Genomic DNA, 56,929 nt, shown 5'->3' with positions numbered 1-56,929 from the left:
CCCGCGCAGATCGCCAAGGAAGTTCGCTCTGCTGCGCCGACCATGGGCCCGGTGCTGCAGGCGTTCCAGGTGAACCGGCGTGAGGAGGTGCAGGATGGCGTTCGCCAGTACCTTGCGAAGCTGCACCAGCAACTGTTGTCAGGTGCAGTGCCGCAGGGCCGCACCGGGCGCGTGACGGTCTTTGTTCTGGGGCGGTATCGCGCGGATCGCGGTGCGATGCCTTCGGATTGGAAGACGGCCTTCGGCAGCACGATGGACGTCGAGTTCCTTACCGCACATCGATCGAAGGGGCGCGAGGCGGACTACGTGATCCTGCCGGGCATGATCAACCGCAGCTTCCCGAGCCTGCGCGCGGATGACCCGGTGCTTTCGCTGGCAATGCCGGACGGCGATACCTATCCGCTGAGCGAAGAACGGCGCCTGTTCTATGTCGCGCTGACGCGTGCGCGACGGTCGGTCGCGATGTTCACCCTGCAGGGCAAGCACTCGCCATTCCTGGATGAGCTGGTGAAGGACGGGGCAGTGGAAGTAACCGCGATTTCAGGCGCGGCCATCCACGATGAGCGCTGCCCGGTGTGCAAGGTGGGCGTATTCGTGGACCGGAATGGGCCACATGGGGCTTTCCGGTCGTGCTCGAGTTACCCGTTGTGCCACAACAAGCCAACAGGTGGGCGTCGGGGCTGAATGCCGCTCCCTCCACATATGCCTGCCTACGTCAGGACACATAGGCACTGTCTCAGCTTCGCCCGCGGCACGCTGCGCGCCATGGCGTTTCCGGAAACGAAAAAGCCCCGGCAGGACCGAGGCTTTTGTCTGGACGGTGGCAAGGCTGCAGGGTATCTCAAGGTCCCCACACGTCCCCGCCGCGCCCTGCTACGGGATAATGCAGCCGTTCAGACGCAGGCATTGCATATAGTTGCGGGTACAGATACTCAAGTTTGTACCTGACGCCTCGCACGCAACGTATTGGACCTCGCAGACGGAACATGGGCCAGGGGCTTTCGCCGTGGCGCTGCTGATTCCAAAGGTCAACGCACAGGCCGCAACAGCAACAGAAAGCTTGAATCCAATCTTCATGCCATGACTCCGTTGGTCGCCCTCCTTGGGCATCCAAAGCCTAGCGCGGGTGTCTGGCACATTCAAATTGCCCGGCGCCAACGTCAGCGCTTGTGCACCTGCAACGATTACGTCCTTGAATGAAGCAATTCCCTGTTGGGTCAGAGGAATGCACCGGTTCATTCGTTCACCTGACCTTGGTTGCCGGATGGCTGGCCAGCAAGGGCCGTAGAAACAGAAAAGCCCCTGCTTCCAGGGGCTCTTCTGAACTTCTTGGCGGAGAGAGTGGGATTCGAACCCACGGAAGGTTTAACCCTTCGCCGGTTTTCAAGACCGGTGCCTTAAACCGCTCGGCCATCTCTCCAATCGGGTCCCGGTCGCCCGGGCAGCGCCGTATTCTCGCACGTGAAGGGCATTTGCCCAAGACCACCTTGCCCCTGCCCTCCGCATCCGGCACGGTGGGGGCCTTCACCGCACTCGGAGCCGCCATGGCCCATCTCGATCTGGCCAACCTGCGCACCTGCCTGCTGGACGACACCCAGCTGGCCGCTGTGGCCCTGCACCGCACCTTCGCCGGGCACCTGCCGGTCAGCAGCGGGCACGTGGTGGTCTGCGATCCGCTGGTGCAGGCCGAGGCGCCTGCGCTGGCCGACTACACCGCCCCGCTGGGCCGGCATCCGGTCGAGATCATCGTGCACAGCGGCCGCCCGGCGTTGGCCGTGGTCTGGTTCAAGCCACGCGAAGCTCTCACCGCGACCGCCCTGCACTGGCAGATGGCGCGCTGGACCACGCAGGACCTGACCGGACTGGATGAGGACAGCTTCATCGGCTACCCGGTCGACGCTGGCATCGGTTGCTTCATGGACACCGACACCCAGCAGGCGCTGCTGGCCCTGATCGAACGGGCCGATGGCGACGAAGACGGTGAATGGTCGGATGCACTGATCGACCACGATGGCCTGGATGAAGGCGCCGAATATCGCCCCTGGGGCGAGGACTCGCCGCACGGCCTGGTGGTGTTCACCAGCGGCTGGGGCGACGGTGTCTATCCCAGCTACTGGGCGCTGGATACGTCCGGCATTCCGGTCGCCCTGGTCACCGATTTCCTGTGCATCCAGGGCGGCGATGGGCGCGACGAGCGCGAGATTGCCGACCAGGCCTATCGCGACAACCTGCCAGCTGCGGAAGCCGAGGCGCTGGCGCGGCTGGTGGCTGCAGTAGAACGAGACGACGCGGAGGCATTGCAAACCCTGTTGGAGGATGCGCCGCAGCGCGCCAACCTGATCGAACCGGGCTGTGGCGGCACCGCCCTGTACGAGGCGATCCGCCTGGATCGTCCGCAGGCATTGCGGGTGCTGTTGCAGGGCGGCGCATTGCCGGCAATGCCCGAACGCCTGCACATGAGCAAGGTGACCAGCTATCTGGACTATGCGCGATTCCTGAAGAAGCCGCGCAGCGCGGAGCTGATGGCGGTGCTGGAAGCGCCCGTCGTTGCAGCCGGACCGCCACCGGCCGCACCGCGACGCCGTAGTTTCTGGGACCGGCTGTTCGGCCGGAACTGATCGGCGCCGGAATACAGCAACGCCGGGCATGGCCCGGCGCTACCTACCCGCCTTCTCAGCCGGCATCCACCGCCAGCGCACCCAGTGCACTGGCCTTGATCCGCTCCTTGGCCTTTTCACAGGCGCCACCGCAATCCAGGCGCGAGGCCTCCAGCTGCGGCGGCAGGTGCTCGGCCAGGAAGTCGATGAACACGCGCACCGCCGGCAGCAGGCCGCGGCGCGAGGCGAACACGGCGTGGCACACGCCCTGCGGCAGCGACCAGTCCGGCAGCACCACTTCCAGCTCGCCATTACGCACGGCGTCGGCGCACACGGTTTCCGGCAGCATGGTGATGCCGAAACCGTCCTTCACCATGCTCTGCAGCAGCGGGAAGTCGAAGCCGGCCACGCGGGGCTGCAGGTCGACCCGGCGCACTTCGCCTTCCGGGCCATGCAGTTCCCAGCGCTGGCGGGCTTCGTCTTCGCTGATGCTGAGGGTCACGTGCTGGGTCAGCTCTTCCGGGTCCTTGGGGCGGCCGGCGCGGTCCAGGTACTTCGGGCTGGCCACCAGCAGTTCCTGCACCTGGCCGAAGCTGCGCATCACCAGGCTGCCGTCGTCGTCCAGGCGCGAACGCACGCGCAGGGCCACGTCGTAGCCTTCGTTGATGATGTCCACGCGGCGGTTGCTGATGTTCAGCTGCAACCGCACCTTCGGATACTGCTCAAGGAACTTGGGCAGCAGCTTGGGCAGCTGCATCTGCGCGAGTGACACCGGCACGCTGGCGCGCACCACGCCGCGCGGTTCCGCGCTGAGGCGGTCCACTACTTCGCGTGCGGCCTGCGCTTCGGCCAGCATCGTCTGCGCATGGCGGTGCACGCTGGTGCCGACATCGGTGACCGCGAAACGGCGCGTGGAGCGCTGCAGCAGGCGCACGCCCAGGTCGGTTTCCAGCTGGCTGATGCGGCGGCTCAGTCGCGACTTGGGAATACCCAGCGCCCGCTCGGCGGCGGCAAATCCGCCGTGGTCGACCACCATCGCGAAGTAGTACAGGTCATTCAGGTCATGCATGCCCGAGTTCCATATCTAGAACAATACGTGGCATTCAATCACCTTTATTCCGCCTTTGCAACAACCTATTGTTCTCTCCGTCGGCGGGGCCACCCCGCCCCTTCCTCCCAGAACATAGGTGACTGCCATGAAGCTTCTGCATCTCGACGCCAGCGTGCTTGGCGACAACTCCGTCTCGCGCCAGCTGTCGGCCGCCGTGGTCGCCCGCCTCGCCAGCCAGATCGACGGCCTGCAGGTCGATTATCGCGATCTTGACGCCAATCCGGTACCGCACCTGCGCAGCAGCTCGCTGGCCAAGACCGACGCCGCTGAAGCGACCGATGCTGAACAGGTGATGCAGCAGTTCCTGGAGGCCGACATCGTGGTGATCGGCGCGCCGATGTACAACTTCAGCATCCCGTCCACGTTGAAGGCCTGGATCGACCGCGTGGCCGTGGCCGGCCGCACCTTCAAGTACACCGAGAACGGCCCGGTGGGCCTGGCCGGTGGCAAGCGGGTGATCATCGCCAGCAGCCGTGGCGGCATCTATACCGACTCGCCGGCCGACTTCCAGGAGCCGTTCCTGCGTCAGGTGTTCGCCTTCATGGGCATCAACGAAGTCGAGTTCGTGCGCGCCGAGGGCATCGCCTACTCGCCGCAGCACCGTGAAGACGCCATCGCCGGTGCGCTGGCGGCGCTGCCGTCGCACGAAGCGGCCGAAGCCGTCGCGGCGTAACGCGTTCCAACGTTCGGCGCCCCTCTCTCCTCGTCTGGGCGCTGAACGCGGGCCGGGATCCCCTCCCCCTCCCGGCCCACCCTGGCGGCCCCGCTGTGCGGGGCCGTTTTCTTTTGCGGCGCGCTAGGCTGGGGGCATGAACTACATCGTGACGGCTGCGCACCGCAGCGAATTTCCGCACCCGATCATCCTGCGCCGCGGCCAGGCGCTGGTGGTGGGCGAACGTTATGAAGGCCCGGAGGGCTGGGACGACTGGTTCCTCTGCGAGGCCGAGGGGCAGCAGCCCGGATTCGTGCCGGCGCCGGTGATCGGCCGCGATGCGCAGGGTGGCGCGTTTGCCACGCAGGATTACTGTGCGCGCGAACTGGATGTGGACCCCGGGCAGACGCTGCGCGGGATGCGCACGCTCAATGGCTGGGCATGGTGCGTGCCGGAGAACGGCGAACCGGGATGGGTGCCGCTGGAGAAGCTGCGGGCCATAAAGGAGAGCCGAGCATAGGCTCGGCTCTACACAGATCTGTAGCGCCCGAGCCCATGCTCGGGCGGCGGCGCGCAGCGCCGGCTATCAGCCAATGGTTTCCAGGCCACCCATGTACGGGCGCAGGGCCTCCGGCACGGTGATGCTGCCGTCGGCGTTCTGGTAGTTCTCCATCACCGCGATCATCGCGCGGCCAACGGCCACGCCCGAGCCGTTCAGCGTGTGCGCCAGCTCCGGCTTGCCGGTGGCCGGGTTGCGCCAGCGCGCCTGCATGCGGCGGGCCTGGAAGTCACCACAGTTCGAGCACGAGGAAATCTCGCGGTAGGTTTCCTGCGACGGCAGCCAGACTTCCAGGTCGTAGGTCTTCACCGCCGAGAAGCCCATGTCGCCGGTGCACAGCAGCACCTTGCGGTACGGCAGGCCCAGCTTTTCCAGCACCACTTCGGCGCAGCGGGTCATGCGCTGGTGTTCGGCGTCGCTGTCTTCCGGGCGGCTGATCGAGACCAGCTCGACCTTCTCGAACTGATGCTGGCGGATCATGCCGCGCACGTCGCGGCCACCGCTGCCGGCCTCGGCACGGAAGCACATCGAGTGGGCGGTCATGCGCAGCGGCAGGCGCTCGGCGTCGACGATCTCATCGCGCACGATGTTGGTCAGCGGCACTTCCGAGGTCGGGATCAGGTAACGCGTGGAGTCGCCCACGGCGGTCTTGAACAGGTCGTCCTCGAACTTCGGCAGCTGGCTGGTGCCGCGCAGCGAGTCGGCGTTGACCAGCAGCGGCACGTTGGTCTCCTCGTAGCCGTGCTCGCCGGTGTGCAGGTCGACCATGAACTGGGCCAGGGCGCGGTGCAGGCGCGCGATCGGGCCACGCAGCACGGTGAAGCGCGAACCGGACAGCTTGGCCGCGGTCTCGCCGTCCAGCCAGCCGTTGCGGGCGCCCAGTTCGACGTGGTCGAGCACCTTGAAATCGAACTGGCGCGGGGTACCCCAGCGCGCCTGCTCGACGTTGTCGTTCTCGTCGGCACCGGCCGGCACGTCGTCGGCCGGCAGGTTCGGAATGCCCATCGAGATCGCTTCGATCTTCTCGCGCAGTTCGTCCAGCGCCACTTCCGAGGCCTTCAGCTCGTCGGCGAAGGCAGCGACCTCGGCCATGATGGCCGAGACGTCCTCGCCCTTGGCCTTGGCCTGGCCGATGGCCTTGGAACGGCTGTTGCGCAGGCTCTGCAGCTCCTGGGTCCGCACCTGGATGCGCTTGCGATCCGCCTCCAGGGACTCCAGGGCAGACACGTCGAGCTCGAAGCCGCGGCTGGTGCGCAGGCGTTCGGCGAGGTCGGCGGGCTGGTGGCGGAGCAGGGCTGGATCAAGCATGGCAGGTGTCGTGGTGGGTATCAGGGATGGGATTATCGCTTGTTATACGGATTTCTGCCGCCCGGTTCATTCCTGGCGTGGCAGAATCGGGCTATTCCGTACTGGTCCGTTCCATGTCTGCACCCCGCTCGTCGTCCGCCAAGTCGTTCACTGTGCATATCCCGCGCAACGCCCTGAAGATCGCCGGCATCGCCTTCGGCGTGGGCGTGCTGTTGTTCGTGCTGGTCTGGTTGACCGGCCGCGACAAGGAGTTCTTCCGTGCCGATCCGGCCGCGCAGACCCCGCAGGAGACCGCGCAGGTGGAACCGCTGCCGGAACCGCTGGCCGCCGCCGCAGGCTCCAGCGACATGCCCGATGCCAAGCCGGCCCCGGTAGAGGACGACGCCCCGAAGCTGGTCGAAACCGCCCCGCCGCCGCCGGCGCCCACCGCTGAACCGGCCCCGGCCACGCCAAGCCCTGCGCCAGCCGCCACCGGCAACAGCCAGCCGATGCCGATTGCCGGCCAGTCGCCGCCGCCAGCCTACCCGGCCGCGGCCCTGCGCGCGGGCGAGACCGGCAGCGTGGTGGTGCGCGTGGACGTGGATGCCACCGGCTACCCGAACAATGCCACGGTGATCCAGCGCAGCGGCTCACGCGAGCTCGACCGTGCCGCCACCGACGCCGTGCGCCGCTGGCGTTTCACCCCGGCGCAGAGCAACGGCCAGGCCGTACCGGGCAGCATTGAAGTGCCGTTCGACTTCAAGACCCAGTAACTGAACGTTTCCCGGCAGGCAACCTGAACCCTGCCGGTGACGTTGACGCAACGCTGACACTTCCCGCCACTGGCCCGCGCAACACTCTCCCCGTCGTCCATTGACGGAAGGAGTTTGCGATGACCGCCACCACCCACGAAGACCTTCATTCGCCGCAGCTGCAGCAAGACGCCAGCGAACAGCACAAGCCCACGTCGCCCTGGATGTGGATCGCGCTGATCGTGGCGATGTTTGCCGCCGCGCTGCTCTGGCTGCGTCACTCGAATCAGGAAGACGTGGCGCCGGCACCGGTCGGCGAGCGCATGCTGCCCGCCCCCGAGCAGGCGCCGGTCGCCGACGCGCAGGAGCCGGCGGCCCGCCAGGCCGCACCGGTCGGCAACCAGCGCAAGGCCGCCCCTGCGGTACGCAATCGCGAGGCGCGCCCGCTGGCAGGCAACATCAAGCCGACCTACCCCGCCGCCGCGCTGCGGAATGGCGTACAGGGCAGCGTGATCGCCAGCCTGAATGTCGATAGCCGCGGCCAGGTGACCAATGCCGCGATTGTTTCGCGCAGCGGCGAACGCAGCCGTGACCTGGATCGCGCGGTGCTGAGCGCCGTGCAGAACTGGAAGTTCCAGCCGGCGATGCATGAAGGCCGTGCAGTGGCCAGTGTGGTGCGGGTCCCGGTGGATTTCCGTACCGAACAGCGTTGATCGCGGACGAGGGGTTCGTGATGTTTAGACGGAGGCTTCGGCCTCCGTCCTTTTATCTGGAGAGGCGTGCCAACCAAGGTTGGCACCTACCGGGCGATGTGAGCGTGCCAACCAGGGCTGGCACCTGCCGGACGATGTGAGCGTGCCAACCAGGGTTGGCACCTACAGGGTAATGCGAGCGTGCCAATCAAGGTTGGCACCTACCGGGTGATGTGGGCGTGCCAACCAAGGTTGGCACCTACCGGAAAACGCGATCCGCCGATCAGGCCAGGTTGAAGCCGGCTCTGCGCGCCAGGCCATCGAAGTCCGGGAAGGACGTGGCGACGTTGGCGATGTCGTTGATGCGCACTTCGCCGTCGCTGATCTGGCCGGCAATGGCGAATGCCATGGCGATGCGATGGTCGCCGTGGCTTTCGATGGTGCCACTCCCCAGCCGAGCCCCGCCATGCAGGGTGGCGCCATCCTCGGTCTCGTCCACCTGCATGCCAAGCGCGCGCAGGCCAGTGGCCATCGCCGCAAGACGATCGGATTCCTTCACCCGCAGTTCGGCAGCACCGCTCACCACGGTCTGGCCTTCGGCGGCGGCGGCGGCCACGAACAGCGCCGGGAACTCGTCGATCATGTCCGGCACCAGTGCTTCGGGAATACGCGCGCCCTTCAGCGGAGCGTAGCGCACCACCAGATCGGACACCGGCTCACCGCCCTGCTCGGCCGGATTCTCTTCGGTGATATCCGCCCCCATCAGGCGCAGCGCGTGCAGCAGGCCGGTGCGACGCGGGTTCAGGCCGACCTGCTTCAGGCGCAGCTCGGAGCCGGGAATGATGCTGGCGGCGACCAGGTAGAACGCCGCCGAGGAAAAATCGGCCGGCACCACGATGTCCGTGGCGCGCAGGCGCTGGCCGCCCCGCAGGCGCGCCTCGCCCGGCGAGAATTCGATGTCCACGCCGAACGCGGACAGCATGCGTTCGGTGTAGTCGCGGGTCGGGTGGGGTTCCAGCACGCGGGTTTCGCCCTGCGCGTACAGGCCGGCCAGCAGCACGGCCGACTTGATCTGTGCGCTGGCCACCGGCGAGGCGAAGTCGATGCCATGCAGCGTCTGGCCGCCATGCACGTGCAGCGGCGGCGTGCCGTCGTCCTGGGTATCGATCCTTGCGCCCATCTGCGACAGCGGGCCGGTGACACGGCGCATCGGGCGGCCGGACAGCGACTCATCGCCGATCAGCGTGCAGTCGAACGCCTGGCCCGCCAGCAGGCCGGCCAGCAGGCGCATGCCGGTGCCGGCATTGCCGCAGTCCAGCGGTGCCTCCGGCGCTTTCAGGCCGTCGATACCCACACCATGCACGATGCGCTGCGACGGGCTGGGGGTTTCGATGCGCACACCCAGCTGGCTGAAGATGCGCGCGGTGGCGCGGGTGTCCTCGCCTTCCAGGAAGCCTTCGATATGCGAAGTGCCATCGGCCAGCGCGGCGAACATCACCGAGCGGTGCGAGACCGACTTGTCGCCGGGAATGGTCAGGCTGCCCTGCAGCGGCTGGCCCTTGCGGGCGATCCAGTGTTGCGCGTTGCTCATCGTTCGATCGTTCCGTAAACGCCGGCAGCGCCGGCGATGCATCAGGGAGCGGCGGCCAGGGCCGCCACAGCAGCACTCAGGGCACGGCCACCGGGTAGGAGCCCAGCACCTTGATCTGCGCCGAGTGCGCTTCCAGTTCGGCCAGCGCCGCCTGCATCGGCGCGTCGTCGATGTGGCCGGCCAGGTCGATGAAGAAGCCGTATTCCCACTTGCCGTGGTGCGACGGCCGCGACTCGATGCGGTTCATGCTGATGCCGTGGCGGGCGAACGGGCTGAGCACATCGAACAGCGCACCGGGCTTGTCATGGATGAACACCAGCACCGAGGTGCGGTCGTGACCGGAGGTCGGGAAGATGTTGCGGCCCACCACCAGGAAGCGAGTGGTGTTGTCGGCATCATTCTGGATCGGCTTGGTGACCACCTTCTTCAGGCCGTACACGTGGCCGGCACTCTCGCCGCCGATGGCCGCTGCGTCGTCGGCGTTGCGCGCGCGACGCGCACCCTCGGCATTGCTCGACACCGGAATCTTCTCGGCCTTCGGCAGGTTGGCGCGCAGCCACGCCGAGGTCTGCATGAACGACTGCGGATGCGCGTAGATGCGCTCGATGTCCTCGATGCGGCCGCTGCGCGACATCAGGAACTGCTGCACGCGCAGTTCCACTTCGCCACAGATCTTCAGGTTGGAGGTCAGGAACATGTCCAGGGTGATCTGGATGGTGCCCTGTCCCGAATTCTCCACCGGCACCACGCCGAAATCGGCGTTGCCCGCTTCCACTTCCTGGAACACTTCCTCGATGCTGGCCATCGGCAGGCCCAGCGCGGAGCGGCCGAAGTGCTTGAGCACGGCCTGCTGGCTGAAGGTGCCTTCCGGGCCGAGGTAGCCGATCTTCAGCGGCTCCTGCTGGGCCAGGCAGGCCGACATGATCTCGCGATAGACATGCACCAGCAGCTCGTCGCTGAGCGGGCCTTCATTGCGGTCCACCACCATGCGCAGCACCTGCGCTTCGCGCTCGGGGCGGTAGTAGTCGACAGCGGCGGCCAGCTTGCCCTTGGCCTTGCCGACCTGGTGGGCGAAGCGCGCGCGCTCGGCGATCAGGCTCTGGATGTCACGGTCGATCTGGTCGATCTTCGAGCGCACATCGGCCAGCGCCAGCGGTGCCAGGGTGGGTGCCGGGTTCGAGGCGGCCTTGGCCTTGCCCTTCGCCTTGCTGGGCGCGCTGTCCTTGGCCGGTTCGGCCTTCTTCGGCGCCTTCTTGCTGGATTTGCTGCTTGCCATCGGAATTCCTTGTTGCGGGACCCGCACCCGACGGTGCGCGCCGTTCATTGCTCAGCCGTGACGCTGCTGGAAATCGGCCATGAAGGCGACCAGCGCCTCGGCCCCGGCCAGCGGCATGGCGTTGTACAGCGAGGCACGGATGCCCCCGACCACCTTGTGTCCCTTCAGCGCCAGCAGGCCGGCAGCCTTCGCTTCGGCGACGAAGCGGGCATCAAGCCCGGCATCGGGCAGGAAGAACGGGATGTTCATCCGCGAGCGTGCCGCATGCGCGACCTCGTTGCGGTAGAAGCCGCCGGAGCCATCGATGGCGCCGTACACCAGTGCCGCCTTGGCGGCATTGCGCCTGGCGAATTCGGCCACGCCGCCTTCGGCCAGCATCCACTTGAACACCAGGCCGGCCAGGTACCAGTTCCAGGTCGGCGGGGTGTTGAGCATCGAATCGCGGGCGACATGCGAGCGGTAATCGAAGATGTCCGCGCGCGGCTGGCCAGTGCGCTCGAGCAGATCGCGGCGGACGATCATTACTGCGATGCCGACCGGGCCCAGGTTCTTCTGCGCGCCGGCATAGATCACACCGTAGCGGCGTACATCCAGCGGCTCGCTGGCGATGGACGAGCTGAAGTCCGCCACCAGCGGCACATCGCCGGTATCCGGCACATCACGGAACTCGACGCCGTGGATGGTCTCGTTGGAGGTGATGTGCACATAGGCGGCGTCGGGCGAGAGCTGCCAGTCGGCGCGGGGCGGCAGCGTGCGGTAGCCGTCGGGCTCGCTGCTGGCGGCAATGTTGACGTCGACGTAGACGCCGGCCTGCTTGACCGCAGTCTTTCCCCAATGGCCACTGACCACGTAGTCGGCGCGCTGGCCGGGGCTGGCGAAGTTGAGCGGGATCAGCGCCTGCTGGGTGGTGGCACCACCGGACAGGAACAGCACCGCGTAGTCGTCGGGGATATCGAGCAGGCGGCGCAGGTCGGCCTCGGCCTCGGCGGCCACGGACATGAATTCCGCGCCGCGATGGCTCATTTCCACGATCGAGGCACCACTACCGTGCCAGTCCAGCATTTCCGCCTGCGCCTGGCGCAGGACCGATTCCGGCAAGGTCGCAGGGCCGGCACTGAAGTTGAACGCGCGCGTCATGTCACACCTGTGGGGCAAGACCCCTAGTATGCCGCAGTGCACCAGCCTTGCGGCCTAGTGCGGCAAGGGAAATTTGGTTTCATTGGAATCCATTCGCCGCCGGCGTGGCGCTGGTAGTCGCCGACCTTGGTCGGCGTACGCCGTCAGGCATCATGCCCGCCGACGGAGCGTGCCGATCTAAGGTCGGCACCCACCAGGGCGCGGACCCAGCGGATTCAGATCAGCAGCAAAGCCCCGGTAGTCGCCGACCTTGGTCGGCGTACGCCGTCAGGCGTCATGCCCGCCGAAAAAGCGTGCCGACCAAGGTCGGCACCTACCAAAGCCGTGTGCTGCCAGGCGTCAAGCCCGCCGACGGAGCGTGCCGACCAAGGTCGGCACCCACCACCGCGCGGACCCAGCGGATTCAGATCAGCGCGCGCCGAACCAGAGCAGCAGGCTGAGCAGTGCGGCCAGCAGCAGCGCACTCACCAGCAGCCACGGCCAGCGCCGGACCCTGCGCGGCGCGGCCGGCAGCACCGGCGCCTGCTCGGCCTCGTGGCTGGCGTCGTCCTCGGCGGGCAGCGGCCGCCGGCGCGGATCGTGCGGCACTTCCAGCACGAACCGGTGCTGGCCATCGAACACGACCTGGTCGCCGGCCTGCAGCCAGCAGTGGCGCACGGCCACGCCGTTGACCCGGGTACCGTCGGCGCTGCCGAGGTCGCGCAGCAGCACGCGCTCGCCGTGCACTTCCACGCGGGCATGCTGTTCGGCGAAGGCCGGGTCATCAATGGCGATGTCGGCCTCGTTGCCGCGGCCGATCAGGCGGGCCCGCGACAGGGTGAAACTGCGGCCATGGTGCAGGCCACCGACACCGCGCAGCAGTCGTTGCTGCTCGTCGCTGCCATCCTCGTTCTTCGGCGCAGGCGCCTGCAGCAGGCTCTCGACTTCGCCCTGCAGCACCATCTCCACGCCATCCACGTATACCGCATCGCCCGCGCGCAGCAGGGCCATCCGGCGCACCGGTCGACCATTGACGTGGATGCCGCGGATGCCATTGCCGACCTGCAGCCAGAGGCCGCGATCGTCCATGCAGAACTGGGCCAGCAGCAGGGCGCCGTGGCCGGCATCACCGAGCCGCACGCTGCCGTTGGCCTGGCGCACGATGCGCTGCACCCCGGGCCGCAGGGGCTGGTCGGGCTGTTGTTGCTGACTGAAGTGAACTAGCAGGTTCTGCACGCGGCGCAGCCTAGCAGGTTGGTCGCCAACGAAGAAGAACCCACGATGAGTGCTTGGCGCGGCGGCCCTTGATGCGCACAATGCTCGCCCTCTTTGATCATCCCCGCCCTGCGCCAGGAGCCTGCATGTCCACCATCGATGTCCGCCACGCCCACGCCCTGCCCGACGCACAGGCGCGCGCCGCGATCGAACAGGTCGCTGCCAAGCTGTCCGAGCGCTTCGGCCTGAAGTCGTCCTGGACCGCCGACGTCCTGAACTTCTCCGGCAGCGGTGTGGACGGTGCGATCGAACTGCAGCCGGGCGCCGTGCGCGTGACCGCCAAGCTCGGTTTCCTGCTGTCGGCGATGAAGGGCATGGTCGAAGGCGAGATCCAGCGCGTGCTGAAGGAAAAGCTGGGCTGAATCCTGGCGGCGGCCATCACGGCCGTGCAACGCCACCGCGCGCTACTCTCGGGGCAGGCCCAACTCCCACGGGAAGTGCGATGAACCACTACGAGAACGACGACCGCCGCAACGACGACGCCTCTTTCGGTGACCAGGCCGAGCGCTTCTCGCGCAAGCTAAGCGATTCGGCGCAACAGGTCTGGCTGGCCGGGCTGGGTGCGCTGGGGCGCGCGCAGGCCGAGGGCAGCCGCTTCTTCGACGGCCTGGTGAAGGAAGGCGAAGCCTGGGAAGCCCGCCGCCGTGAACGCAGCGGCGAACAGGGCCCGGGCTGGCGTGACAACGTCGAAACCTCACTGGACGAGGCCCGCGAGAAGGCCTCCGGCACCTGGAACAAGGTCGAGAAGGCCTTTGATGACCAGGTACAGGGCGTGCTCAAGCGCCTGCATGTACCCACTGCCGACGAGGTGACCGCGCTGGAAGCCCGCATCGATGCCCTGCACGCGCGCCTGGCCAGGCTGGAAAACCGGGCAGCTTCGGGTGCAGATGCCCCCGCCCCGGGCAGCCATCAATCGCCGGACAGCATTCCCTGAGCGCAATTGTTGCAATGCAATAAATTTTGATTGACAATCGCGAGCAACCCGCCAATCGCTTCGGCTGCCGTTTGTTCCCTCCCCTCACGGCTTCAGGATTGGCGGGTTTTTCGTGTCCGCCGTATACCGATCTGCGCGCTCCATCACGCTTCCTGTCAGGAACATCCTGACCCAGCCGGGCACCGCGACCTTTACACTGTCGCTCTCCGCTTTCGCCCCTTCCGCCCTACTCCTGCATGCTCCCCTGGATCCTGGCCCTGCTGTCGGCCCTGCTTACCTGTTCCCTGGCCGTTGTCTATCTGTGGTGGATCAAGCGGCGGCAGAAGGAGATGCAACTCGGCCTGCAGGCCCTGGCAGGCATGCACTGGCGCGAATTCTCGGTTCTGGTCAAGCGCATGCTGCGCGAACAGCGCGGCCTGCGTGAGCTGATCGATCCGGCCGAAGATGCCCGCGAGCCGAGCAGCGACTTCCTGCTCAGCGATGGCCCCAATCAATGGCTGGTGTCGTGCAAGCACGGCCTGGCCTACCGCATCGGCACCGCCGCAGTGAACGAACTGGGTGCGGCCGCGCGCCTGGCCGGCGCCAAGGGGGGCGTACTGCTGACCGAAGGCCGTATCGAACGCGACGGCCGTGGCGCCGCCGAGAAGCAGGCGGTTGAAGTGCTGGACGGGCCGCGCCTGTGGCCGTTGCTGCAGCCCTACCTGCCCGGCGACATCGAAGCGCGCGTGCGCGCCAGCGCCCGGCACGAAGCGCTGCGCCGCATTGCCATTGCCGCACTGGGTTCGGCCACGCTGGGGCTGCTTGTCGGCCTGGGTCTGCAGGGCCTGCATGTGGACGAGGTCGCGCCGGTTGCTGCCGCACCGGTGGTGGCGACGCCTTCGGCCGCGCCTTCAGCCGCACCCGCCCCGATCGAAGCAGTCCCTGCGGCCGCCCCCGCTCCCACGCCTGCCGTCGCCCCCGCGACCGACGCGCGCAGCAATCCCGACCCCGATGCCGCCACGCTGGAGCGCTTCCAGGCCGATCTGGCCCGTGCCCTGGCCGGCAAGCCCGGCATCGCCAGCGGGGTCTGGCTGACCCGGCAGACGCTGGCGATCAACCGCACCGGCGAGCTGGAAAAGGTCTGGCCGCAGGTCTGCGAGGAAGTGCTGCACTACCCCGCCCTGCGCAACGTGCGCATCCAGCTCAACGCCCGCCCCGGCGTGGATGAGCCGGTGCGCTGGCGGCAGTGCGCCACGTACTGATGGGGCTGCATCCACGCGTGGCGTGGATTTACTGAACCCCGATGCGCGACCCCTTGGTAGATCCACGCCACGCGTGGATGCCTTTGCAGAGTTGAGCCACGCGCGAACAGCAGCCGAGCATGGGCTCGGCTCCACATGGCGCCTGCTCAGCCCAATGCCGCGAGATGGGCGATGTAACTGGAGCGCGATTCACCCGCCGCTCTGGCCTGCGCATCCAGCCTCGCCAGGATCCGGCGTGGCAGGCTGATATTGACCCGCTCGATGGTATCGTCCAGCAGAGCCGGATCAATGCAGATGTACGCAAGAATCCAACGGAGGTCCTTGGATGCCTCGGCGGCGATCTTCTGCGGCGCGGAAGGTGTCGGAATCGAGCGCCCCTCATCCAGGGCCACATCAATCCAGGCGAGCGCCGCCTCTTCCGCCGCAGTGAGCGCATCATCAAGCGTGTCGGCCGCTGAGAAGCACCCCGGCAGATCTGGAACGACCACACCCCACGCGGTGCGCTCATCGCCTGCCTCGATCAAGACTGGATATCGCATGGGCCCTCCTACGTCAGTCCTGCGAGCTTCCGCAACGCCTGCACCGGCCCTTTCCCCAGATCCTTCCTTGGGTGAGGAACGGTGATGATGTGAGGGTACTGCGGGTGCACGAATACATGATGGGATCCGCGGATCCGACGACAGATCCAACCTGCCGCTTCCAGTTCCCGGATGAGGTCCCTGCTCTTCATGCAGGGACGATACACATCGTACACACGCCCCGACAGAGTTCAAGGCGACAGTCGTTTCGGCAGAGTAGATCCACGCCATGCGTGGATGGAATCCCTATCGCGCGCCCGGCGCGAAGCGCGCCACCAGGTCCCAGGCATCACCCAGGAACACCTGGCGAACGCGGGTGATCGGCTGTTCGCCACGCCAGGTCAGGCGTTCGATCACCAGGCAGGCGGTACCGGGCTTCACGTCCAGCAGCCTGGCGGTGGCGGTATCTGCCCCCCAGGCACTGATGCGGTGCTGGGCACGGGTCCAGGACACGTTCTGCAGCAGCCAGCTGCCCGGGGCGGTGGTGCTGAAGTCGACCTCCAACACCTCGGGCACGCCCACCGGGCTGATCAGGCGGTGCTCCAGTGCCAGCGGGCGACCATCGGCCAGGTGCAGGCAGCGCATCGCCAGCAGCATTTCGCTGCCGGCCAGCTCCACTTCGCCGGCATTGCCGGCATCGGCCAGGCGCAGGTCGCGCTGCAGCAGTCGATAGGCGTACTGATGTCCCCGCGAGCCGACTTCCATCGCGATATCGGGAATCTCCAGCGCCACCTGCTCCAGGTGCGGTGGCTGACGCGCCACGAACGAACCCGCACGACGGCGGCGCTCGATCATGCCGCTCTCGGCCAGTGCGGTCAGCACCTTGTTCACTGTCATCCGCGAGCAGCCGTACTGCTCCATCAGCTCGTGTTCGTACGGAATACGAAAGCCTGGCGCCCATTCTCCGCTGAGGATGCGGCTTTCCAGATCGCTGCGGATACGCTGGTTGAGCGTGGCGGACTTGCTGGCCTTCACGTAATGGGGTCTCGGTGGCGGGAGGCGATCAGCCCAGCACGCCGCGCAGGGCGGCAGCGAAGGCGCTGGTGATCGCCTCGCGCTGCAGGTGGCGGCCCTCGGCCACGCACTGGCGGCCATGGCGCCAGACCGATCGCAGCGCGCCATTACGTGCGGCGAACACCCAGCTGTCAAGCCATGCGTCATCCTGTCGGGCCTGCAGCGCCGGGTGTGCGGCGTCCAGTTCAACCATGTCGGCACTGGCGCCGACCTGCAGGCCGGCGGCCACGCCCAGCGCCTGTGCGCCACCGTGCAGTGCACCTTCAAACAGGAAACGACCGCTGCTGCGGGTGGCATCCGGCGCCAGCACGTTGCGCCCGCGCAGGGTAAGCCGCTGGCCGTACTCGAGCAGGCGCAGTTCTTCGGCCGCGTCGATCAGCACATTGGAATCGGAACCGACGCCGAAGCGCCCGCCCTCGCGCGCGAATGCCTGCATCGGGAACAGGCCGTCGCCCAGGTTGGCCTCGGTGATCGGGCACAGGCCGGCCACGGCTTGGCTGGCCACAATGGCCGCGCGCTCGTCATCGGTGATGTGGGTGGCATGCACCAGGCACCAGCGCGCATCCACCGGCGCATGGTTGTACAGCCACTGCACCGGGCGCTGGCCGCTCCAGGCCAGGCAGGCCTCCACTTCGCGCACCTGCTCGGCGATGTGGATGTGCACCGGGCCGTCGGTCAGCGGCAGCAACGCACTCAGTTCCTCGCCGGTGACCGCACGCAGGCTGTGCGGTGCGATGCCGAGCACCGCGTCGGGCAGCGCGGCCAATGCCGGCTTGGCGGCCTCCAGCAGCTGCGCGAAGCCGTCCACGTCGTGGATCAGGCGCCGCTGCGCTGGATTCGGCGCCGCCCCGCCGAAATCGGCATGCGCATAGAACACCGGCAGCAGGGTCAAGCCGATGCCGGTCTGCTCGGCTGCCGCCGCGATCCGTGCACTCATCTCGGCGCGGTTGGCGTAGGCGTGGCCCTCGGCGTCGTGGTGCAGGTAATGGAATTCACCGACGCGGGTGAAGCCACTTTCCAGCATTTCCATGTAGGCCTGGGCGGCAATGGCCTGCACCGCGTCTGGGCGCAGGTGGGCCAGGAAACGGTACATCAGCTCGCGCCAGCTCCAGAAGCTGTCACCGTCGCCGCCGCCGATCTCGGTCAGCCCGGCCATGCCGCGCTGGAAGGCATGGCTGTGCAGGTTGGGCAGGCCCGGCACCAGGATGCCGACGCGGGTGTCGCCCGCCTGCGCGCCCTGCCCCGTGCTGATGGCCGCGATGCGACCGTCCTGCACCTGCAGGCGGACATCGCGGGCCCAACCCTCGGCCAGCAGGGCGTGGGCGGCATGGAAACTGTGCGGGGAACGCGAATCGGACATGGCTGGACAACCCGAAATGGACGCCTATATTGTATAGACATATAAGCACAGCCGCGTTGTGGATGCCATGCACGTCGATACCCTCTGGTCCAACGTCCACCTGATCACCCTTGATGGCGAAGGGCTGGGTGTCATCCGCGATGGCGTCCTGGCCTGCGCCGACGGCCGCATCGTCCACGTCGGCGCGGCCGGCAGCGATGCCCACCTGCAGCCGACCACCCGCATCGACGGCGAAGGCCGTTGGATTTCGCCCGGCCTGATCGACTGCCACACCCACCTGGTCTACGCCGGCAACCGCGCCAGTGAATTCGAGCAGCGCCTGCAGGGCGTCAGTTATGCCGAGATCGCCCGTGCCGGCGGCGGCATCGTCTCCACCGTGCGCGCCACCCGTGCTGCCACCCCGGAACAGCTGGCCAGCGAAAGCCGGCCGCGCCTGCTGGCGATGCGTGCCGAAGGCGTGACCACGATCGAGATCAAGTCCGGCTACGGCCTGACCCTGCCCGACGAACGCAAGCAGCTGCAGGTCGCACGCGCGCTGGGCGAGGAATGCCGAGTCAACGTGGTGACCACCTTCCTCGGCGCACACGCGGTTCCGCCAGGCCGCGACGCACAGGAATACACCGACGAGGTGTGCAACGTGATGATTCCGGCCATCGCCGCCGAAGGCCTGGCCGAAGCGGTGGATGTGTTCTGCGAGAACATCGCCTTCTCGCCGGCGCAGGCGCGCCAGGTCTTTGAAGCGGCGCGCGCCAACGGGCTGTCGGTGAAGATCCACGCCGAGCAGCTGAGCAACCAGCATGGCGCCGAACTGGCGGCCCGCTTCGGGGCACTGTCGGCCGACCATATCGAACATCTGGACGATGCCGGCATCGCCGCGATGGCCGCTGCCGGTACCGTCGCCGTGCTGCTGCCCGGTGCCTTCTATTTCACCCGCGATACCACCCTGCCGCCGATCGCCGCGCTGCGTGCGGCCGGCGTACCGCTGGCGCTGGCCACCGACAGCAACCCGGGCACTTCGCCGCTGACCAGCCCACTGCTGGCGATGAACATGGGCGCCACCCTGTTCCGCCTGACCGTGGACGAGTGCATCGCCGGCTTCACCCGTGAAGCGGCGCGCGCACTGGGCCATGGCGAGCGCATCGGCCGCCTGGCGGTGGGCATGGACTGCGACCTGGCGATCTGGGACATCGATGCCCCCGCCGACCTGGTCTATCGCATTGGATTCAACCCGCTGCACGCGCGCGTGGTGCGCGGACAGCCCGACCTGCCTGCCTCCTGGAGCAACACATGAGCAACACCCTGGTTCTTCGCCCCGGCCATGTCACTCTCGCCCAGTGGCGGCAGGTCTATCGCGGTGCGCCGCTCGCACTGGACCCGGCCGCGCTGCCGGTGGTGCGCGCCAGTGCGGCGGCGGTGGCCGCCATCGTCGCCAAGGGCGCGCCGGTGTATGGCATCAATACCGGCTTCGGCAAGCTGGCCAGCGTGCGCATCGAGCGCGAAGACCTGGCCACCCTGCAGCGGAACATCGTGCTCTCGCATGCCGCCGGCGTGGGCGAGCCGATGCCGGCCAGCGTGGTGCGCCTGATGATGGCGCTGAAGCTGGTCAGCCTGGCGCAGGGTGCGTCAGGCATTCGCGAGGAGACCCTGCTGCTGCTGGAAGCGATGCTGGTCAAGGGCGTGCTGCCGGTGGTGCCCGCACAGGGCTCGGTGGGTGCCTCGGGTGACCTGGCGCCGCTCTCGCACCTGGCCAGCGTGATGCTGGGCGTAGGCGAAGCCTTCATCGGTGACGAGCGCCTACCGGCAGCCGACGCACTGGCACGTGCCGGCCTGCAGCCGATCGAACTGGGCGCGAAGGAAGGCCTGGCGCTGCTCAACGGCACGCAGTTCTCCACCGCCTATGCGCTGGCGGGCCTGTTCGAGATCGAGACCGTGTTCCAGGCCGCGCTGGTCACCGGCGCGCTGTCGGTGGAAGCGGCCAAGGGTTCCGACACGCCCTTCGACCCCCGCATCCACGCCATCCGCGGCCAGCGCGGGCAGATCGCCACCGCCGCCACCCTGCGCACGCTGATGCAGGGCTCGGACATCCGTGAATCGCACCGTGACAACGACGTGCGCGTGCAGGATCCCTACTGCCTGCGCTGCCAGCCGCAGGTGATGGGCGCGGCGCTGGACATCCTGCGCCAGGCCGCTACCACGCTGGAAATCGAAGCCAACGGCGTCTCTGACAATCCGCTGGTGTTCACCGATACCGGCGAAGCGTTGTCCGGTGGCAACTTCCACGCAGAGCCGGTGGCCTTCGCGGCCGACATGCTGGCGATGGCGGTGTGCGAGATCGGTTCGATCAGCGAGCGCCGCCTGGCGATGCTGGTGGACCCGGCGCTGTCCGGCCTGCCCGCCTTCCTGACCCCGCGCCCCGGTTTGAATTCCGGTTTCATGATTCCGCAGGTGACTGCCGCGGCGCTGGTCTCGGAAAACAAGCAGCGCGCCTACCCCGCCAGCGTTGACTCGATCCCGACCTCGGCCAATCAGGAAGACCATGTGTCGATGGCCGCGCACGGCGCGCGCCGGCTGATGCAGATGGCCGAGAACGCGGCCAACGTGATCGGCATCGAGCTGCTGGCCGCTGCGCAGGGCTGCGACTTCCACGCCCCGCTGCGCTCCAGCGCCGCGCTGGAAGCCGTGCGCGCCACCCTGCGTGCGCAGGTGCCGACGCTGGAAGAAGACCGCTACTTCCATCCGGACATGGTGACCGCCACGAATCTGGTGCGCAGCGGCGCGCTGGCGCAGGGCCTGACCGACCTGCTGCCAACCATGGAACCGCAGGCATGAATACCCAACCCGAATGGCTGACGGTGCACGAAGGCGACGCCCCCCTCATCGTCAGCTTTCCGCATACCGGCAGCGAGCTGCCGCACGACCTGTTCGGCGACTACCACTCACCGTGGCTGGCCCGCCGCGACGCAGACTGGTGGGTACACGAACTGTACGACTTCGTGCGTGGCATGGGCGCGACCACGGTGCGCTCGGCGATTTCGCGTTCGGTAATCGACCTCAACCGCGATCCCAGCGGCGTCTCGCTGTACCCAGGCCAGAACACCACCGGCCTGTGCCCGCTGACCACCTTCGACAACCAGCCGCTGTATCACGCCGGGCGCGAACCGGACGAAGCGGAAATCGCCCGTCGCCGCGACACGTATTTCCTGCCTTACCACGATGCGCTGGCGGCGCAGATCACGCGCCTGCGCGCACGCCACGCTACCGTGGTGGTGTACGACGCGCACTCGATCCGCTCACACATCCCGCACCTGTTCGAAGGCGAGCTGCCGCAGTTCAACCTGGGTACCGCCGGCCCCTCCGGTGCACCGGACACCTCCTGCGACAACGCCTTGAGCGATGTGGTGGAGAACCTGCTGGCGCTCAGTGGCATGAGCCAGGTGCGCAACGGCCGCTTCAAGGGCGGCTGGATCACCCGCCACTACAGCAACATCCCGGGCGGCGTGCATAGCCTGCAGATGGAACTTGCCTGCCGCGGCTACATGCACGACCCCCTGCCGGACCAGGTGGACGAACACAGCTGGCCCACCCCGCTCGACCCCGACCTCGCCGCACCACTGCGCCACACCCTGGCGCAGGTGCTCAACGCCTGCCTTGAATTCGCTACGAACCGGAGCGCCGCATGACCCGCAACGACCCATCCCGCACCGTCGCCGCGCCGACCGGCACCACGCTCAATGCCAAGAGCTGGCTGACCGAAGCACCGCTGCGCATGCTGATGAACAACCTGCACCCGGACGTGGCCGAGCGCCCGCAGGAACTGGTGGTGTACGGCGGCATCGGCCGCGCCGCGCGCGACTGGGAAAGCTTCGATGCCATCGTCGAGACGCTCAAGCGCCTGGACGACGACCAGACCCTGCTGGTGCAGTCGGGCAAGCCGGTAGGCGTGTTCCGCACCCACGCCGACGCGCCGCGCGTGCTGATCGCAAATTCCAACCTGGTGCCGCGCTGGTCCAACTGGGACCACTTCAACGAGCTGGATAGGAAAGGCCTGGCCATGTACGGCCAGATGACCGCCGGCAGCTGGATCTACATCGGTGCGCAGGGCATCGTGCAGGGCACCTACGAGACCTTCGTGGAAATGGGGCGCCAGCATTTCGGCGGCGACCTGACCGGGAAGTGGCTGTTCACCGGTGGCCTCGGCGGCATGGGTGGTGCACAGCCGCTGGCTGCCGTGATGGCCGGCGCCTCCTGCCTGGCCGTCGAGTGCCGCAAGAGCAGCATCGACATGCGCCTGCGCACCGGCTACCTGGATACCTGGACCGACAACCTGGACGAAGCGCTGCGCCTGATCGACGAGTCGTGCAAGGCCGGCACGCCGAAGTCGGTGGGCCTGCTCGGCAATGTGGCCGACGTGCTGGCCGAACTGCTCGAGCGTGGCGTGAAGCCGGACCTGCTGACCGACCAGACCTCTGCGCACGACCCGGTGAATGGCTACCTGCCACAGGGCTGGACGGTCGAGCAGTGGGACGAGAAGCGTGTGAGTGCACCGAAGGAAGTGGAGAAGGCTGCGCGTGCATCGATGGCCAACCACATCCGCGCCATGCTCGGCTTCCACGCGCTGGGCGTGCCCACCGTGGATTACGGCAACAACCTGCGGCAGATGGCGCTGGAAGAAGGTGTGTCCAATGCCTTCGATTTCCCGGGTTTCGTGCCGGCCTATATCCGTCCACTGTTCTGCCGCGGCATCGGCCCGTTCCGCTGGGCCGCACTGAGCGGTGATCCGGAAGACATCGCCAAGACCGATGCAAAGGTGAAGGAACTGATTCCGGACAACCCGCACCTGCACCGCTGGCTGGACATGGCCGCCGAGAAGATCAAGTTCCAGGGCCTGCCGGCACGCATCTGCTGGGTCGGCCTGGGTGATCGTGATCGACTCGGCCTGGCCTTCAATGAAATGGTGGCCAACGGCGAACTGAAGGCACCGGTGGTGATCGGTCGCGACCATCTGGACAGTGGCAGCGTCGCCTCGCCGAACCGCGAAACCGAAGCGATGGCCGACGGCTCCGATGCGGTGTCCGACTGGCCGCTGCTTAACGCCCTGCTCAACACCGCCAGCGGCGCGACGTGGGTGTCGCTGCACCACGGTGGCGGCGTGGGCATGGGCTTCTCGCAGCACGCCGGCATGGTGATTGTCTGTGATGGCACCGAAGCGGCGGCGAAGCGGATTGGCCGCGTGCTGTGGAACGACCCGGCCACTGGCGTGATGCGCCATGCCGATGCGGGGTATGGCATCGCGATCGACTGCGCGAAGGAAAAGGGACTGGATCTGCCGGGGATCCTCGGCTGATCACGGAGGTGCCGGCCAGCGGCCGGCACTACCGAAACGTGGTAGTGCCGGCCGCTGGCCGGCTCTCCCCGATGCGGGAATCGGCGGCCTTGACCCGCTCGTCGGTCGTGACCAACATGCGCCATCACCGCTGATGGATCACCGCGATGTACCGCACGCTCGCTGCCGCATTGCTCTGCACGCTGTTTGCGATCCCGCCCGCTTCGGCGCGTGACGTCCCCACCACTCTCTCCACTCAGCTAGACGCCCAACTGCAGAGCAACCGCGAGCGCTACGGCATTGCCGGCCAGGCGGTACTGGTCGCACACAACGGCCAGGTGCTCTACCAGGGCGCCAGCGGTGAACGTGATCCCGCTGCCCATGCCCCTGCCACCGTCGAGACCATCTTCGCCGCGCAGTCGATGGCCAAGCTGCTGACCAGCACGCTGGTGATGCAACTGGTCGATCAGGGCAAGGTGGATCTGGATGCGCCGGCCAGCCGCTACGTGCCGGGCCTGCCGATTGCATGGCAGGCGATCCACGTGCGTGATTTCCTCAACCACAGCTCCGGCATCGGCGAGTACTACGGCCGGGTGGATAACCGCTGGGTGAGCAAGGGCTACCCCGGTGTAGCGCCTGACCTTGCCGCTGCGCTGAAAGTCGCCGGCGCGGCACCGATGCAGTTCGCCACCGGCAGCCGCATGCAGTACACCCAGGCCAACTACCTGGTACTGACAGCGCTGCTGGAAGCACACTACCGCACGCCCTACCCGGCCATCGCGCGCGAACGCATCCTGCAGCCATTGAAGATGACCAGCACGTCATGGGGCATCGCCAACGTGCCGGTCGAGCGCGCGGCAGTGCCGTACATCGGCAAGGATGGCGCGTTGCAACCGGCCAATGAAGATCCCTGGCCCAACTACGGCTGGGGGCATGCCGACCTGCAGACCACCGTGGGCGACATGAACCGTTTCCTGCAGGCGCTGGCGACCGGCAAGCTGGTGCGCACGGCGACCCTGGAAAAACTCTGGCAGCCGCGGAAGCTGAGCGGTGGCGGCAGCAATTTCTTCTCCACCGGTTGGGATACCACCCGCAGCGATGGCTACACCCAGGTCGGTCATGATGGCGGCACCCGCGTTCGTGCGCGGTTGGCCTACAAGGGCACGCTGGCCAACGGTTACTGGGTGTTCGTGTACCTGACCAATGGCAGCGCCCGCAATGTCTGGTCCAGCACGCTGGTGGAGAGCACGATGGCGGAGGTTGCGCCCGGGGAGTTTCCGCATGCGGTGTTGTCCGAGCGGCTGATCGGCTATGCGCTGGATGACAGCACCGATGCGAAACCGCAGATGCGTAGCTGGCTGCGCGACAGCAATGGCGTTCCCACCGGCGAACTGGAACGTGCGATCAACAGTGATGGCTATGCCATCCGCGAAAGCCTCGGTGCACGCAAGGCGCTGAAGGTGTTCGCGCTGAACACCGAGCTGTATCCGCAGTCCGCCAACACGTGGGACAGCCTGGCCGAGTGCCACGCTGCATTGGGGGAGAGGGAAGCGGCTGATCGGCTGTACGCGAAGGCCAAGAAGCTGGCGAAACCCTCGCCATAAACCCTGCTGTAGAGCCGAGCCCGTGCTCGGCTGATCTTCGCCGCGATGGCAGACAACCCGCGCTGCGCGCGATTAGCCGAGCGTGGGCTCGGCTCTACAGGAACACGGCGGGCGGCCATACGCCGCCGGCGGGTGACGCGGCGCTGCCGACCTGTTAACTTGCGCGCCACTTTCGTGGTTTACAGCATTCCCGCATGTCGCTTCCGTCGTACCGCCCCCACCCGTCGCTGCTGTTCCTGGCTGTTTCCCTCGCCCTGGCTTCCACCGCCGCCGCCGCCCCACAGGCCACCACGCTGGACGCCGTACAGGTCACCGCCGCCGGTGCCAACGCGCAGGCGCGCGAAGCGCTGAAGCGCGTGCCGGGCGCCAGTAACGTCATCGACGTGGCCAAGGCCGACAGCCGCCTATCCACCAGTGCGGATGTGCTGGCCTATCAGCCGGGTATCAGCGCGCAGTCGCCGGGCAACGAAGGCACCAGGATCTCGATCCGTGGCTCGGGCATCAACCGGGGCCCGGGCGCGCACGCCTCGGGCATTGCGGTGTCGATCGACGGCCTGCCACTGACCGGCCCGGGTGGCACGCCTTACGAACTGCTGGAACCACTGTGGCTGTCGCGCGTGGAAGTGCTGCGCGGCGCCAACGGCTTCGAGCGTGGCGCGCTGGCGCTGGGCGGTGCCATCGACTACGTCAGCCGCAGCGGTCGTGATTCGGCGGGCGTGCAGCTGCACTACGAAGCCGGCAGCCGTGGCTATCAGAAGCGCGGCATCAGCTGGGGCGGCGTCAGCGGTGATGTCGACTACTTCCTGGCCTACACCGATACCGAATTCGACGGTTACCAGCGTCATGCGCGCGGCGACGGCAAGGGCGCGATGGCCAACATCGGCTGGCAGATCACGCCCGACCTGCAGACGCGTTTCTTCGTGCGCTACCGCGAAACCAATCATGAAACGCCCGGTCGCCTGACCCGCGATCAGATCCGTAACGATCCGCGTGCCGCGAATGCGGCCAACCTGGCCATCGATGCGCGTCGCCCGCAGCCGGGCAGCACCTGGGTGGGCAACGTCACCACGCTGCAGATCGATGAAGACTCCTCGTTGCAGGCCGGGCTGGTCTATCACACGTACCCGATGGACTTGAACGAGAGCCTGTACCGGCAGCAGCTGGACTACGCCAACCTCAACGCCACGCTGGACTACCGCCGCCGCCACCGGCTGTTCGGCCTGGACAGCGAAACCACGGTCGGCCTGCGCGTCACCCACGATCTGGACGCCGATGTGCGCGAGTCGCTGCGCTTTGCCAGCAACGGCTATGCCGCCGGCACGCGCACGCGTGATTTCCGGCACCACGGCACCGACAGCACGCTGCACGTCGGCAATACCCTCACCTTCAATGACCGCCTGCGCATGCAGACCGGGCTGGCACTGATCAACACCCGTCGCGATGTGCAGGTGACCTGGCCGAGCAGCGGTGGCCGCCTGCGCGACCACGACTGGGACCATGCGCCGCGACTGGGCTTCACCTGGCAGCACACCGCCCAGACCCAGTGGTTCGGCAACCTCAGCCGCTCGGTGGAGGCGCCGCACCCGTGGTCGATGATCTGGGGCTCGAGCCAGTACTTCGGGCCAGGCAATGGCCCGTCTACCGGCCGCCAGCGCGCGCCGGTGCCGATGCAGAACCAGACCGCCACCACGCTGGAACTGGGCGCGCGCGGTGACGCGGCGCTGGGCCGCTGGGAACTGACCGGCTACTACGCGCACGTGAACCACGAACTGCTGAGCGTTGAACTGCAACCGGTGCCGAACCTGTTCATCGCCGAGAACAACGCCAGCCCCACCGTTCACCGCGGCATCGAGGCCGGATTGGACAGCACGCTGTGGCAGGCTGCACCGGGCCGGCTGTCGCTTCGCCAGGCCTATACCTTCAGCGATTTCCGCTACCGCCACGACGCGCGTTTCGGCAGCAACCGCCTGCCCGGCCTGCCGCGCCACGCCTACCAGGCCGAGCTGCGCTTCGATCATGCATCCGGCCTGTACGCTGCGCTCAATACCGAATACGCCTCGCGCATCGCCGTCGACTACGCCAACAGCTACTGGGCCGACAGCCATGTGATCTTCGGCAGCCGCATCGGCTACGACGCACCCGGTGGCCGCTGGCAGGCCTGGGTGGAGATGCGCAACATCGGCAACCGCCACTACGCCGCTACGGTCACGCCGGGTTACGACGACGCCGGCAAGGATGTCGCGCGCTCGACCCCGGGCGAAGGTCGTGGCGTCTATGCGGGCATGCGCTGGCGCTTTGACTGATTGCCGCAGGCGGCGCCGGGTGTGATCCGGCGCCGCCGTTCCAGTGTCAGCCGATACGCCAGGCCGGCAGGCGCTCGCTGCGCTTCCAGATGGAAGGCGCCAAGCCGATCAGCACCAGTGCCGCCAACCACTTCGGCGAGGTACTGAGCAATGTCGAGGTGAGCGAGCCATCGGCGGGGGCGGCCATTTCCTGCCACGGGTTGTAGCCCAGGTAGACGACGCTGCCAGCCCACCACAGCAACGCCACACCGACACCCACCAGCAGCAGGGCCAGCGTGCGGCAGGTCCAGCGCTGCGAGGTAGTGCCCCATTCCCGCGACGCCGCGGTCAGCAGGCCCACCACCAGCAGCGACACCAGTGCCACCAGGCCGATATCGACCTTCGTTCCAATGCGCTCATAGGTACAGGCGCGGCACTGCGCCTCTTCCGCGGCGGTGGCGGCTTCGGCGCCATCGGCCTGCCCGGCTGCGGGCTGCGCCAGTGCTGCAAACGGCAACAACGCCGCCAGCAGCGTCACCATGATCCAACGAAACAACGTCCTGTTCCTGCGTGCAGCGACATCCATGCGCTCTTCCTCGTCAGTGGTTGTGTGTCCCAGTGGGCGTCCGACCATCCAGCGCCCCTGTTTCAGATGCAGTACGACAAGCTCCCGATAGGTGACACCGCCGGGACACGAATCCCGGCCGACCGCGATCATAGCCCACTGTTCAGTGCAGCTGAAAACGGGGCGGGTCCAGGCGATATGAAGGAGCCAACCGCACTCCCCCCCTGGATGACCTGCAGCAGATGGCTCGCACCCGGCACGCATTCCTGCGCGAGCCAGCCCAGTAGGGCGAAAAACAGCAGCAGGCCGAGCAGCGGCCAGATCGTATGCGACACGCATACCCGCCACCATCCCTGTTCCTGCATGCCCTGCATGCGAGGCGATGGGCTGCCACCGCCCACATCCTGCGACAGTCCCTTCAGTACGTTGCCCAGCGCCAGCGGATCCAGATCCACACCAGCAGCAGGAACACGCCATAGGCCAGCAACACGGCCATCGGGTAGCGAAGCAACATCGCGTCGATGCCGGCCAGGCGCAGCAGGTACGAGGCAAGGAATCCGGCCGCACCGGTCAGGGCGACGATCAGCGCCATCTGCAGGCGTGGCCAACCCCGCTGCTGCAGGTACCGGCGCGCACGCACGACTTCGCTGCCGTGGTTTACGGGCAATTTCAGTGGACTGCGTGAAAAATGGCGCGAGCGCTTCATGCCGCCGCGAGGGGGCGGGAGGCAGCGCGGCAAGGGACCTCGGGAACCTGATACTGCATGCGGACATCCTTGCCGGGCACGCGTAGGCGGTGGTGGACGGATTCCAGCGCGATGGGCCGTGGGTCCATCACCCACAGGCGGCACTGGCGCCGGCCTTGTACCCGCGCGCCGGCGGCTGGATCATGACTTTCCGCCACGAAAAAGTATGCTCTACGGCATGCACGTCTCCCAGCTCACCCGCTCCACCGCCCTCGTGATGTTCGTTCCAATGATTGGCCTCGCCGGTTGGGGTTCGTGGTTTGGTAGCCGCTGCATCAGCGATGGCTGCCTCGGCGTCCTGGTGGCATGGCTTGCCGCCGTGGCCACCTTTGCGGTGCAGGCGTTGCTGGTGCTCCCGACGCATGCCTGGGCCCTCAAGCGGCAGGGATCCCCCGCCTCCCGCAGCTACCTGCGTTGGTTGGGCGCGTCGGCCATCGCTGCCTTCCTGCCCATCGGGCTCGGCTGGGGCTATCTGATGATCTTCCGATGACCTGCTGCGCGTCTTCCGCACGCGGATAGCCGGATCAAGGACGCGCGGCCGCCTTCAGCAACTGCGCGGTCACCTGGTCGAACGGGGCGATGTCCTGCAGTGCGCGGCACATCGCCACTGCGCCTTCCACGCTGGCAATCACCAGGCTGGCCAGCTCGCCCGCCGCTGCGGGGGCGCGCCCTTCAGCGACGAACGCCGAGGCGAGGTGCCCCTGCCAGCGCGCGAACACTTCGGCAGCAGCAACACGTGGCTGGCTGGGCACGGCCTCCACCGGCTCTTCCACTGCCGCGGCCAGCACCGGACAGCCCGCGCGGAACCCGGAACGCAGCAAGCGCTCGCGCCACATCGCCAGGAACTGCTGCAGGCCCTGCACCGCCCCCCCTTTCAGCAGCTCCACCAGCAGCGTTTCTACCTTGTCGCCAGCCATGTGGGTGGCGCGCGCCAGCAACTCTTGCTTGCCGCCGGGAAAGTGGTGATAGGTGGAGCCCAGCGGTGCCTCGGCCAGCTTGGTCACCTCACGGATGCTGGTGGCATTGAGACCCACGCGCGCCAGCATCTGTGCCGCAGCATCAATCACGCGTTGTGGCGCATCAGAGGGACGCGGGCTCACGGTGGGCTCCTTGCTAAGACAGTCGTCATAGATTAGCGTACCGGCGATTCTATAACAGTCGTCATAGCCATGAATCTCTGGTTCCGCCTGCTCCACCTGCTGCTGTGCAGCCTGTTCCGGCCGAAGCTGGAGGCCCCGTTCGGGGTCTCGCGCCTGCAGTTCCGGGTGCTGCCCAACGATCTGGACAGCAACCTGCACATGACCAACGGTCGCTACTGGAACATCTTCGATCTGGGCCGGCTGGACCTGATCCTGCGCATGGGCCTGGGCCGGGTGGCGCTGCGCGAGAAGTGGGCGCCGATCGTAGGCGCCGGCACCATCCAGTTCCGTCGCGAGCTGAAGCCGTTCCAGCGCTTCACCCTGGAAACGCGCCTGGTGGGCTGGGTCGGCTCGCGCGGCATCATGGAGCAGCGCGTGCTGATCGGGCCCGAGCAGAAGATCGCCACGCGCGCGCTGCTGGTCACCGGCATCTACGACCGGCGTGCGCGGCAGTTCCTGGGCATGCCGAAGATGATGGAAGCGATCGGCGTGGTCGCCCCGCCGTCGCCGCCGCTCAGTGCGGCCGCCGAAGCGTTGCTGGCCGCCGATGCGGCGTTGAAGCAGGACGACGCCTGAGCTTCAGGGGGCCGCCACCGGCACCGCGTGCGGTTCGCGCGACACGACCTGGGTGCGCCCTCCCACGTGCAGCACGTACTCGAAGGACTGCCGCATGCGGCTGTATGCGCCGCCATCCGGCACGCCGTAGTTGGCACCCACGCTGAGGGTATGCCGGCCCTGCGGCAACGGCTTGAGCATTACCCAGTAGCCGTCGGCGGCGGCCAGCCGAGAGTGTTCGTCGTCGGCATCCATGCGGAAGCAGCCTTCGCTGCGGACCCGATGCCTGCGCATGTCGCCCAGTGGCTGGCCGTCCAGCAGCACCACCGCGCTGATCAGGTGATCGTTGTTGACCGCCGCCCCCGCCTGCAGCTCCTTGCAGGACACAGCCTCATCCACCTGGTAGTGCGCCATGTTGATGATCGGCAGCAACAGGTACTTGCCAGCCGGCACCACGCATTCGCGATGTGGCCGGAAACGGCCATTGGTGCCGGCCAGGTTCCAGACCGGGCCTTCCTGGCCCAGATCACACACACGGCCATCCGGGTCGAGATAGGGCGCCCCGCCCTGGCCGTCGGCCCAGCGCCACCAGCGGGCGGTCCATTCGGCCAACGAAACGCCGCCCACCGGTTCACGCGTCAGCGGCGAAGGCACCGCCGTGTCTGCACTGAACGCCGGCACGGCGGCCAGCAGCAAGGCCATCGTTGCGCCACTGCGGCAAAGCCATCCCTGGATTCCCTTCCGCATCACCCACCCCATCGTCCCTGGCGGCCACGCGGCGTGGCCAGCTTCGGCGCCACTGTACCTTGGCGGGCTGGATCCTGTGCAGTGCGGGTACTGTGCCTACTCCAGCGCCATTGCGCGCTTGACCGCCGCCTCGGCCAACGGCGCCATCACCGCATAGCCCTTCGCCGTGGGATGCACGCCGTCGTCGGCCAGCTGCGGATCCAGCCCTCCGGCGGCATTGGCCATCGGCGTGTAGTAGTCCAGATAGACCAGCTGCTTCGCATCGGCATAGCGCTTCAATGCCGCGTTCAATGCGCGCACCTTGGGCGCAGGTGCCGTGCCCGGCAACCACGGGTAATCGCTGACCGGCAGCACCGATGCCAGCACCACGGCAATGCCATGTGCACGAGCCAGGTCCACCATCGCGTGCAGGTTGTCTTCGATCATCGCCTGCGTGGACGGGCCGGTGTTGCCGGCGATGTCGTTGGTGCCAGCCAGGATCACCACCACCTGCGGCTTGAGTGCCAGCACGTCCTGCGGGAAACGCACCAGCATCTGCGCCGTGGTCTGGCCGCTGATCCCGCGATTGAGCCAACCCTTGCCGGGAAAGAACGTCGCGCTGCCCTCCCCGCCCCAGCCTTCGGTGATCGAGTCACCGAAGAGCACCACGCGTGGTTGCCCCGGTACGGCGGCAGGCAGTCGCGCGTTGGCATCGCGGTAACGCTGCAGTTCCGGCCAATCGGCCAGGCGCTGCTGCATGAAGCGCACCTCGTCCGGGCGCAGTCGCTCGACAGGTTCCACCAACAACGGGTTGATGGCGGGCACGTCGGCCGCCATCCCATGGGCGCTCATCGCGCTACCGAGGGCAACCGCGGCCAGGCCAGCGGACAAGGAACGCATGGGGTCTCTCCGTTGAATGTCTGCGCCAGTCTAGCGCGCGGCCCCGCGCTCAGCGTGCCGCCGACCGCGCCGCCACGCCGGTCACCTTGGCCGGCATCCACATGCCTGGCGTCCAGCCACTGGCGGCCAGGATCGCCTTCGGGTTGTCCTGCTGGATCAGCGCACGCACCGCGTCACGCTTGTCCTTGGCCTGCAGGTAATAGGCCTTGGCGATGCGATAGCCCACCCAGTAGCCCAGATCATAGGGTTCCTGCGAACCGGGCTTGTAGTTGTACAGCCACGGCGACAGATCGGTGCTGTCCACATCCAGTGCGAAGGCGCTTTCGATATGCACTTCCCGGCCACGGGTCCAGGCCGCGTGGCGACCGTTGCCGACATTGCCGGAAATCAGCTCGCCGATGAACTCGGCGATGCCTTCGCCCAGTGAAACACGCAGCACCGTCGCATGCGGGTCGCCCGGCTCGACGTCGGTCAGGCCGGTCTGCTGGATGTGCACGTACTCGTGCGCGATCACGTGCACGAAGCGGTCCTGCACATTGGGATTCATGAAATCGGCTGCGCACAGCGCTTCCAGGCCGATGATCACCCCGCTCTTGGAGGTCAACCCGACCGGTCGGCCGCGGCCGACCGCGATGGTCACCGGCGGAAACGCGGCCTGCGGATAGATCGCCTGCAGGTTGCCGAACACCTGCACCAGGCGCTGCTTCACCGCCGGCAGCTCTGCAAGGCAACCGCGTCCCTGCGCATACACCCCGGGCTGGCTGGCAATGGCCTCGACCATACGCTCGGGCGTGACCCGGCGCGCCTTCGCCAGTTCACCCAGGCCCGGACTGCCTTCGGCCAGGTAACCGGCCAGCTGGGCGATGCTGGGCTTGCCGCCGGTGCTGTCGTAGAGCGCGTAGAAGCGGCTGGCATCGGTGGTGAGGATCTGCGGCCCCGGCGGGGTTCCCGCCGACGCCACGCCGACCGCCCCGGCACAGGCCAGGGCAAGCAGGCAACGCAGGAAACTGGACATCGCTCCGTCCTTGGTGGAGTGCATGCGAAGCGCGCAATCTACCACTCCGCCCCGGCCACCGCAGCGGGCACATGCAGGCCCTTCGGGGCTGTGCCAGACTCACTCAGGCACCTGCCATGGATGATGGAGCACCGCACGATGATGATCGTTCCCGCGTACTGGGCCGAAGCCCGCCTGCAGGCCCGTTTCCGTGGCCGGCCGATGGTCGTGCGCCGCTTCGGCTGGTCCGACGAGGGGCCTGCCCAAGCCCAGGCCCACGCCGACGCACGTGCCCATGAAGCCCTCAACGCCATCATCGCCGGGCAGGTGCTGCCGCGTCGTGAAGTGCGCAGCAACTACGGTGTGGAGGGCGTGCCGATCCGCGAGCAGATCGTGCAGCGCGATGGCGATGTCATCATCACCCGCAACAGCTATGGCGCGCTGTGCCTCAACAGCCCCGACGTGCTGTTCGCCGACATCGACCATGCGCAGCCACCGGCTGGATGCGTGATACCGGCCATCGTCGCGGCGCTCGTGCTGCTTGCCGGCGCCGTCATCGGCACCGTGCTCTGGCATTGGCTGGTGGGCCTGGTACTGGGCGTGGCGGCAGTGCTGCTGGTCAACGCGGCACTGCTGATGCGGCGGAAGCAGCGCCTGGCCGCTGCCGGCGGTGCTGAAGGGCTTGCGCTGAAGCGCGTGGACGCCTTCAGCGAACAGCATCCCGATTGGCATCTGCGCGTCTACCGCACCCCGGCGGGGCTGCGCGTGCTGGCGATGCATGCCACGTTCTCACCCGAGGACGAGCAGCTCCAGGCATTCTTCAAGGTACTGGGCACCGACACCCTGTACGCGCGCATGTGCCGGCTGCAGCATTGCTTCCGTGCGCGACTGACACCGAAGCCGTGGCGCGTCGGCCTGCGTTATCGCATCAGGCCGCCGGTGGCCGCGTGGTCAGCCGAACAGGCCAACAACCCGGACCGGTTGGCCTGGATTGCCGATTACGAAAAGAAGAGTGCCGGCTTCGCCGCCTGCGCCTACCTGCGCAGCTTCGGTGATACCACCCGGGTGCATGCCAAGGCCGAGCATGTGCGTGACCTGCATGACCGGCTGTCACGCGCGCAGGATCGGTTACCGCTGGCCTGAACGCAACGAGCGCTCAGTCCGCGCCCTGCACGAACGGCTGCCCTGCCAGGGTAGTGCCCAATCGCATCGCGACCTGCTGACCGCCCTTTTCGAAGGTTGTTGCGCATTGCTTGGCGCCCTTCTGGCATCCCACTTCCGGAAAGCCCTCCAGCGATTCCGGTGCGCCCTCCACGGGCTTCACCTGCCACCCTGCCGCATCCAGCAGGCGCTTGGCCTTGGCGTAGGGCATGCCTGCGATGATGCCCAGCTGCGCCAGTTCGGCGGGCAGCGGCTGAGCGCCCGCAGTTGAGACCAGGACCAAGGACAACGTTGCAGCAAGAAGGATGGCTTTCATTGCACCGACCTGGAACGAGCTATCAGGTTCAGCCTAGACCATTTGCGTGGCGTGCGAATGTGCCGGTAACACGTTGTTACCGAGTCTCCACAGACGACTTCAGAACACGCCAGGAGACTTATCCGGCACTTTCCCTGCGCGGCGGGACACAGCCCAACGCCTCCAAGGCCAGATCGTTGCGCAGCCGGCCCTGCAGTCACCCGATCTGGAAACGCTGGCGTGAGCGTTCGCCCTTGGGCAGCAGCGCATTCAGCGCCTCGCTCAAGGCCGGCCGCCATTCATCCGGCGTACGCGTCAACACCTGTTGATCGAAGTTGGGCGACGACAACCGCTTCCACGGCAGCATCATCAGCTTCTGCGACGTCGACACAAGCACCACGTCCGAGCGCCCCGGTCGCTTCACTACCACGGTCATCAAGGGAACGTCATCGGTCCACATCCCTTCGAAATGCCGTGCCACGCGCCACTGCAGCCCCTGAGTGGCCAGTGCCTGCCGGGCCCACTCCTGCTGCTGGGGAAACGAGCACCTGGACCCCGGAATGCTGCGCAGGCTGGGATCCAACGCCAGCATCGTCGGTCGGTCCAAGCGCGCGGCAATCCGATCCGTGGTGGCTTCCCTGCTCAGCGCAGGCGCCTGCAGCGCTGCCTCGAACGCGGCCATCACACCGGCCGACAGCGGCACCGGCAATCGCGCATTGGCACCAGGTGTGTCGGCAATTGCTACGCGGGTGACCACGCCACGCGCATCGCGCTGGATGAGCTAACGTTCCTAGACACTGCCCCAGCCATACCAGTCGTACGTCACGTGGACGCTCACCGGTGACGGCGAGGCCATCGCGGCGGGTGAAGCGCTCAACATTGCCATTGCCAGCAACCACGTCTTCATCGGGCTTCCTTACCGCGGGCGGGCTCGGTTCCATGGGATGCGGGAAGGCCGCCCGCAGGCGGCCTTGTGCAAAGCAGTCGAGCAAGCTCGACTCTACTTGGCGTTCTTCACATAGGTATCAAACCAGTTCAGCATCTCAGACACCAGCTGTTCGTTCGACTCCAGCGCGGTGTACCAGTGCGGCTCGTTGGGCAGCATCACCAGGCGGGTGGTGCCGCCGTTGCCACGGATCGCCTGGTACAGCTTGCGCGACTGGAACGGCTCGGTGCCCGGGTTGGCGTCATCCTCACCGTGGACCAGCAGCAGCGGCAGCTTGATCTTGTCGGCGTAGAAGAACGGCGAGGCCTTCAGGTACACATCCTGAGCCTGCCATACCGAGCGGCACTCGTTCTGGAAGCCGAACGGAGTGAAGGTCTTGTTGTAAGAACCGCTGGTCGCCACGCCGGCCAGCGAGATCAGTACCGCACTGAGTTCATGCCCATCTCTTCCACCACCACTTGGAAATCTGGACAACCATTGAGGTAACCAGCGGCATGTGCATCGGAGAACTGGCACATCATCTTGACCACTCTCATCGCAGAAAATTCAGTGAAATTCATTAGAACCCGAATACTCTCGAGCCTATCTTCCCGACAAAACCCCTTCTCATCAGAAAGGCCTTCAATCACGAATTTCACTGTTGCGTAAAAACCCCTCAAAATACCGAAAAGCTGATCCCTGGAATCCCACTCTTCAATAAGATCCGCCAAATCGCCATCAGTCCCCTCTACCGCTCTGAGCTGCTCCAGTTCTCCTTCCAGCCAGATAACTGCGTCAGCACATCTCACCTGGACTCGCTCAGGGGTCTCGAAACAAAGCGCCGCAAAACTTTCAGACTGCACGCGAATCATGTTGAAAAACTTGGCTTCGAATGAGCGAAATTCCTCCCACCGCCTTGACTCTTTCATTTCACGCAGAAGCATATCATTCGCGGACTTCTGGAGCTGCAGAGATCGAACGATTAGCAAAATAGAAATGAATGACAACAGTGGATTAACTATACCACCGAAATAGTCACCAAGCTGCCCCCACTGCTCAGGACTATCCGAAACATCGTACGCGGAAAAATAGTTAAAGTACAAACCAATTACCGAGAAAATCAATGCAATTGAAATGTAGATGTATATATTAGTCCTCACGATACCCCTTAATGATGTACTTGACCACACGCCCATCCCTAAGCCTCACTGGATTTGCGATGAGCCTTATGTATTTCCACCTGTCAGGATCAAGCCCATTATTCCTGTCAAGATTTCCAGAAAAAACCTTCTTGGCTTCGAACTTGATGGCAGAATATTGCCCAGCAAAACCAAAGGCAGACGTATCTTTCTCGCCTACAAGCTGAAGCCTGCCGTTCCCAGTCTTATTGTTAAATCGAGTGATTCCGGCGACCAGCTCGGTATCCTTGGCATCCACCTCAGCCTGAAGCGATAGAAACGTGCGAGCATCGAATGAACCAACGGCAGTTCTATTTGCACCGGATCGATGTCTAATCTTAACCCTATATCCAAACTTCTTCGACACCTCATGTATCTCACCCATACAAGAAGTTCTTAGCTCCTGAATCAACTGCTCGGCAGAATCGCCCAACTTGTCGACGACTCTCTGCGGCCGACTAGAAAGCTCCCCACCATCCTCATAGATAGCCTCTTTAAGAAAGTACTCCATCAACTCAACAAAACCTGGCCGAGTAATACTTTTTAGGGACTTGTTCAACTTGGCATCTACCACATCCAGCGAATAGATCTGCCCGTAGGACCCTTTAAAAGTCTTCTTTAGCGTGGTCCTTACGCCACTTTTATGGTTAAGTCTCTGGACCACATCACCGGCGAGCACCGCTTCCGCAATGCGCCTCGTTGCGTTGGAGATCCCTTGAAGAGTGTCCAGCCCGGTCTTCATATCTACGGATTCATCCGGCGAAGAGATAACCACATCGAAAGTAACCTCCACTAACATCTCCTTGTCAATTACTGGACCACGCAATCCTGTTAAGCGTATCGACAGCCCAACGAAAAACTTTAGCACGCAGTACGCAAGCTCAACAGCTGAATTAGCGCCCCTAGCTTCGCTGATTGTAAAAAAAGGCCGCCCGAAGGCGGCCTTGTGCAAAGCAGTCGAGCAAGCTCGACGCTACTTGGCGTTCTTCACGTAGGTATCGAACCAGTTCAGCATTTCCGCCACCAACTGTTCGTTCGATTCCAGCGCGGTGTACCAGTGCGGCTCGTTCGGCAGCATCACCAGCCGGGTGGTGCCGCCGTTGCCGCGGATCGCCTGGTACAGCTTGCGCGACTGGAACGGCTCGGTGCCCGGGTTGGCGTCGTCCTCGCCGTGGACCAGCAGCAGCGGCAGCTTGATCTTGTCGGCATAGAAGAACGGCGAGGCCTTCAGGTACACGTCCTGCGCCTGCCACACCGAGCGACGCTCGTTCTGGAAGCCGAACGGGGTAAAGGTCTTGTTGTACGAACCGCTGGTCGCCACACCGGCCTTGAACAACCTGGTGTGCGCGATCAGGTTGGCGGTCATCAGGCCGCCGTGGCTGTGGCCGGTCACGCCGATGCGGTTGCGGTCAACCACGCCCATGTCCACGGCCTTGTCCACCGCCGCCTTGGCGTCGGCTTCCAGCTGCTCCAGGTAGGTGTCGTAGGCGTTCTTCGGATCGCCCACGATCGGGAACGAGGCGTTGTCGATGATCGCGTAGCCGGCCAGCAGCATCAGGCGGTACGGCTGCAGGCGGGTGAAGGTCTGCTGCGAACCGGACACCTGCCCCGCCTGCGCGGCGTTGGCGAAGTCGGCCGGATAGGCGTACAGGATCGCCGGCACGCGCTGGCCTTCCTTGTAGCCCGGCGGCGTGTACAGGGTGAACGACAGGTCCACGCCGTCGGCGCGCTTGTAGGTCACCAGCTGCTTCTTGATCTGGCGCACTTCCGGTGTCGGGTCGACCAGCTTGGTCAGTGCGGTCGCGGTGGACGCGAACTGCGCCTCGCCGGCCTTCGCATCAGCCACCGCCTCACCCTGCTGGCGGACGAAGGCATTCGGCGGATCGATCACCGACTGATGCCATGTCAGGTAGCGGCCCGGCGTGTTGCTGAAACCGAGGAACTGTTCGTAGGCGTCTGCACTGCTGCGGAACAGGCGCTCGCTCTTCAACGTGGCCAGGTCGAGGCGGTCGAGGAACGGACGGTCGCCCTGCGGCGAGGCACCGCGGCCGCTGAGGAACACATGGTTGCCCTCACGGCGCACCACCTGCGCGCCATTCGGCAGGCGGGTGAAGACCAGATTGCCAGGGTTGCCGTACAGCTCATCGCTGGACATGTCCCACAGCAGGCGGCCTTCCTTCTTCGGCTGGTCCACATCCACGATGCGGGTCTGCATCCAGTGACGATTCTCGTCGTTCTCGTACTGGAAGGCCACGGCCGGATCGGCGGTCCACGCGAAGCCTTCGAAGCGCTGCGCGGTGCGGGTGATTTCGGTCGGCTTGCCGTTGAACGGCGCCTTCAGCATCAGCACGCGATCGCGATGCGGCACGTTGACCTTCCAGTCGCCCTTGTCCAGCGCTTCGGCGTAGACCAGGGTAGCCGGATCGGTGGCGCGCCAGTCGAAACCGCGCGGGCCTTCCGGCACGCCGTGCACCGGCACGCGGTCGGCCAGCGGCAGGCTGGCGATCGGCGTGCTGCGGCCACTGCTGATATCCAGCACGGCCACGTCGTTGGCGAAACGCTGGTAGGTCACCGCGTGCGAATACGGTGCCTTGATCGATTCAGTCAGCACGTGCACGCCATCGGGCGCGGCGCTGACTTCGTTGAACAGTGCCGGCTGCCCGACCGGGCGCACGCTGCCTGCGGCGGTATCTACCACGGCCAACTGCGAGGCACCGTAGTAAGCGAACAGCTTTTCGTCGTGCACGCTGGTCAGCGTGTCGCGGGCCTCATAGGTGCTGCTCTCGCCACTGCTGCCCAGCGACTCCTGCGCATCCGGGCCGGTCGGCACGCCACCGTTGGACGGCGCCGGGCCCTGGTTGGCCGGGACCAGCTTCACCAGCAAGTTCTGGCTGCCGCCCAGCCACTGCACGGTGTTGCCGAAGATGGGGTTCAACTGCACGTTCGGCACCTGCTTCACCTGCCCGGTGGCCGCATCGCCCACCCACAGCTGCACGCTGGTATCGACCGCATTCTGGAAGGCGAAATGGCTGCCATCGGCCGACCACAGCGCGCCGGTGGCACAGCCCTGCGGCAGGTTGACCTTGGTCTCCTTGCCACTGCCGATGTCGACCAGGGTGAAGTCGGCCACGCAGGCCGGAATGCCGTAGCCACCCGGGGTGTCATGGCGGCTGCGGTTCTTCGGCTCCAGCCGCACGCCGGCCAGCTTCAGGTAGGGCTGGGCCACGCGGCTGATCGAGGGGTAGGTCTGCGCGGTGGTCAGCAGCAGACGCTGGCCGCCCGGGGCCACGTTCGGCGCCGGCGGTGGCGGTGCCTTCAGCACCTTGAGCAGGTGTTCCGGCGGCTTGGCGTAGTCGGCCAAGGCCGGGCCAGCGGCCAACAGGCCGACGGTGGCAACGGCAACAGCCGCCGCCAGAGAGGTTCGACGGATCAGCATCCTTATCCCCTGGGTGTGAATGGGTACCCGGAATCGGGCATGGACCCGAATCTAGCACCGCAGGGGATGGGGTGAATGGGCCGGAAGGGCTAGAGGCCGGATGGGGCAAAGTGGGACACGCCCGGAGAGGCCGGCGATGGACCGGCATCTGCCAGGCGTGGTCTGTCGTCACTGCTGGGCGTGCAGGTCCCAGGCGGTCAGGTAATCGGGGTCGACCACGATCATGCCACTGTTCCGCATGCGGTATTCGCCTGGCTCGGCCCGCTGGTACTGGTCGAGCATGGGCGGCAGGTAGCGCTCATGGCCATCGTCTTCGTCGGCCAGCACCACGCCTTCGTCGGCGCTGATGCGCAGCACGGTGCCCGCGTACTGCTCCAGACCCTGCACTTGGCCGTCGCCACCATAGCGGGTGACACCCACCAGCACGACCTTGCCGATCATTTCCTCGGCCTTGGCATCATCCAGTGGGGGCAGCATGGCATTGAATTCGTCGTTCATCGGTGCACCTCCAAAGCCTGTGGGGATAGCGTGGGTTCGGCGGTCCCACGCTGCCAGCGTCGACGGCAACGCGGGAATCTCTCTCGGGGCGCAAGTAGCTGGATCGCAGGCCCGACCGGGCAACGCGGGGGTGCGATGGGTGAAAGGTGTCTGGAACTTGGCTGGAACTGCGGCGGATGGCCATCTGCGCCGATGGCGTGACCGTGTCAGGTCAAGATCAACACCACGCGTTGCGTTGCATACACGGTGAAGCGTGACAGCTGCACTGTAGCGGCATGAGCGCCTCCTGTTGAAGGTCACACGCGGGTGCGTTGCTCCGTTGGAACGAATGCTGCCACTCCACGCGGAAGGAACAAGTGAAGATTGCAGGCGACCTGCAACAAGCGGTTCGCGCGGTACCCGTTCATTAAGCTGGCGCCCCGCTCTGCTGCGGCACGCCTGCCCTGGCAGGACGCTAGAATGCGTCCATGCGCACCGTACATGCCCTCCGCTACATCACCCCGTTACGGGAAGGCGGCTCCCTGCCCGCCGTGGTCGAGACCGACGACGACGGCATGGCCGTGCTGAAATTCCGTGGAGCCGGCCAAGGCCCGAAGGCGTTGATCGCCGAGCTGATCGCCGGCGAGATGGCACGCACGCTGGGCCTGCCGATTCCGGAAATCCTGTTCGTCGAACTGGACCGCGAGTTCGCCCGCACCGAGCCCGACCCGGAAATCCAGGAGCTGATCCGCGCCAGCGAGGGCCTGAACCTGGGCCTGGACTATCTGCCCGGTGCAATCAATTACGACCCGGCCGCGATGCCGGTGGATGCCGAGCTGGCCTCGCGCATCGTCTGGTTCGACGCATTCACCAGCAACGTCGATCGCACCACCCGCAACCCCAACCTGATGGTATGGCATCGCAAGCTGTACCTGATCGACCACGGTGCGGCCATGTACTTCCACCACGACTGGGCCAGCGCCGGCGATGCCTGCGAGAAGCCGTTCGTGCTGATCCGCGACCACGTGCTGCTGTCGTTCGCCAGCCGCATTGCCGAGGTGGACGCAGAACTGGCTGCGTGCCTGACCGATGCCGAAATCGAGCGCATCGTTGGCCTGGTGCCGGACAGCTGGCTGGTGGACGAACCGGCGTTCGACAGCCCACAGGCCTATCGCCAGGGCTATATCGACTATCTCAAGCACCGCCTGAAAGTGCGTGCAGTGTTCGTGCAGGAGGCCATCCGTGCCCACGCTGCACACGTATGACTATGCGGTCATCCGCGTCGTGCCGCGGGTGGAACGCGAGGAATTCATCAACGTCGGGGTGATCGTCTCCTGCCCTGGCGCGCGCCATCTGGAGGCGGCCATCGAAATCGATCCTGAGCGCCTGCGTGCCTTCGCGCCGGCGCTGGACCAGGACGCGCTGCAGCCATGGCTGGATGCAATCGTGGCCATCTGCCGTGGCGACGCCAGCGCCGGACCCATCGCAAAGCTGCCCGCGCGCGCCCGCTTTCATTTCCTCACCGCCAAGCGCAGCTCGGTTGTGCAGATGTCGAGCACGCATGTCGGCCGCACTGCGGACCCGGCGGGTGTGGTGGAACACTTGATGACGAAGATGGTGCGGGTACCGGAATGAACGGCACCTGCCGCGTTCACAGTGGCAACCTTCGCGCGATGTAGTTGACCACATTACCGATCGCATCCGGATCGACATTGGCCAGGCCAACGATCACGTAGCCCTGCGCCGGCAGCACCACGATGGCACTGTTCGATCCGGGCGCACCGCCTTCGTGGCCGTACTGATGCTCCCTGCCCTCGCCCTGAACCACGAAACCAAAGCCATACCAGCCCTTGTGGTTCTGCGCCGTGGTGGCCTGCTGCAGCAATGCAGGTGAAACCAGCTTCCCGCCTTGCAGTGCCTCGGCGAATTTCACCATATCGGCCACTGTGCTGTAGCCACCACCGGCCGACATGCCGCGCCAGGGCAGCGACTTCGTTTCACGGACCCATTGCCCATTGTGCTTCGTGTAAGCGACGGCACGCTTTGGAACGCTCGCTGTTTCCGGCTCGAAACCGGTGCCGGTCATGCCCACCGGGTGCAGGATGTGCTCCTCCACATATGCGTAGTACGACTGCCCCGATACCGCCTCGATGATGCGTCCCAATACGATGAAGCCATAGTTGGAGTAGCTGTCCTGGCTGCCGGGCGTGAACTGCGGCGCATCCCTGGCGAACCGCTGCACGTAGTCATCCAGCGTCTTCAGGGACGCGGAATACTGTTCGAAACCATCGCCAAAGAAGTCCCCCAGGCCACTGGTGTGTGACAGCAACTCGCGCACGGTCACGCTGCTGGCGACAGCCTTGTTCGGATAGTCCGGCAAGTGCTTGCCGATCGTGTCATCGAGACTGAGCCTGCCATCCTGCACCAGCTGCAGGATGGCCACGGCGGTGAACATCTTGTTGGAGGACGCAAGGCGGAACTGCGTCTCCACGCCCACTGCAATTCCAGTGCTGCGATCGGCATCACCACCGCGCCAGTCCAGCAGCATCTTCCCATTCTGTGCCACCTGCAACGCGCCCGACAGCGCGTCCTGTGCCCGCAGCGCCTCCAGCCTTGCTGTGACGTCGGCCATCAGGGCAGGCAATGCAACCCGTGCCGGCTTGTGCTTGTCCGGCGTTTCAGTGCCCTCGATCTGGAACTGCATCAGGTGCGACGGATTGGCCGGGTCCATGACGGCGGTCACCCACATCGCGCGTTCGTTCATCTGGCCCATCACCAGCAGCTTCGCTTGGCCGGGTGCACTCTCGGTTGATTCGAGTACGCGCAAGGGGCCTGTGCTTTCGCGGAACTCGAGATAGTCCTTGGGACCGCTGCCTTGCTTCTTCGCGTATCTATCGGCGAATGCCTGCAACCCCTCGAGGCTGCCCGCATTGAAGGCCGCAAGCCAGTCACCGATGGCGTCCTGCGCACGCGGATGTGCACGCACGCTGGAGGGGGCGCCCACTGCCGGAACAGCCCAAAGCGTCATCAGCACCGAACAGGCCAGTACTTTGCAGAGCAGCAGGCATCCAACAGCCTTCATGGCAGTTCCTTTGCGGGTATCCCTGGGCGCATCCTAGATCATGGAACCGCCCGCTGCATCCACGCCAGGGACCCTGCCGCAGCACCTCAGCCGTGACGATGAACGCCTCGATGCGATGCCAATCGCCCCGCTCATGCGGCAGCGATTCCACGCCCATGCCGATCTGGTACCTCACCGCATCCGGGCCGTCGCGCCAGTAGTACGGCGCGCCATTGCTCCAGCCGCAACAGGCGTAGCGCAATGCAGGCATGCCAAAGGGTCTCGCGCAGATAGGCTTCCACCTTCACTGCCTGGGTACCTGGAACGCGGTAGTGGGCCTGCATGGGTTTGATGCAGGACGCGTCGTCCTGGCTGCAGCCGCTGTATTCCAGTCCCGCAGGCTTCCGGCCCATCGCCTGCAGGAAATCCTGGCATTCGATATCCGGTCGCGCCAGGCCATCCGCACGCCCCTGCGCTTCCCATGCGGCCAGCGCCTGCGCAGGCGTCTGCTGCGCAATCACCTTGGCGGCGAACAGCAATGCCGCCAGCCCCAGCAGCAAGCGCGCGCTACGCAGCGGCAACCGGCCAATCGTCTCTGGGCGATCCTTCGCAGGCAGTCACAGGAATGCCAACCGATGCCGTGCTATCGCCGTGCCATCGTCTGCTCGCTGAAGCGTGCCACGCAGAAGTCCAGGAAACTGCGCAGCTTGGGCGTCAGCTGGCGGTCGCGCGGGTACACCAGGTTGATCCACGTCGACACCGGCACGTAGTCCGGCAGCACTTCCACCAGTTCACCACGCGCCAGCGCGGCGGCAAGCATTTCATGGGGCTGCAGGATCAACCCCAGCCCACCGACTGCCGCGGTCAGCAGCGGCTCGGCCTGGTTGACCATGAAGCGGCTGGACACCGGCACGCTCAGCACGCTGCCGTCAGCATCGCGGAAGCTCCAGCGCGTGCGGATGATCGAATGCGCGAAGCCCAGGCACTCGTGCCGACTCAGATCGGCCGGATGGACAATGGCCGGGCGCGATGCGAGGTACGCCGGCGATGCACACAGCACCAGCGGATACGGCCCCAGCCGTCGCGCCACCAGCCCACTGTCGGCCAGATCACCGGTGCGGAACACAAGATCAAAGCCGTCCTCGACGATGTCCACCAGGCTGTTGGACAGGTTCAGATCAACCTGCACGTCCGGGTACTGCTGCAGGTAGGCCACCACCGCCGGTCCCAGTGCATGCACGCCGAAGGTGACCGGTGCGCTGACGCGCAGGCGCCCCATCGGCCGCCCGCGCGCCACTTCGGCCAGCTGCTCGGCGCCTTCCACCTCCTCCAGGATCACCCGCGCACGGGCCAGATAGGCCTGGCCGAAGTCGGTCAGGCTCTGCTTGCGCGTGGTGCGGTTGAGCAGGCGCACGCCCAGGTGTTGTTCCAGCGACTGCACGTGTTTGCCGACCAGCTGCGGCGACAGGTCCAGCGCGTCGGCGGCAGCGGTGAAGGAGCCAACCTCGGCCACTTTGACGAAGGTCCGCAGGGGAGCGATCAGGTCCATTGCAAACAATTGGTTTTCAATTAAACGCCAGATTACCCCTTATCCTGGAGGCAGGCCACGCGCACACTAGCCTCCACCTTTCCGCCGGCCCCAGCGCCGGCCTTGCCCAGGAGCCCCCCATGAGCCAGGTTGTCCGCATCCACGAATATGGCAGCGCCGATGTGCTGCGCATCGACGACATCGATGTTCCCGCCCCCGCCGCCGAGGAGGTCCAGATCCGGGTCAAGGCCATCGGCCTGAACCGTGCCGAGGTGATGTTCCGCAACGGCGCCTATCTGCAGGAGGCGCAGTTCCCCAGCCGGCTGGGCTATGAAGCGGCCGGCATGGTCGAGGCGGTCGGCAGTGCGGTGAGCGGATTCACTGCTGGCGATGCGGTGAGCGTGGTGCCGCCGCTGGACATCGCCCGCTGGGGCACCTACGGCGAGCTGGCCAACGTGCCGGCACGACTGGTGGTCAAGCACCCGCAGGCGCTGGGCTTCGAAACGGCGGCTGCAGTGTGGATGCAGTACGTCACCGCCTGGGGCGCACTGTTGGAGCAGGCGCAGCTGGCCGCCGGGGATTCCGTCATCATCACCGCTGCCAGCAGCAGCGTCGGCCTGGCCGCGATCCAGATCGCCAATGCAGTGGGTGCCACGCCGATTGCGGTGACCCGTGGCCCGGGCAAGCGCCAGGCCTTGCTCGATGCCGGTGCCGCCCATGTCATCGCCACCCAGGAACAGGACCTGGCAGCCGAGGTGGCGCGCATCACCGGCGGTGCCGGCGCCCGCGTGGTGTTCGACCCGATCGGTGGCCCGCAGTTCGTGCCGCTGACCGAGGCAATGGCCCGTGGCGGCATCCTGCTGGAATACGGCGCGCTGAGCAGCGAACCCACCCCGTTCCCGTTGTTCAACGTGCTGGGCAAGTCGCTGACGCTGAAGGGCTACCTGTACTCGGAAATCGTCTCCGACGATGCCGCGCTGGCACGTGCCAAGGCGTTCATCGTCGATGGCCTGGACAAGGGCACGCTGGCGCCGAAGATCGCGAAGGTGTTCCCCTTCGCACAGATCCAGGACGCCCACCGCTACCTGGAATCGAACGAACAGATCGGCAAAGTGGTGGTGACGCTGTAAACACCCTGCCGGCAGCGACGGACCCACTGCGGGCACGTCGCTGCCGCAGGCTCAGGCCATTGAAGGCCCGCGGTTCTCATGCTGGCGGCTTTCGAGGGTGAGCTGGTGCTCGCGCTGCCGGTTGTCACCGGCCAGATCATTCACCGTTTCCTCCATCGAGCGCGCGGGTTGTGCCGTATCCACACTGGCGCGCTCACCGGGAATCAACCCGGCAACCCACAGGCGATCTCCGGCCATCATCACCCGGTCGACGCGCGCGGCATCATCGATGCCGTTGCGCTTGGACTCCAGCACTGCCTGCATGACGTGCTCGTCGCCGATGGTGCCAGGTACCCCCTGGCGGATGCGCTCGAACAGCGCGGCGTCCCTGGGCGACAGCGATTCCATGCCATTGGGCTGCGGTGCGGGCTCCGGCGCGGCCGGACCAGCGACCGGTGCATTCGCCGCTGCCTGCTGCCGCGCCTGCACCTGCTCCGGCTGGAACTCCGCCCGCGTATAGGGCGGACGCTGCGGCGGCCAGTTCTCCGCGCGGTCGAACTCGGTGGTCGGCGCATGCTCGCGAGCGACGGCGGCATCGTTCAACTGCCGGCGCGCATCCGTGTCGATGACGCCGCCGGGGCGCAGCGGCAGGCCATAGTCCTGCTGGAAGTTGCGCATGGCCGCCTGCATGCCGGCATCAAACGTGCGCGCATCGCGCTCGGCACGTGGGTTCGGTTCGGTCAGGTACCCCAACGCCTCCAGCTGCCGGCGCATTTCGAACACCGGCTCGCCCTTCTCACCGGGGCCCAGGTTGCCGTCGGCCAGCGGGCCGGTCAGGTCGGTCACCGTCCGGCGCCTGAAGTCCGGATCGACCGCCAGCGTGTCGCTGCGCATGCGTTCCAGCAGCGCAGCGTCGATGCGGCCATTGGCCGGGCTGATACCCCGCTCGGTCTGGAAGCGGCGCACGGCCTGCTCGGTGGAGGCGCCGAAATCACCGTCGGGCTTGATCGCGGCATTGGCGTTGTTGCGGACGTCCAAGCGCTGCAGGTACTGCTGCGCTTCCAGCACGTGCTGGTTGGCGTCACCCCGGTGCAGGTCCATCGCCCCGCCGGGCGCCTGGGGGGTCGGCACCGGCATCTGGAAGCCTGGTTGCTGCACACGCTGGACCACGCCGGCAACCTGGGATTCCCATTCAGTGGCCCGTGCGGCGATGGCGTCTGGATAGGGACTGCCGTTGTTCAGCTCACCGCCATTGACCGAGGCCCGCGCCTGCCGGTAGTCGGCATGGTTGGCGTTGACGTTGTCGGACAGCCGCGCACCGAACAGGCCGTCGCGCATCCCCACCACCAGCACCTTGGTGGCGATGTCTGCCCGGGCAGCCCGTTCCGGATGCTCGACCAGCTCGCGGCCCATCCCCAGCGCCTCGCCCAGCCGCTCGTAGTTGTTGACGTGGGTGAGGTGGGCAAAGCCCCGGCCGAAATACTCCTCGCCGCCGAAGTAGCGCAGGTCCACCGCCTGCTTCCTGCCCCAGTCTTCCTCCGGCGCGGCGAAATCACGCGATTCGTGCTGCGCCGTGGCCAGCACATAGGCAATCTGCCGATGGTCGGTAATGCCGTTGTCGATGCAGGTACGCACGATCATCTCGACCGACTGGTCCCGGGTCAGGCCGAAGCCCGACCCACCTTTTCCATAGCCTTCGCTCATCCTTCAGCTCTCCAGTTCCGGAACGCATCCATTCGTCGGGGGAAGACCTACTTCAGCAGGTCCGGTTCAGTCGGGGCCTCGCCCCTGCAGGTGTCATAGCGGCGCTGCAGCAGCGTGCGCGTGTCGGTTCCGCGCAGCTGGATGACCTTGTCCTCGCGCTCGCACGGGCTGACCTTCGCGCGCAGCACGAACCGCCCATTGTCGATATGGTCGATGTCGCGCCCACCGATGGCCGCTTCCAACGCCTTGGCACGCACATAGCGGTTGCGCTTGGCATCGAACAGGTAGAACGCATGCACCGGAACGTTGTAGACACCGCTGTTGTCCTGCCACACCTGCAGGTCCGGCACGCCATCACCATTGAAATCCGAAACGGTCAGCAGCACGGCGGTCGCACCCTGGGCACCGGTGCCGGCGCGGGTCAGGCGCGGCTGCACGTCCGTGACCACGACGTTGCGCCCACCACGGGTCACGCCCATGCTCCGCACCTGGCAGGTCGTCACGTTGTCGGTGCCGCTGCAATCGGTCACCTGGAAGACCACCTGCAGTGCCGGTGTGAGCCTGCCCTCGCCGGGCCGCAGGACGATCCTGCCCTGCTTGTCGGGCGCGGCATCGGCGGCATGCACAGCGGCCTGCGCCGGCGCCGGGGCCGCCTTGGCTTCCGCCACCAGCGCCGCCGCACCGCCGCCCTGCAACTGGCGGGCACGCAGCAGGGTCATGTGCGTGCGGCACTGCTGTGAATCCAGCTGGGCAACGGCCGTGCTGCCTTCCGGGCACCGGTTGTCGCGCTGGCGCAGCCATTGCCGCTGCAGATCGCGCAGCACCTGCTGATCACTGGCGGTCAGTGTGGAGCGCGCCGCGCTGTAGGCGGCATTGAGTGCATCGTCGTGCACCTTGAGTTCAGCGTCGGCACAACGGCGACGGGCGTCCAGCGCGGTGCCTGCGGCCGCCATGCAAGGCGCATGAGCGGGGCTCAGAGAGCGCGCATCGCCTGCGATCAGTTCGGCACCGCTGGGCACCTTGCGTGCGGCGGGCTGGGGCGACGCCTGCGCGCTTGCCCACAGGCAAGGGCCAAGCAGAAGCAGTCCTGCCAGCAGCCGGGTGGCACGCCCCGGCAGGCGTTCGGAGTTCAGCATGCGTTTCCTTCCCTGGGGGCGTTGGCCGGCCCCGTCCTGTTCCGATGATGGATGCTGCCCGGTCGCCAGCGCAACTTCAGCGACAGCGGTCACAGCCCGCAGGTCGCATTCAGGCCGGCAGCGCTATTTCGGCAGCGCGTAGGCCATCACGTAATCGCCGTTCGGGGTTTCCATGAAATGGTGGCCGCCAGCCATGATCACCACGTACTGGCGCCCGCCCTGCGCGTACACCATCGGATTGGCCTGGCCACCCGCGGGCAGCTTGGCATGCCACAGCTCCTTGCCGGTCTTCAGGTCGATGGCGCGCAGCAGGTCGTCGGTGGCGGCGGCGATGAAGATCAGGCCGCTGGCGGTGACTACCGAACCGCCATTGTTCGGCGTGCCGATCTCGATGGGCAGGCCGGAACGGATGCCGAATGGTCCGTTGCCGCGCGCACTGCCGAACGGACGGTCCCACAGCAGCTTGCCGGTGCGCAGGTCGATGGCCCGGATGCCGCCATAGGGTGGCTGCTTGCACAGCAGACCAGTGAACGGCAGGCGCCAACCGGCGTTTACCTGGATGGCGTAGGGCGTGCCCACCTGTGGGTCGCCCGCGCCTTCGGCGCCGCCCTTGTCGAACCGGACCTTCTCGCGTGGCAGCCAGCCCAGCCTGTCGGCCTCGGCGCGTGGCACCAGCCGGTTGTAGTTGGGCATGTCGTTGTAGTTGGCCACGATCACGCCGCGGCGTGTATCGATGGACACACTTCCCCAATCCGAACCGCCGTTGTAGCCGGGATATTCGATGGAATGGCGATCACTGCTCGGCGGGGTGTAGAAGCCTTCGTAGTACGCCTTGCGGAACTGGATGCGGCAGATCAGCTGGTCGACCGGGGTGATGCCCCACATGTCGCGCTCGGTCAGGTCATGCTGCCGGCGCAGCGTGTGATACAGCGAGAACAGCTGCGTGGGTGAGCGTTGTTCCGGTTCGACACCGCCGACCGGCACCCTGCGCTCTTCGGCGGCGGTCAGCAGCTGGCCGTTGCGGCGGTCAAGGATGTAGAGATCACCCTGCTTGGTCGGCAGCAGGAGCGCCGGCACCTTGCCAGCCGCCGTCGGGTAATCGATCAGGCTGGCCTGCGAACCCAGGTCGTAGTCCCACACATCCTTGCGCACCGCCTGGAAATGCCAGGCCGGCTTGCCGGTGGCCACATCGATCGCCACCAGCGACGTCGCATAGCGGTTCTGGTTTTCCGTGCGTGAGCCACTCCAGTAATCGCCAGCGGAATTGCCCAGCGGCAGATAGACCAGCCCCAGCGCCTCATCACCGGTCGCGGTGGTCCACATGTTCGGCGTGCCGCGCGTGTAGGTCTGCTCATGCGGCGGCAGGCCGCTGCGTTCGGGCTGGTCCATGTCCCACGCCCAGCGCAGCTTGCCGGTGATCGCATCGTAGGCCTGGATCACCCCCGATGGCGCGTCGCGGCGCTGACCATCCAGCACCTGGTGGCCGGTGACGATCACCCCGCGCACGATGGCCGGTGGCGAGGTGATCGACACATAGCCCGGTGGCACCTCGCCCATGCCCAGAGTGATGTCGACCTGGCCGTTGTTGCCGAAATTCGCACAGGGGCGGCCACTGTCGGCATCCACCGCGATGATGCGCCCGTCCAGCGTGCCCTCGATGATGCGCGCCCAGCATGCCGGACGACTGCCCGGTGCAGCGCTGCGGGTGGCACTGGGCGGCGGTTCCGGCAACGCCAGATCAGCAGCGGCATCGGCCAATGCGGCATCGGCGAGGATCGGCGTGGCCGGTTGCTCGTAATAACTCACGCCACGGCAGGCGGCGGTGTATGGAATCGAAGCGTCCTTTACCTTCGGATCGAACCGCCACACTTCCTTGCCGCTGGCCGCATCCAGTGCGATCAGGCGGTTGCGGGCGGTGCACAGGTACAGACGGTCGCCGATCTTCAGTGGCGTGGTTTCCGCACCCCAGCGCTTCTTCGGCATATCGCCGGTGCGGAACTGCCAGGCCAGCTGCAGCGTGGCCACGTTGGCCGGGGTGATCTGCTGCAGCGGCGAATAGCGGGTGGCGGCATTGCTGCGCCCCCACGCCGGCCAGTCCCCTTCGGCAGGCTGGTCGGCCGGCTGCAGGCCGGTGGTGTCGCGGGTCGGTTCCAGCCCGACGCTGGCCGCGCCTTCCGGGAACGGCTGGTGCCCGTCCACTTCGCCGTGCGGCGCGAACGCCAATCCGAAGGCAGCGACGAACACCAGCATCAGCACGCCGGCCACGCTGCGCGACAGGCGCCTGGAAACCGGTTGGTGGAGGGTGGGCGCCAGCAGCGCCAGCACGATGCCAAGCGCAGTCACCAGGCCGAGCCGCGGTACCCAGCGCCAGTAGTCGCTGCCCGACTCCCACCAGGTCCACAACAGCGTACCGGCGAATACCAGCGCATACAGCAGCGCGCCGCTGCGGCGATTGCCGAACAACAGGAGGCCACTGGCCAGCAGGCCGGCCCCGGCGATGGCGTAGTACGCCGAGCCGCCCAGGCTGAGCAACCACGCGCCGAGCCCGCCGATGACCAGGCCGAGCAGGACCAGCAGCAGCGACAGCACGGTAACGAGAGGATGCCGGGAGGCGCGGACGGGAGCAGGAGCGGACGGCGGCGTGGCGGACATCGTCGATCTCCGGGGGCAGCATGCGCCGTTATCCCACCGCCGACGTGAAGCGCGCGCGTATGTGCGGCATCCGGATACGACGACGCCGGCACAGGGCCGGCGTCGTCGCGTAGCTCAACCTTGCGGCAGGATCACTCCTGTGCGGCGTCCTCGCTGCTGGAAGCCGCCGGGGCGCCATCGGTCGTGGTCGCGGCCGGGGCCGGGGCAGGCACTGCCACCTCATCCTCGTCCTCGTCGATCGAGGCATCCATGCGCTCCACCGCCTGCAGCTTCTCGTCCTTGGACAGGCGGATCAGGGTCACGCCCTGGGTGTTGCGGCCGACGCGGCTGATTTCCGAGCCACGCGTACGCACCAGGGTGCCACCATCGGAGATCAGCAGGACTTCGTCGCTGGAGCCCATCAGCACTGCGGCGACCAGCTTGCCGTTGCGCTCGGTGGTCTGGATGCCGATCACGCCCTGCGTACCACGGCCCTTGCGCGGGTAGTCCGGCAGCGGGGTGCGCTTGCCGTAGCCGTTCTCGGTGGCGGTAAGGATGTACTGAACGCTGGCGTCGTCGGCGCCGTCGATCACCGCGTCGCCATTGGCAGCGGCTTCCTCGACACCGCTGTCGTCCTCGTTCTCGTCCTCGCTGCCACCGGCACTTTCGGCCACGATCAGGCTGACCACTTCCTCGCCGGCCGGCATCTTGATGCCGCGCACGCCGGTGGCGGTACGGCCCATCGAGCGGACCTTGTCTTCACCGAAGCGCACGGTCTTGCCGTTGGAGGCGAACAGCAGGATGTCGCGCTGGCCGTCGGTCAAGCCGACGCCGACCAGCGCATCGCCCTCGTCCAGGTTGATCGCGATCTTGCCGCGGGCCAGGCGGAAGGCGAACTCGCTCAGCGGGGTCTTCTTGACCGTACCGTTCTTCGTGGCGAAGAACACGAACTGGCCATCGGCGTACTCGCGCACCGGCAGCACGGCCTGCACGCGTTCGCCCGGCTCCAGCGGGATCCAGTTGATGATCGGACGGCCGCGGGCGTTGGAACCGGCTTCGGGCAGCTGGTAGACCGGCAGCCAGAACACCTTGCCCGAGCTGGTGAAGGTCAGCAGCGTGTCGTGCGTGTTGACCAGCCACAGCTGTTCGATGAAATCCTCTTCCTTGGTCGCCGCCGCGCTGCGGCCACGGCCACCACGGCGCTGTGCGCGGTACACGCTCACCGGCTGCCGCTTCACGTAACCGGCATGCGACACGGTAACCACCACGTCTTCCGGCGCGATCAGGTCGAGGATGTCCAGGTCCTCTTCGCTGTGGCGGATTTCGGTACGACGTTCGTCGCCGAATTCGGCCTTGACGTTGACCAGCTCCTCGCGGATCACCTGCAGCAGGCGGTCGGGATCTTCCAGGATGTGGATCAGCCCGGCGATCACTTCCAGCAGCTGCTTGTACTCGTCGGTCAGGCGGTCCTGCTCCAGCCCGGTCAGGCGGTGCAGCCGCATTTCCAGGATCTGGGTGGCCTGGATCTCGGTCAGCTGGTAGCCGCCCTCGATCAGGCCCACGCCCTTGGGCAGGTCTTCCGGACGGGAGGCCTCGGCACCGGCCGCACCCAGCATCGCACCGACCAGGCCCGGCTCCCACACGCGGGCCAGCATGCGCTCGCGGGCTTCGTTCGGGTTCGGCGAGGTCTTGATCAGTTCGATCATCTCGTCGATGTTGGCCAACGCAACGGTCAGGCCTTCCAGCACGTGGGCACGGGCGCGCGCCTTGCGCAGCTCGAACACGGTGCGGCGGGTGACCACTTCGCGACGGTGGCGGACGAACGCCTCCAGCATCTGCTTGAGGTTCATCAACTGCGGGCGGCCATCGACCAGCGCCACCATGTTGATGCCGAACACCGATTCCATCTGCGTCTGCTGGTACAGGTTGTTCAGCACAACCTCGGCAGATTCACCGCGCTTGATCTCGATGTAGATGCGCATGCCATCCTTGTCGGACTCATCGCGCAGCTCGCTGATGCCTTCGATCTTCTTTTCCTTGACCAGCTCGGCGATCTTCTCGATCAGACGCGCCTTGTTCACCTGGTAAGGAATTTCAGTGACGATGATCGATTCGCGGCCGTTGTCGGCCACTTCGATATCGGCCTTGGCACGGATGCGCACGCGGCCACGGCCGGTGCGGTAGCCGGCGACGATGCCGGCAGTGCCGTTGATGATGCCGGCAGTCGGGAAATCCGGGCCCGGGATGTATTCCATCAGGCCGTCGACATCGATGTCCGGGTTGTCGATCAGCGCGATGCAGGCGTTGATCGATTCGCTCAGGTTGTGCGGCGGAATGTTGGTCGCCATGCCCACCGCGATGCCAGCCGAACCATTGACCAGCAGGTTCGGGAACCGGGTCGGCATGACCGTCGGCTCCAGTTCCTTCTCATCGTAGTTGGGCTGGAAATCGACGGTTTCCTTGTCGATGTCCGCCATCAGCTCATGCGCCAGGCGCGACATGCGCGCCTCGGTGTATCGCATTGCTGCAGCGGAGTCGCCGTCGATCGAACCGAAGTTACCCTGGCCGTCGACCAGCATGTAGCGCAGCGAGAACGGCTGTGCCAGGCGCACCAGCGTGTCGTACACCGACTGATCGCCATGCGGGTGGTACTTACCGATGACGTCACCGACGATACGCGCCGACTTGAAGTAGGGCTTGTTGCTGTGCGCGTTGAGTTCGTTCATCGCGTACAGCACGCGGCGATGCACCGGCTTGAGGCCGTCGCGCGCATCCGGCAGCGCGCGGCCCACGATCACGCTCATGGCGTAATCGAGGTAGCTCTTGCGCATCTCGTCTTCCAGGTTGACCTGGATGATTTCCTTGGCGGTTTCTGCCATTCGGGTTCCGTTGTCTGGTAGCGGTCCAGTCCGGCGCAGCCCTCTGCGGGAGGGGGTCGCGCCGGAACCTCGATTCAACCTGTGGATACTACCACAACAGGCCGTTTTCCGCCTCCCTTTACGGGGATTTTACCGGCACAAATCAGGAACTTAGGGCCCCATACCGCCCCTGTAGAGCCGAGCCCATGCTCGGCTGCGCGAAATCAGTAGATCCGCGCCGTGCGTGGATGAGGCCTGCCTGGGGTCAGAGCCCTTTCCTGCGAAAAGGGATCCGACCCCGGGACCTTCCTGCCCGCCTCAGCCGCCGAAGGCGGTGCGCATGTTCCCGGCGGTCGGGTTCAGGATGACCCCGCGCTCGGTCACGATGGCGTCGATCAGCTCACCCGGGGTGACGTCGAACACCGGGTTCCAGGCAGCAATGCCCTCGGCGACGGTACGGGTACCCCCCACGCCGTACAGCTCACCCGGGTCGCGCTGCTCGATCTCGATCTGGCTGCCGTCCACGGTCTCCATGTCCACGGTCGAGGACGGTGCGACCACCATGAACTTGACGCCGTGGTGGCGGGCGGCGATGGCCAGCTGGTAGGTGCCGATCTTGTTGGCGGTATCGCCATTGGCGCAGATGCGGTCCGCGCCCACGATCACCCATTGCACGGCGCCGGTCTTCATCAGGTGCGAGGCAGCCGAATCGGCGATCAGGGTGGCATCGATGCCGTCCTGCTGCAGTTCCCACACGGTCAGGCGTGCCCCCTGCAGCCACGGCCGGGTTTCGCCGGCGAACACGCGGGCGATGCGGTGCTGGGCCATGCCGGCGCGGATCACGCCCAGCGCGGTACCGAACCCCGCAGTGGCCAGCGAGCCGGTATTGCAGTGGGTCAGCACGCCGCTGCCAGCCTCGATCAGGCCCGCGCCCAGTGCACCCATGTGGCGGTTGGCGGCCAGGTCTTCCTCGGCGATGGCCTGCGCTTCCGATTCCAGCAACGCCTTCCAGTCGGCGCCGGCGGCGTTCAGGCAACGGCGCATGCGCGCCAGCGCCCAGGCCAGGTTGACCGCAGTCGGGCGCGATGCATTGAGGCGCTGCAGGGCCGGTTCCAGCTGCTGCAGGGCGTGCGCACCATCGGCGGCCTGCACCTCGCGTGCAGCCAGCACGACACCCCAGGCAGCGGCAATGCCGATCGCCGGCGCGCCACGCACGGTCAATGCGTGGATCGCGCTGGCAACCTCGTCGCTGTCATGGCAGACCACGTGCTCGACCACGAACGGCAGCTTGCGCTGGTCCAGCAGTTGCAGGGCATCGCCGGTCCACAGGATCGGGCGGATGTGGTCGTAACGGGCGTAGTCGATGTCAGAGGCAGTGTTCATGGGCCCATTGTAGGGCCACGCCCCGCAGGGTTGGAGCCTGCCCGGGCTCAATTCACCGAGAATTCGGCGCGGCAGCCGCCGTCCACCCAGATCCCGTTGCGGCTCCAGCCCCAGGTACTGCCTTCCTCGCAGGGCGTGCTGGACAGCTGCTCGGAGACCACGGCGCCAACCGAGATGCTGGCACCGCAGAAGCGCCGCTTCTTCGACTTCGATTCGCAGGTCAGGCGGCGCGGCATGTCGACGAAGCGGCCATCGTCATCGGCCACTTCGAAGTCACCCTGGCAGCCACGGCTGGTCCAGACTTCATTGCGCTTATAGCCCCAGCCCTGCCCTTCGCGGCACGGCAACACCGACAACTGGCGCAGCAGGCGCACCGGCGCGCCATCGAGTCGTACCGGGCAACTCTGCGGACGGCCATTGGACTCGCAGCGCACCACACGGCGCACCAGGCGCTTGCCCGAGCTGTCAGCCGGCGGCGCCGCGCCCGCTGCGCGCCGGGCGCGGAACTCGGCACGGCAGCCCAGGGTGACCCACACACCACTGCGGTCAGTGCCCCACTCGCTGCCGCGGATGCAGCTGTTGCTGGACAGCTGGCGCACCAGGTCGACGCCGTTGGCAACCTCGATATCGCAGTGCACCCAACCCATGTCGCGTGATTCGCAGGTCACCACTTCATCGTCGTAGCCCACCTGCTGGGCCGACGCCGGCGACGGCAGCCAGGCACCCCAGAGCGCAATGGAGTACACCGGTGCAGCGACAACCGCGAACCACTTGACCAAAGCCTTCCCCAGCAGGAATGGATGAACTGGATGCCAGTGTCCGGCATTGGCCGTGATAAGAGCATCATCGTGCTTACCGACGCAAGCGCACCGAACCCGCGTTTCGTTCAGCCTGCGATGTTCAGCAACACGCGGGGATCACGCGTGGGCGAAGTCGTAGGCCAGCACATCGGCGATGCGTGGCGTGCGGTTCATCGCCATCAACAGGCGATCGACACCCACCGCCACGCCGGCACAGGCAGGCATCGACGGCAACGCCGACAACAGTGCCTCGTCCACGGCCGGCTGCACCTGTCCACGTTCGTGGCGGCGCTGCTGGTCCCGCTGGAACCGGGCGCGCTGCTCGTGGGCGTCGTTCAGTTCGTGATAGCCGTTGGCCAGCTCCACTGCACCCAGGTAC

54 protein-coding genes, 1 tRNA gene and 1 pseudogene (2 of these 56 only partly in view) are annotated in these 56,929 nt (G+C 66.4%); 21 read left to right on the top strand and 35 right to left on the bottom strand.

Going from position 1 to position 56,929, the window contains the following annotated elements:
- Positions 1-684, top strand: the end of a protein-coding gene (locus tag VG566_RS07645) for a UvrD-helicase domain-containing protein (protein ID WP_241884542.1). It extends 2,070 nt beyond the left edge of the window; the window shows 684 of its 2,754 coding nt (coding positions 2,071-2,754); its start codon lies off the left edge, out of view; it ends in the stop codon at positions 682-684.
- A gap of 646 nt (positions 685-1,330) precedes the next feature.
- Here the strand turns inward: VG566_RS07645 and VG566_RS07640 are convergent.
- Positions 1,331-1,420, bottom strand: a tRNA-Ser gene (locus tag VG566_RS07640).
- A 124-nt stretch (positions 1,421-1,544) separates the two neighbouring features.
- Here VG566_RS07640 and VG566_RS07635 point away from each other — a divergent pair.
- On the top strand, positions 1,545-2,618 hold the full coding sequence (locus VG566_RS07635; protein ID WP_032957394.1) for a DUF4241 domain-containing protein: 1,074 nt from the start codon (positions 1,545-1,547) through the stop codon (positions 2,616-2,618).
- A gap of 55 nt (positions 2,619-2,673) precedes the next feature.
- Here the strand turns inward: VG566_RS07635 and VG566_RS07630 are convergent, their stop codons facing one another.
- Positions 2,674-3,666, bottom strand: a complete 993-nt coding sequence (locus tag VG566_RS07630; protein ID WP_005410175.1) for a LysR family transcriptional regulator — start codon at positions 3,664-3,666, stop codon at positions 2,674-2,676.
- A gap of 127 nt (positions 3,667-3,793) precedes the next feature.
- Here VG566_RS07630 and VG566_RS07625 point away from each other — a divergent pair, with 127 nt between their 5' ends.
- The gene (locus VG566_RS07625; RefSeq protein WP_014647610.1) at positions 3,794-4,381 is read left to right on the top strand and encodes an FMN-dependent NADH-azoreductase; all 588 of its coding nucleotides are present in this window, start codon (positions 3,794-3,796) and stop codon (positions 4,379-4,381) included.
- Between the two features lie 136 nt (positions 4,382-4,517).
- Positions 4,518-4,880, top strand: coding sequence for a ligand-binding protein SH3 (locus VG566_RS07620; RefSeq protein ID WP_053495993.1), 363 nt, complete (start codon positions 4,518-4,520; stop codon positions 4,878-4,880).
- Between the two features lie 66 nt (positions 4,881-4,946).
- On the opposite strand, the gene serS is transcribed toward VG566_RS07620, so the two are convergent.
- Positions 4,947-6,227, bottom strand: coding sequence for a serine--tRNA ligase (gene serS, locus VG566_RS07615; RefSeq protein ID WP_014647612.1), 1,281 nt, complete (start codon positions 6,225-6,227; stop codon positions 4,947-4,949).
- Between the two features lie 113 nt (positions 6,228-6,340).
- Here serS and VG566_RS07610 point away from each other — a divergent pair, with 113 nt between their 5' ends.
- Both VG566_RS07610 and VG566_RS07605 read left to right on the top strand, forming a co-directional pair.
- On the top strand, positions 6,341-6,979 hold the full coding sequence (locus VG566_RS07610; RefSeq protein WP_049404494.1) for an energy transducer TonB: 639 nt from the start codon (positions 6,341-6,343) through the stop codon (positions 6,977-6,979).
- A 119-nt stretch (positions 6,980-7,098) separates the two neighbouring features.
- Positions 7,099-7,671, top strand: coding sequence for an energy transducer TonB (locus tag VG566_RS07605; RefSeq protein ID WP_046431429.1), 573 nt, complete (start codon positions 7,099-7,101; stop codon positions 7,669-7,671).
- A gap of 262 nt (positions 7,672-7,933) precedes the next feature.
- Here VG566_RS07605 and aroA read toward each other — a convergent pair whose 3' ends face one another.
- From aroA to VG566_RS07585, 4 genes are all read right to left on the bottom strand, one after another.
- Positions 7,934-9,241 (bottom strand): 3-phosphoshikimate 1-carboxyvinyltransferase, encoded by a 1,308-nt coding sequence (gene aroA / locus VG566_RS07600; protein WP_197561671.1) that lies wholly within the window; start codon positions 9,239-9,241, stop codon positions 7,934-7,936.
- Between the two features lie 76 nt (positions 9,242-9,317).
- A complete protein-coding gene (pheA, locus tag VG566_RS07595; protein WP_014647616.1) occupies positions 9,318-10,517 on the bottom strand; it encodes a prephenate dehydratase in 1,200 nt (399 codons plus the stop codon).
- A 51-nt stretch (positions 10,518-10,568) separates the two neighbouring features.
- Positions 10,569-11,654 (bottom strand): 3-phosphoserine/phosphohydroxythreonine transaminase, encoded by a 1,086-nt coding sequence (gene serC / locus VG566_RS07590; protein WP_241884543.1) that lies wholly within the window; start codon positions 11,652-11,654, stop codon positions 10,569-10,571.
- Between the two features lie 408 nt (positions 11,655-12,062).
- Positions 12,063-12,869, bottom strand: coding sequence for an FHA domain-containing protein (locus VG566_RS07585; protein WP_049407843.1), 807 nt, complete (start codon positions 12,867-12,869; stop codon positions 12,063-12,065).
- Between the two features lie 125 nt (positions 12,870-12,994).
- Between VG566_RS07585 and VG566_RS07580 the strand changes: the two genes are divergently transcribed.
- The 3 genes from VG566_RS07580 (at position 12,995) to VG566_RS07570 (ending at position 15,083) form a co-directional block, all read left to right on the top strand.
- The gene (locus VG566_RS07580) at positions 12,995-13,270 is read left to right on the top strand and encodes a polyhydroxyalkanoic acid system family protein (protein ID WP_005417302.1); all 276 of its coding nucleotides are present in this window, start codon (positions 12,995-12,997) and stop codon (positions 13,268-13,270) included.
- An 80-nt stretch (positions 13,271-13,350) separates the two neighbouring features.
- Positions 13,351-13,842: a phasin family protein gene (locus tag VG566_RS07575; protein WP_032961659.1), complete on the top strand. Its 492-nt coding sequence runs from the start codon at positions 13,351-13,353 to the stop codon at positions 13,840-13,842.
- A 236-nt stretch (positions 13,843-14,078) separates the two neighbouring features.
- Entirely contained in the window at positions 14,079-15,083 is a 1,005-nt protein-coding gene (locus tag VG566_RS07570) for a restriction endonuclease (RefSeq protein ID WP_241884544.1), read from the top strand.
- A gap of 146 nt (positions 15,084-15,229) precedes the next feature.
- Here the strand turns inward: VG566_RS07570 and VG566_RS07565 are convergent, their stop codons facing one another.
- The 4 genes from VG566_RS07565 to VG566_RS07550 form a co-directional block, all read right to left on the bottom strand.
- On the bottom strand, positions 15,230-15,622 hold the full coding sequence (locus VG566_RS07565) for a type II toxin-antitoxin system HicB family antitoxin (protein WP_241884545.1): 393 nt from the start codon (positions 15,620-15,622) through the stop codon (positions 15,230-15,232).
- A gap of 8 nt (positions 15,623-15,630) precedes the next feature.
- Complete coding sequence (locus tag VG566_RS07560; protein WP_080281903.1) at positions 15,631-15,813, bottom strand: type II toxin-antitoxin system HicA family toxin; 183 nt, start codon at positions 15,811-15,813, stop codon at positions 15,631-15,633.
- Between the two features lie 94 nt (positions 15,814-15,907).
- The gene (gene hutC / locus VG566_RS07555; RefSeq protein ID WP_032957259.1) at positions 15,908-16,636 is read right to left on the bottom strand and encodes a histidine utilization repressor; all 729 of its coding nucleotides are present in this window, start codon (positions 16,634-16,636) and stop codon (positions 15,908-15,910) included.
- 28 nt (positions 16,637-16,664) lie between these two features.
- Positions 16,665-18,035: a formimidoylglutamate deiminase gene (locus tag VG566_RS07550; RefSeq protein WP_241884546.1), complete on the bottom strand. Its 1,371-nt coding sequence runs from the start codon at positions 18,033-18,035 to the stop codon at positions 16,665-16,667.
- A 67-nt stretch (positions 18,036-18,102) separates the two neighbouring features.
- Between VG566_RS07550 and hutI the strand changes: the two genes are divergently transcribed.
- From hutI to VG566_RS07520, 6 genes are all read left to right on the top strand, one after another.
- Positions 18,103-19,326: an imidazolonepropionase gene (gene hutI, locus VG566_RS07545; RefSeq protein ID WP_241884547.1), complete on the top strand. Its 1,224-nt coding sequence runs from the start codon at positions 18,103-18,105 to the stop codon at positions 19,324-19,326.
- Positions 19,323-20,864 carry a histidine ammonia-lyase gene (gene hutH, locus VG566_RS07540; RefSeq protein WP_423172622.1) on the top strand — a complete coding sequence of 514 codons (1,542 nt, stop codon included), beginning with the start codon at positions 19,323-19,325 and terminating at the stop codon, positions 20,862-20,864. Before hutI ends, hutH begins: the two co-directional genes overlap by 4 nt.
- Positions 20,861-21,715 carry an N-formylglutamate deformylase gene (gene hutG, locus VG566_RS07535; RefSeq protein ID WP_241884548.1) on the top strand — a complete coding sequence of 285 codons (855 nt, stop codon included), beginning with the start codon at positions 20,861-20,863 and terminating at the stop codon, positions 21,713-21,715. The genes hutH and hutG overlap by 4 nt, the downstream gene beginning before the upstream one ends.
- Positions 21,712-23,379 (top strand): urocanate hydratase, encoded by a 1,668-nt coding sequence (gene hutU / locus VG566_RS07530; RefSeq protein ID WP_241884549.1) that lies wholly within the window; start codon positions 21,712-21,714, stop codon positions 23,377-23,379. The genes hutG and hutU overlap by 4 nt, the downstream gene beginning before the upstream one ends.
- 146 nt (positions 23,380-23,525) lie before the next feature.
- Positions 23,526-24,962, top strand: a complete 1,437-nt coding sequence (locus tag VG566_RS07525; RefSeq protein WP_241884550.1) for a serine hydrolase domain-containing protein — start codon at positions 23,526-23,528, stop codon at positions 24,960-24,962.
- 194 nt (positions 24,963-25,156) lie between these two features.
- The gene (locus VG566_RS07520) at positions 25,157-27,265 is read left to right on the top strand and encodes a TonB-dependent receptor domain-containing protein (RefSeq protein ID WP_241884551.1); all 2,109 of its coding nucleotides are present in this window, start codon (positions 25,157-25,159) and stop codon (positions 27,263-27,265) included.
- Between the two features lie 46 nt (positions 27,266-27,311).
- Here VG566_RS07520 and VG566_RS07515 read toward each other — a convergent pair whose 3' ends face one another.
- The 3 genes from VG566_RS07515 to VG566_RS07505 form a co-directional block, all read right to left on the bottom strand.
- Positions 27,312-27,830 (bottom strand): hypothetical protein, encoded by a 519-nt coding sequence (locus tag VG566_RS07515; protein WP_032961999.1) that lies wholly within the window; start codon positions 27,828-27,830, stop codon positions 27,312-27,314.
- A gap of 128 nt (positions 27,831-27,958) precedes the next feature.
- Positions 27,959-28,264 carry a hypothetical protein gene (locus VG566_RS07510; RefSeq protein ID WP_423172623.1) on the bottom strand — a complete coding sequence of 102 codons (306 nt, stop codon included), beginning with the start codon at positions 28,262-28,264 and terminating at the stop codon, positions 27,959-27,961.
- Positions 28,228-28,449, bottom strand: a complete 222-nt coding sequence (locus VG566_RS07505) for a hypothetical protein (protein ID WP_414615697.1) — start codon at positions 28,447-28,449, stop codon at positions 28,228-28,230. Before VG566_RS07505 ends, VG566_RS07510 begins: the two co-directional genes overlap by 37 nt.
- Positions 28,450-28,720: 271 nt before the next feature.
- Between VG566_RS07505 and VG566_RS07500 the strand changes: the two genes are divergently transcribed.
- Entirely contained in the window at positions 28,721-29,044 is a 324-nt protein-coding gene (locus VG566_RS07500; RefSeq protein WP_014647632.1) for a hypothetical protein, read from the top strand.
- A gap of 34 nt (positions 29,045-29,078) precedes the next feature.
- On the opposite strand, the gene VG566_RS07495 is transcribed toward VG566_RS07500, so the two are convergent.
- On the bottom strand, positions 29,079-29,654 hold the full coding sequence (locus tag VG566_RS07495; RefSeq protein WP_241884552.1) for a TetR/AcrR family transcriptional regulator: 576 nt from the start codon (positions 29,652-29,654) through the stop codon (positions 29,079-29,081).
- A 69-nt stretch (positions 29,655-29,723) separates the two neighbouring features.
- Here VG566_RS07495 and VG566_RS07490 point away from each other — a divergent pair, with 69 nt between their 5' ends.
- Positions 29,724-30,269, top strand: a complete 546-nt coding sequence (locus VG566_RS07490; RefSeq protein WP_049397600.1) for a thioesterase family protein — start codon at positions 29,724-29,726, stop codon at positions 30,267-30,269.
- 3 nt (positions 30,270-30,272) lie between these two features.
- Here VG566_RS07490 and VG566_RS07485 read toward each other — a convergent pair whose 3' ends face one another.
- From VG566_RS07485 to VG566_RS07475, 3 genes are all read right to left on the bottom strand, one after another.
- Positions 30,273-30,950, bottom strand: coding sequence for a hypothetical protein (locus tag VG566_RS07485; protein ID WP_241884553.1), 678 nt, complete (start codon positions 30,948-30,950; stop codon positions 30,273-30,275).
- A 141-nt stretch (positions 30,951-31,091) separates the two neighbouring features.
- The gene (locus VG566_RS07480; protein ID WP_134965993.1) at positions 31,092-31,874 is read right to left on the bottom strand and encodes an SGNH/GDSL hydrolase family protein; all 783 of its coding nucleotides are present in this window, start codon (positions 31,872-31,874) and stop codon (positions 31,092-31,094) included.
- Positions 31,875-31,923: 49 nt separating this feature from the next.
- A complete protein-coding gene (locus VG566_RS07475) occupies positions 31,924-32,889 on the bottom strand; it encodes a DUF2268 domain-containing putative Zn-dependent protease (RefSeq protein ID WP_241884554.1) in 966 nt (321 codons plus the stop codon).
- Between the two features lie 138 nt (positions 32,890-33,027).
- Here VG566_RS07475 and VG566_RS07470 point away from each other — a divergent pair, with 138 nt between their 5' ends.
- Positions 33,028-34,011, top strand: a complete 984-nt coding sequence (locus VG566_RS07470; RefSeq protein WP_241884555.1) for a hypothetical protein — start codon at positions 33,028-33,030, stop codon at positions 34,009-34,011.
- Positions 34,012-34,024: 13 nt separating this feature from the next.
- Here the strand turns inward: VG566_RS07470 and VG566_RS07465 are convergent, their stop codons facing one another.
- The 7 genes and pseudogenes from VG566_RS07465 to VG566_RS07435 form a co-directional block, all read right to left on the bottom strand.
- A complete protein-coding gene (locus VG566_RS07465) occupies positions 34,025-34,345 on the bottom strand; it encodes a hypothetical protein (protein WP_241884556.1) in 321 nt (106 codons plus the stop codon).
- Positions 34,346-34,541: 196 nt separating this feature from the next.
- Positions 34,542-35,033, bottom strand: a complete 492-nt coding sequence (locus VG566_RS07460) for a hypothetical protein (protein ID WP_241884557.1) — start codon at positions 35,031-35,033, stop codon at positions 34,542-34,544.
- A 291-nt stretch (positions 35,034-35,324) separates the two neighbouring features.
- Positions 35,325-35,678: pseudogene (locus tag VG566_RS07455) on the bottom strand (alpha/beta hydrolase family protein); the annotation flags it as partial.
- An 8-nt stretch (positions 35,679-35,686) separates the two neighbouring features.
- Entirely contained in the window at positions 35,687-36,409 is a 723-nt protein-coding gene (locus VG566_RS07450; protein WP_241884558.1) for a hypothetical protein, read from the bottom strand.
- Entirely contained in the window at positions 36,399-37,220 is an 822-nt protein-coding gene (locus tag VG566_RS07445) for a hypothetical protein (RefSeq protein WP_423172624.1), read from the bottom strand. Before VG566_RS07445 ends, VG566_RS07450 begins: the two co-directional genes overlap by 11 nt.
- Before the next feature lie 180 nt (positions 37,221-37,400).
- On the bottom strand, positions 37,401-39,863 hold the full coding sequence (locus VG566_RS07440; RefSeq protein ID WP_241884560.1) for a prolyl oligopeptidase family serine peptidase: 2,463 nt from the start codon (positions 39,861-39,863) through the stop codon (positions 37,401-37,403).
- Positions 39,864-40,031: 168 nt separating this feature from the next.
- Positions 40,032-40,361 carry a hypothetical protein gene (locus tag VG566_RS07435; protein ID WP_014647641.1) on the bottom strand — a complete coding sequence of 110 codons (330 nt, stop codon included), beginning with the start codon at positions 40,359-40,361 and terminating at the stop codon, positions 40,032-40,034.
- Positions 40,362-40,828: 467 nt separating this feature from the next.
- Here VG566_RS07435 and VG566_RS07430 point away from each other — a divergent pair, with 467 nt between their 5' ends.
- Both VG566_RS07430 and VG566_RS07425 read left to right on the top strand, forming a co-directional pair.
- Positions 40,829-41,605, top strand: a complete 777-nt coding sequence (locus VG566_RS07430; protein ID WP_046431494.1) for a HipA family kinase — start codon at positions 40,829-40,831, stop codon at positions 41,603-41,605.
- Positions 41,583-41,975: a DUF3037 domain-containing protein gene (locus tag VG566_RS07425; RefSeq protein ID WP_014647643.1), complete on the top strand. Its 393-nt coding sequence runs from the start codon at positions 41,583-41,585 to the stop codon at positions 41,973-41,975. The genes VG566_RS07430 and VG566_RS07425 overlap by 23 nt, the downstream gene beginning before the upstream one ends.
- A 16-nt stretch (positions 41,976-41,991) precedes the next feature.
- Here the strand turns inward: VG566_RS07425 and VG566_RS07420 are convergent, their stop codons facing one another.
- From VG566_RS07420 to VG566_RS07410, 3 genes are all read right to left on the bottom strand, one after another.
- Entirely contained in the window at positions 41,992-43,422 is a 1,431-nt protein-coding gene (locus VG566_RS07420) for a serine hydrolase domain-containing protein (RefSeq protein ID WP_241884561.1), read from the bottom strand.
- Positions 43,423-43,553: 131 nt separating this feature from the next.
- A complete protein-coding gene (locus VG566_RS07415) occupies positions 43,554-43,982 on the bottom strand; it encodes a DUF4952 domain-containing protein (RefSeq protein WP_232503915.1) in 429 nt (142 codons plus the stop codon).
- 62 nt (positions 43,983-44,044) lie between these two features.
- A complete protein-coding gene (locus tag VG566_RS07410) occupies positions 44,045-44,950 on the bottom strand; it encodes a LysR family transcriptional regulator (protein WP_164166434.1) in 906 nt (301 codons plus the stop codon).
- Positions 44,951-45,069: 119 nt separating this feature from the next.
- Here VG566_RS07410 and VG566_RS07405 point away from each other — a divergent pair, with 119 nt between their 5' ends.
- On the top strand, positions 45,070-46,059 hold the full coding sequence (locus VG566_RS07405) for a zinc-dependent alcohol dehydrogenase family protein (RefSeq protein ID WP_197606226.1): 990 nt from the start codon (positions 45,070-45,072) through the stop codon (positions 46,057-46,059).
- A gap of 51 nt (positions 46,060-46,110) precedes the next feature.
- Here VG566_RS07405 and VG566_RS07400 read toward each other — a convergent pair whose 3' ends face one another.
- The 7 genes from VG566_RS07400 to epmA form a co-directional block, all read right to left on the bottom strand.
- On the bottom strand, positions 46,111-47,742 hold the full coding sequence (locus VG566_RS07400) for a peptidoglycan-binding protein (protein WP_241884562.1): 1,632 nt from the start codon (positions 47,740-47,742) through the stop codon (positions 46,111-46,113).
- Between the two features lie 47 nt (positions 47,743-47,789).
- Entirely contained in the window at positions 47,790-48,878 is a 1,089-nt protein-coding gene (locus VG566_RS07395) for a lysozyme inhibitor LprI family protein (RefSeq protein WP_197561905.1), read from the bottom strand.
- Between the two features lie 123 nt (positions 48,879-49,001).
- On the bottom strand, positions 49,002-51,530 hold the full coding sequence (locus VG566_RS07390) for a membrane-bound PQQ-dependent dehydrogenase, glucose/quinate/shikimate family (RefSeq protein WP_069118332.1): 2,529 nt from the start codon (positions 51,528-51,530) through the stop codon (positions 49,002-49,004).
- A gap of 131 nt (positions 51,531-51,661) precedes the next feature.
- Positions 51,662-54,388 (bottom strand): DNA gyrase subunit A, encoded by a 2,727-nt coding sequence (gyrA, locus tag VG566_RS07385; protein ID WP_069118334.1) that lies wholly within the window; start codon positions 54,386-54,388, stop codon positions 51,662-51,664.
- A 297-nt stretch (positions 54,389-54,685) separates the two neighbouring features.
- A complete protein-coding gene (gene mtnA / locus VG566_RS07380) occupies positions 54,686-55,750 on the bottom strand; it encodes an S-methyl-5-thioribose-1-phosphate isomerase (RefSeq protein ID WP_014647652.1) in 1,065 nt (354 codons plus the stop codon).
- 47 nt (positions 55,751-55,797) lie between these two features.
- Entirely contained in the window at positions 55,798-56,529 is a 732-nt protein-coding gene (locus tag VG566_RS07375) for a DUF3011 domain-containing protein (RefSeq protein WP_014647653.1), read from the bottom strand.
- A 138-nt stretch (positions 56,530-56,667) separates the two neighbouring features.
- A protein-coding gene (epmA, locus tag VG566_RS07370; RefSeq protein ID WP_014647654.1) for an EF-P lysine aminoacylase EpmA crosses the window boundary here: on the bottom strand, positions 56,668-56,929 show its 3' end. The gene runs 695 nt beyond the window's last position; 262 of the gene's 957 nt are visible here — the last part of the coding sequence; its start codon lies beyond the right edge, outside the window — the gene reads right to left on this strand; the stop codon is at positions 56,668-56,670.

The sequence above is a fragment of the Stenotrophomonas sp. CASM114 genome (assembly GCF_049384325.1).
Taxonomy (GTDB): Bacteria; Pseudomonadota; Gammaproteobacteria; order Xanthomonadales; family Xanthomonadaceae; genus Stenotrophomonas; species Stenotrophomonas muris.
Note: the sequence above shows the minus strand (reverse complement) of the source record. Positions and strands in the feature narration are given on the sequence as shown.

Coding starts and splice junctions, on each gene's coding strand:
- serS (WP_014647612.1), bottom strand. CDS start 6,227: ATGCTTGATCCAGCCCTGCTCCGCCACCAGCCCGCCGACCTCGCCGAA.
- VG566_RS07390 (WP_069118332.1), bottom strand. CDS start 51,530: ATGTCCGCCACGCCGCCGTCCGCTCCTGCTCCCGTCCGCGCCTCCCGG.
- VG566_RS07525 (WP_241884550.1), top strand. CDS start 23,526: ATGTACCGCACGCTCGCTGCCGCATTGCTCTGCACGCTGTTTGCGATC.
- VG566_RS07410 (WP_164166434.1), bottom strand. CDS start 44,950: ATGGACCTGATCGCTCCCCTGCGGACCTTCGTCAAAGTGGCCGAGGTT.
- hutU (WP_241884549.1), top strand. CDS start 21,712: ATGACCCGCAACGACCCATCCCGCACCGTCGCCGCGCCGACCGGCACC.
- VG566_RS07430 (WP_046431494.1), top strand. CDS start 40,829: ATGCGCACCGTACATGCCCTCCGCTACATCACCCCGTTACGGGAAGGC.
- VG566_RS07635 (WP_032957394.1), top strand. CDS start 1,545: ATGGCCCATCTCGATCTGGCCAACCTGCGCACCTGCCTGCTGGACGAC.
- hutH (WP_423172622.1), top strand. CDS start 19,323: ATGAGCAACACCCTGGTTCTTCGCCCCGGCCATGTCACTCTCGCCCAG.
- VG566_RS07610 (WP_049404494.1), top strand. CDS start 6,341: ATGTCTGCACCCCGCTCGTCGTCCGCCAAGTCGTTCACTGTGCATATC.
- mtnA (WP_014647652.1), bottom strand. CDS start 55,750: ATGAACACTGCCTCTGACATCGACTACGCCCGTTACGACCACATCCGC.
- gyrA (WP_069118334.1), bottom strand. CDS start 54,388: ATGGCAGAAACCGCCAAGGAAATCATCCAGGTCAACCTGGAAGACGAG.
- VG566_RS07515 (WP_032961999.1), bottom strand. CDS start 27,830: ATGGATGTCGCTGCACGCAGGAACAGGACGTTGTTTCGTTGGATCATG.
- VG566_RS07400 (WP_241884562.1), bottom strand. CDS start 47,742: ATGAGCGAAGGCTATGGAAAAGGTGGGTCGGGCTTCGGCCTGACCCGG.
- VG566_RS07490 (WP_049397600.1), top strand. CDS start 29,724: ATGAATCTCTGGTTCCGCCTGCTCCACCTGCTGCTGTGCAGCCTGTTC.
- VG566_RS07465 (WP_241884556.1), bottom strand. CDS start 34,345: ATGAAAGCCATCCTTCTTGCTGCAACGTTGTCCTTGGTCCTGGTCTCA.
- VG566_RS07475 (WP_241884554.1), bottom strand. CDS start 32,889: ATGTCCAGTTTCCTGCGTTGCCTGCTTGCCCTGGCCTGTGCCGGGGCG.
- VG566_RS07435 (WP_014647641.1), bottom strand. CDS start 40,361: ATGAACGACGAATTCAATGCCATGCTGCCCCCACTGGATGATGCCAAG.
- VG566_RS07395 (WP_197561905.1), bottom strand. CDS start 48,878: ATGCTGAACTCCGAACGCCTGCCGGGGCGTGCCACCCGGCTGCTGGCA.
- VG566_RS07570 (WP_241884544.1), top strand. CDS start 14,079: ATGCTCCCCTGGATCCTGGCCCTGCTGTCGGCCCTGCTTACCTGTTCC.
- VG566_RS07480 (WP_134965993.1), bottom strand. CDS start 31,874: ATGCGTTCCTTGTCCGCTGGCCTGGCCGCGGTTGCCCTCGGTAGCGCG.
- hutI (WP_241884547.1), top strand. CDS start 18,103: ATGCACGTCGATACCCTCTGGTCCAACGTCCACCTGATCACCCTTGAT.
- serC (WP_241884543.1), bottom strand. CDS start 11,654: ATGACGCGCGCGTTCAACTTCAGTGCCGGCCCTGCGACCTTGCCGGAA.
- VG566_RS07485 (WP_241884553.1), bottom strand. CDS start 30,950: ATGGCCTTGCTGCTGGCCGCCGTGCCGGCGTTCAGTGCAGACACGGCG.
- VG566_RS07605 (WP_046431429.1), top strand. CDS start 7,099: ATGACCGCCACCACCCACGAAGACCTTCATTCGCCGCAGCTGCAGCAA.
- pheA (WP_014647616.1), bottom strand. CDS start 10,517: ATGGCAAGCAGCAAATCCAGCAAGAAGGCGCCGAAGAAGGCCGAACCG.
- VG566_RS07420 (WP_241884561.1), bottom strand. CDS start 43,422: ATGAAGGCTGTTGGATGCCTGCTGCTCTGCAAAGTACTGGCCTGTTCG.
- VG566_RS07630 (WP_005410175.1), bottom strand. CDS start 3,666: ATGCATGACCTGAATGACCTGTACTACTTCGCGATGGTGGTCGACCAC.
- VG566_RS07470 (WP_241884555.1), top strand. CDS start 33,028: ATGATGATCGTTCCCGCGTACTGGGCCGAAGCCCGCCTGCAGGCCCGT.
- VG566_RS07440 (WP_241884560.1), bottom strand. CDS start 39,863: ATGCTGATCCGTCGAACCTCTCTGGCGGCGGCTGTTGCCGTTGCCACC.
- VG566_RS07560 (WP_080281903.1), bottom strand. CDS start 15,813: ATGAAGAGCAGGGACCTCATCCGGGAACTGGAAGCGGCAGGTTGGATC.
- VG566_RS07500 (WP_014647632.1), top strand. CDS start 28,721: ATGCTCTACGGCATGCACGTCTCCCAGCTCACCCGCTCCACCGCCCTC.
- VG566_RS07520 (WP_241884551.1), top strand. CDS start 25,157: ATGTCGCTTCCGTCGTACCGCCCCCACCCGTCGCTGCTGTTCCTGGCT.
- VG566_RS07405 (WP_197606226.1), top strand. CDS start 45,070: ATGAGCCAGGTTGTCCGCATCCACGAATATGGCAGCGCCGATGTGCTG.
- VG566_RS07575 (WP_032961659.1), top strand. CDS start 13,351: ATGAACCACTACGAGAACGACGACCGCCGCAACGACGACGCCTCTTTC.
- VG566_RS07580 (WP_005417302.1), top strand. CDS start 12,995: ATGTCCACCATCGATGTCCGCCACGCCCACGCCCTGCCCGACGCACAG.
- hutG (WP_241884548.1), top strand. CDS start 20,861: ATGAATACCCAACCCGAATGGCTGACGGTGCACGAAGGCGACGCCCCC.
- aroA (WP_197561671.1), bottom strand. CDS start 9,241: ATGAGCAACGCGCAACACTGGATCGCCCGCAAGGGCCAGCCGCTGCAG.
- VG566_RS07550 (WP_241884546.1), bottom strand. CDS start 18,035: ATGTCCGATTCGCGTTCCCCGCACAGTTTCCATGCCGCCCACGCCCTG.
- VG566_RS07565 (WP_241884545.1), bottom strand. CDS start 15,622: ATGCGATATCCAGTCTTGATCGAGGCAGGCGATGAGCGCACCGCGTGG.
- VG566_RS07625 (WP_014647610.1), top strand. CDS start 3,794: ATGAAGCTTCTGCATCTCGACGCCAGCGTGCTTGGCGACAACTCCGTC.
- VG566_RS07620 (WP_053495993.1), top strand. CDS start 4,518: ATGAACTACATCGTGACGGCTGCGCACCGCAGCGAATTTCCGCACCCG.